Below are 56838 nucleotides of genomic sequence, written 5' to 3'. Positions count from 1 at the left end.
CGGGTGCTGCCGATGATCACCGCGACTCGCAGCGGACGGTTGTCCATGACCGACCTCCTCTCGCCTCACCCCTCAGGCGCGAGAAAGCCGCCGGGCGTTCGCTAGATCGGATCTAGCGAACGCCCGGCGGCTTCGGTCGGTGATCTCGCTACACGTCCAGCGCGATCGCGATCGCGCCCAGCAGGGACGCGTCCTGGTCGAACTTCGCCGACACCAGTTCCGGCGGGAACGGCACGGCCTGTGCCAGCCGCTCGCGGAGCGCGGGCAGCAGGACGTCGGCCGAACGCACCAGTCCCCCGCCGACGGCGATGCGCTGCGGGTCGAGCGCGATGGCGAGGTTCGCGACGTGCATCGAGAGTTCGTCGAGTGCCGCGGAGACCAGCTCCTTGGCTTGCGCGTTCTCCCTGGCGAGCGCGAACAGCTCGCCCGCGGTTACCGGGCGGCCGAGCAGCACACTCGCCCGGCCGCCCAGCCCACGCCCACCGACGGCTTCCTCCAGCGGCGCCGCTCCGCTGGCGAATCCGTCGGTGTCCTGCGGTGAGAGGAGGTTGTACCCGATCTCTCCCGCAGCGCCGTTGGCGCCGGCCAGCAGCCGGCCACCGACCAGGACCGCCGCGGCGATCCCGGTCCCCAGTGAGAGGAACACCGCCGGATCGGTGTCCGCGAGCGCTCCCCACCGCCATTCCGCGAGCGCCGCCGCCTTGGCGTCGGTGCCCACTTCGATTCCGACGCCGCCGAACTCGTCCGCGACGAGTTCGGCCAGCCGCAGTTCCTCCCAGCCCGGCACGTTGGGGGCCAGCAGGATGCGGTCCTCCAGCACGATGCCAGGGCTCACGACACCGATGGCGGCGAGACCGTCGGTGGCGCCTTCGTCGGCGAGCAGTTTCCGCGCGGCCGCGAGCGCGCGGCTGACCACCTGTTCGGCGCCCGCGTGCGCATCGGTGTCGAGCCGCCGGGTGGCCAGCAGGCTCCCGGTCCGGTCGGCCAGCCCGATCGCGACCTTCGTCCCGCCGAAGTCGATCCCCAGTATCAGGTCTTCCCCCGTCACTTCCCAGTCCCCTCTTCCACCCCTGCGAACGATTCCTGAATCCCCTTCGGCCCGAACGGCCACACACGTTCCGCTTTCGCGTAGACGAGGAACGCCGCGACGCCGAGCGCGATCCATCCCACCGAAAGCCCGATCGAAAGCCAGGTGGCGGAGAAGTAGATGTAGACCCAGCCGAGCAGCGCGATGATCGTGGGGATCGGGTAGAGCCACTGCCGGTACGGCCGGTCCAGCTCCGGCCGCCGCCGTCGCAGCACCACGATCGCCGCGACCTGCGCGAGCGACTGGACGATCACCAGCACCGTCACCGCCGCGTTGATCACCGCGGTCAGGGTGAGCAGCGACCCGATGGCGGTGATCAGGCCCATCGCCAGCACACCGGCGGTCGGCAGGTGCAGTTTCGGGTGCAGTCTGGCGAACACCGGCAGGAACACCTTGTCGCGCGCGGCCTCGAAGGGCACCCGAGATCCGCCGAGCAGGCCGGCGAACACCGAACCGATCGCGGCGATCACGATGAACACGGTGATCACCTTGGCCGTGCCCGCGCCCCACGCCTGTTCCAGCACCGCGGAGGCCACCGACGTGGCGTTCTTCAGCTCCTCCAAGGGGATCGAGCCGAGTACGCCGAGCTGCAGCAGGAAGTACAGGCTCATGATGCCGAGGATCGAGAAGACGATCGACCGCGGCAGCGTCCGGCCGGGGTCGCGGACCTCGCCGCCGAGGTAGGCGCTGGTGTTGTAGCCGAGATAGTCGTAGATGGCGATGATCAGGCCGGCGCCGAGCCCGGCCCAGAACGCGCCGCCGTCGAGCGAGAACGCGCCGGGCGTGAAGGCGAACGCTTGCGCGCCGTCGAAATGCGTGAACGCCGCGACGATCACCGACAGCGCGGCGAACAGCATGATCGCGAACAGGACGGTGGTCAGCTTCCCGATCTCGCCGATCTTGCGGAACAGCGCCAGCACGATCAGGGCGATGACGCCGAGACCGATGATCTTGCCGAGTCCGGTGGTCCCGCCCTCGTCCGCCACGCCCGGGATCAGGTACCCGAGGTACTGGACGAGGCCGATGATGCCGGTGGACATGATCAGCGGGATGAACAGCACCGCGCTCCAGGCGAACAGGAACGGCATGAGCCTGCCGGTCCGGAAGCCGAACGCCTCACGCAGGTAGACGTAGGTGCCGCCGGCGCCGGGGAGTGCGGCGCCGAGTTCGGCCCAGATCAGTCCGTCGGCCAGCGCGATGACCGCGCCGATGAGCCAGCCGAACATCGCCTGCGGACCGCCGAGGGTCGCCACCATCGCGGGGATGGTGACGAACGGGCCGATCCCGCACATCTGGGTCATGTTGATGGCGGTCGCCTGCAGCGGCCCGATCTTCCGCTCGAGCCCCGGCTGCGGGGATGAACTCAAAACGCGCCTCCCTATTAGTTAGTAAAGTTTCTTAACATAAATTCCGGCGTGTCGGAAGGCCAGGCGGCGAAGTTGTCGCGCACCGTCCGGTGCGGAACTGCCCGAAAGGGCGGAATCCGCGAAATACGCCCGAACGGACCAAGCCGGGACGTATCAGGGGGCCGTCATTCCGCGTCCTTATCCGAAAGGACGTCTTCCAAGGACGGTGAGGTCCATGAAATGGCTGCTCAGCACGGTGCTGGCGATCGCCGCACTCGGCTTCGCGGCGGGCTGCGACGGCACCTCCGCCCCACGGGACACCGCACCCGCCGATGTGACCGGCGGCGGCGTGACCACCGAGGTCGCACCAACGGCGTCGGCCGGATCGACGGCTTCGTCGGCGTCCTCCGGCGGAGGCGGCGGCCACACCGACGATCCGGGGCCGTCGGGGGTACCCGGCAGTCCGATCACCTACGACCACACCCGGATCGGCGCCGAACCGAAGATCGCCAAGTCGAGCATCGAAGACGACATCAGGAAGGTCTGCGGCCCGAGACTGTGCGGGGTGAAGGTGGTGATCGTGGGCAAGGGCGATTGCACCGCGAGCATCACCCACTCCCCGGTCAAACCCGGCGGCAAGGTCACGGTCACCGCGGCCTCGTGCAAAACCGAGGAGACCGAGGAGACCACGACCTCGGAAAGCCCGCCGTCCAGCAGTGAACAGTCCGGCAAGACCACCTCCGGATGACCACGCGGCGGGGCCTGCGCCGTCCGGAGCCGAAAGCCGAGGAACCCGGCTCCGGACCGCCGCAGGCGCTCAAGCTGGTCGGCGCGGTGCTGGCCAACACGACCCTGCTCACCGCACTGCTCTACTTCTTCGGGCTCGTCGAAACGCAGGTGCTCTTCGCGTACTTCCGCGTCCACTACACCCTTCTCGCCCAGACCCCGGACGAGATCTTCGCGCGCGGCGTGGACGGCCTGTACCTGCCGGTGGCCGGCGCGGCGGGGACGGTGCTCGGTTTCCTGATCGCCGTCCGGATCCTGCGGCTGCGTCTCACCGAGACCGCCTGGACCCGGCTGCTCCGGATCTGCACGCCGATCGCGGCCGTCCTCGGTGCCTCGCTGCTGGGCACCACCGTGTTCGTCGCGCTGAATCCGGCGCCGTTCCGCGACCGCCCCGGACTCCCCGGACTCGGCTTCGCCCTCGGCGTGCTGATGCTGCTGTTCGCCTGGCGCCGCTGGGCTCCGGCGTCGCGGTCGAGCCTGCTCGAACTCGTCCTGGCCTACGCGCTGGTCAGCATCGGGTTGTTCTGGGCCGTCAGCGACTACTCGGCCTCCGTCGGCATCCGGCGCGGTTTCGAGACTGCGGCGGGGCTCTCTTCGCGTCCCGCCGCGACGCTCTACAGCGCCGAAAGCCTCAACCTCACCGCGGGCGGTGTCCTCCAGGTGAAATGCGCTGCTCCCGACGCCGCCTACAAATACCGGTACACCGGGCTGAAACTGCTGTTGCAGTCCGGCGGCCAGTACGTGTTCGTGCCGTCGGACTGGCGGGCGGGCACCGGTGTCGCGTTCGTGGTCCCGAAGACCGAGAAGCTACGGCTGGAATTCGGCCCCGCCCGCTCGGTACCGCCCGCCACCTGCTGAGTCAGCCCAGCCGGGGCTTCAGCCATTCGGTGACCGCGTCGTCGACCACCTTCGCGATCGGCAGTTGCGGCGCGGGCTCGATCCCCGGCTCGTCGGCCAGCGGATGCGCGAATCCGGGCACCCGGTTCAGGTGGACGTCATCCGGACGGCTGTACTGCCCGCGCAGCGCGGCGACGAGGTCGTCGGCGTCGGTGCGCAGTGACGGGTAGTCGTCCTCGCCGCTGACGAGCAACAGCGGAACCTGCTTGTCCCGCGCCGATATTTCACCCGATCGTGCGACGAAGTCGAGCCGATCCGCTGCCTGATCCGCTTCGTCGTTCCACGAATAAGGCCGCTCCAGCATGCCTTCCACCTGTCCGACCACCGAACGCGCCCGGATCGCGGGGTTGACCAGTGCCGCCGCGCGGATCGGAATCTCCCGCGTGGCCAGGATCGTGAGCGCCACGGCACCACCCAGCGAACCGCCGACGACGGCCATCCGGGAGGTGTCGAAACCGAAGCGTTCGCGCAGCTGGGCCAGCGCGGCGGGAAACTCCAGGGCGGCCTGCGCGACGATCGGGTCGACGTAGGCGAGCATCGCGTCACGGCGGGCCCGCTCGACGACGGCGTCCATGGTGCCGTCGATCATTCTCGCGCCGCACAACGGCATTCCGAGATAGACGCGCCACGCCGGCACCCCCGCCAGCGGCAACGCGGCCGCGAACGCGGCGTCGGACCGGGGCGCGTCGATCATATGCCAGGCGACGACCACCGGCGCGGGGCCGCTGACCTCGGTCGATGGCGGCAAGGCGGTGAACGGGACCCCCGCGGCCGTGCCGGTAACCGGTTCTGCCACCGCTGTCCTTTCCCGTGCGCTGTCGATCTCCACGATATCCAGGACGCGGCGGAGGGGGACCTCGTTCCGCCACAAGCGAAACAGTATGCCCACGAGGTCACCCCGACGCGCCGCGGAGGTGGTTGCGGACGACCGGCGGCGGCCGAATAGTGTTGCGGCCCGGCCCTTTGGAGGTGAACCGCCCGTGCCCGATGTCGACTACTACGAGGTGCTCGGCGTGGGCAAGGCCGCCTCGGCCAACGAGATCAAGACCGCGTACCGCCGCCTCGCGAAGTCGCACCATCCGGACACCGGAGGTTCCGCGCTCACGTTCCAGCTGGTCCGCGAGGCCTACGACACGCTCAGCGATCCGATGCGGCGCGCGGGCTACGACGCGGGCGGACGCTCCGTACGCGCGCCGATCCGGCCCCGGCCGAGACGTCGCTTCGGCGACGAACCGGGCTACGAGCCCGAGCCGGTCGTGATCGATCCGGAAGACCTCGAATGGTGGGAATTCGCCGCGCAGGACGAACGCGTGCGTCACGGACGGCGGCGCGGCCCCGGGCATACGCCGGTCGTGGCGGCGGTCGGCGGGATGGTGCTGGTCCTGCTTCCGGTACTGACCGGTGTCGGGTTCTCGGCCCCCACCCTGATCGTCTGGCTGATCCTGACCGCCGGAACGGCCCTGCTGGTGCAACGGCTCGCACGCGGCTATCTCGCCGCTTCCCGCGCCAGGACCCGGTTCGCCGCCGAGTTCGGCGGGAAACGCGTGTTCGGCACCCCCGGCACCGAGGCCGACGAACTCGCCGAACGGCTCACCGCCGACCTGCTCGAACGCTATTTGACCCGGCTGCCGGGCGCGCGCATCTTCCACGGCCTCTCGTGGCCGGACTCGGTCTTCGCCGACATCGATCACGCGGTGTTGTGCGGCAAGCGGCTCGTGCTCATCGAATCGAAGCTGTGGCTGCCTGGGCACTACGAAACCGGCGACGACGACCGGCTGCTGCGCAACGGCCGCGCCTTCCGCGGCGGCGGCAGCAGGCTGACCGAGAGCGTCGCCGAATTCCGGCGGATCCTGCCGGGGGTCGCGTTACGCGGGGCGATGATCGTGTACCCGAGCCGGACCGGCGAGGTCACCACGGAGCACGATGACCGCTCCCCCGCGCCACCGATGACGCCGGAGCAGTTCCTGCACGAGATCGGCGGCTGGCTGGCGGCGGAGCCGTCCACTGTGGACTCGGCGACGATGCGGACCGTGCGGGACCGCGTCGTGGGCACCGTCTAGAGGTAGCCCGCGTGGGTCCGCCGGTCGGCTCCACCGCCAGAGCGGGACGCGGCGAACCTGTCGTGATGGACCCGGCGGGAGCGGCCTCACGCGAAGTGTCCTCACCCGGCTCTTGACTGTCCATAAGGGACACTTTACGAGACGAAGGTGCCCGGTTTGGGCGAGTGGCGCGGTTCGCGAGCGGGTCGTGAGTGTCAATGAGCGTTCTATTGAGGGTTGAGGCAGACATGGCGTGATCGGCTCGCTGCCCGGCGGCAGGCGAGGAGCTCCCCACTAAGGCGGGCGCGTCGCGCGACTGTCCACAAGGGACACCTTCCGAGGGATCGGTGTCCGATTGATGACGCTATGTACGGTTCCGCACGGGGGTCGTGAGTGGCGAATAGGGTTAGAACCCTCATTGCCACTCACGACCCCAGCGCGAAAGCACACAAACCACCCAAGTCGGACAATTTTCTTCAGAAGAGCGTCACTTGTGGACGCTGGGGGCGCGGCCCGGCTTCCGTCAGTCAGCCCAGTCCCGCGCCGGAACACGCCACGTTTGGCTTACCCCTCGATAACCCGAATCGCCCCCCCGCTGACGTCCACCAACAGGCCAGCCCACCTCGACTCTTCCGTTGATCAAGCTCCGCCACCGGCGCATGCGACTTTGCCGCGTGCCTGAAGCCAGAACTCGCGTGCTCAGAGCCGAAAACCCGAGTGCGGGATCCAAGCACGCGAGTTACGCCTTCGCCCCGCCCACCACCCGTAGCGCGTGAAGGCCCCCTTCCCTCGGCTGAGCCGAGGGAAGGGGGCCTTCACGCGCAAAGAAGAACTACCGGACCGAGCGCTCCTTGTTGGCGCGCGCGGAACGGGTGCAGACCTCACCGACGTCGACCGTCTGGCCGCGGTCGATGTAGACGTCCGCCAGCCCGACGAGCTTGCCCTTCGGCGACGTACAGGTCAGCTGGTACGCCTCCTTGGGGCCGTAGGTCGGCGGGATCGGCGACTGGAACGAGACTCCGCCGGTCCAGTCGTCCACAGTGGACGGGTTGGCCTGTGCGTAATTGACCATCACGGCCGTGTAGTCCCCGGCGGGCGGGTCGTACAGGATCGCGTGCTCTTCCGTGGTCGAACCGTTCGCCGACGACGAGACCATGTTGCCCGCCGCGTCGAAGACGTACAGGTCCCAGTCGGAGTCCTGGCTGGCCCACTTGACGTCGACACTGAACTTCCCGTTGTCCACCTTGGGGAGCCCGTCGACGTGGAACTTGAAGCTCTCCGACGTCGGGTCGGTGGGGTAGTTCGTGTTGACCGCCGGGACCCCGGCCGGGTTGACCACCTGGATCGCGGGCTGTGCCGGCCCCTGCGGCTCGCGGCCGTAGCGGCCCGCGACGTAGGGCCGGGTCGACGGGTTGACCGACCACGCGAACCGGCCACCGGTCGAGGCCAGCGACGAGTTCAGGTCGTCGGTCACGTAGATCGGCGGCTTCGTCGAGCCGTCCGGCTGCACCACCGGCGAGGTCGGCGTCTGGAAGGTCTTGTGCAGCTTCAGCTGGTAGCCCTTCGGCGCGGTACCGATCAGCGTCGAATGCGCCGCCGGGTCCGCGGTGTTGGCCAGCATGTCCACGAAGGCCTGCCGGTTGCCGCCCTTGCCCGCGCCCGCCGCGGGGGCGACACCGGTGTACTCGGCGACGACACCTTCGGAGAACGGCGGGTGGAACTCGTTGGGACCGACCTCGAAGGTGAAGCCCCAGCCACCGGTGGCCCAGTACGACCAGTCCTCGGTCGAACCGGTCGTGTCATAGAGCGCCCACGACGGCTGGCTGGTGTATCCGTTGCGCGAGGCCATCTTGTCACCGAGGGCCTTGTACGCCGGCTCGTCGAGCGGCGGACGGACGGCGGCGACACCCGGGACACGCAGCACCAGGTTGGAGTAGGTGTGCAGCGTGATCAGGTTGGTCACCTGGCGGTTGGACACGATCGAGCGGATGTTCTGCGTCTCGGGCTCGGAGAACGGGCCGGATCCGCGGAAGGTGTCGCTGCGCCACAGGGTGGAGGCGCCGGCGCCGCCCCAGAAGCCCGCGTAGTTGCGGTTCGGGTCGGTGCCGCGTTCACGGCCGCCGGGGTTGGCCTTGCAGACGCCGGTCGCGAACTCCTTCGGCGAGTCGTTGACGTTGCAGTTCTTGCGCTTCATCTCGTAGTCGAAGCGCGAGAAGTCGCCCTTGGGCTCGGCTTCACGGGAGATTTCGAAGCCGTCTGCGTTGACGATCGGCACGATGATGTTGCGGGTCCTGCCGACCAGGCCACGGATTTCGGCGTTGCCGCCGGTGTAGCCCTTGATCAGTTCGTGCGCCCACTCCATGGCGTGCTCACCGGCAGGCCACTCCCTGGCGTGGTGCACGCCCATGGTGAAGTTGACGGGCTTGCCGTCGGCGATGTTCTTGACGTCGGGCGCGATCTCGAGGCCGACGACGTCGCGGCCTTCCCAGGTCGGCTGCGGCAGGGTGAACGCCGTGACCAGCTTGGGGTTGTTGCGGGCCAGTTCCTTGACCTCGAACTGGTAGTCGTAGAGGTGCCGGTAGCTCGTACGCCCGGACGGCAGGGTCGATGCCTGCGTCTTCGCGTCGTACTCGCTGTCGGCCTTGGCGTTCCGGATCGACTTCGCCGAAAGATCGCCTTCGATCACCTTTGACTTGAAGCCGCTGTTCGCCAGCGTCTTGCGGTCGGTGTCGTTGGCGAGAACGACCTCGACACCGGTGGCGTCGGCCTTCTCGGTGACGTCCAGGCCGAGCCGGAGGAGCTTGTCCTTGTCCTGCTTGGCCGGGGTTTCGACCCGGACCAGTTCGGCGCGCTGCGGCGCGGACGCGGCACCGGTCGGGGTTCCCTGCGGCGTGAGCGCGAGGAAATCGACGCCCAGCAGCGCGTCGCGCGTCTGCCCGTCGTACCGGCAGGTCTGCACGACCAGCTTCTGGTCCTTCTTCACGAAGCCTTCGGCGAGCTCGTGACTGCGCAACGCGGCGGACGCCGCGACCACGGCACCGGTGGCCTTGTCGAAGACCGCGAGATCCCAGTCGCCCTCATCGCCGCCACGAGGCGCGATCCGCGCCTGCAGCAGACCGTCTACTGTGGACGTGAACTCCCGGCGATCGGTGCCGGACGTGCCCGGCTTCTGTAACGCGGCGAAACAGGAACGCGGTACGGCCCGGTCGGCGCGCACCACGTTGTCCGCGGCCCCCGCCGTCGTGGCCGACGGAAGTGCCACGAAAGCGCCGGCGAGCACCAGTGTCGCCGCCGTCCATCCCGCTCTTCGCCGGTTTGGTGAATACCCCACAGACTGACCTCCTTGGACAGTCCGGTGACCGGGTGAGGTCACCGGTAGCGAGACCCTAGACCCGAGACCCCACCCGGGGGACCCGCCACAAGTCGCCTACACCCCTTTCGGCCCAACGATCTCACCGACCGTGCCGGAACGATCACCACCGACCACGCGGTAAAAGGGGACTTTCCTGTCGATCCCGACAGGTTGGCCTAAGAAAACCCTCAGGTTCGGTGGTTACCTTTCAACCATGACGACGTCCCAGGTCACCGCCAGGTCCCCGCTGGCCCTGCTGGCCGCCGTGGTCTCGGTCGCCGGCGGAGCGCTGCTGATCCTGCTGCTGCAGGTACTGCCCGCCACCAGCGACATCAGCCCGGTCCGCCGCACCATCAGCGAATACGCGCTGAGTGAGCACAAGTGGATCTTCGACGTCGCCGTCCTGCTGGTCGCGTTCGGCTCGGCGATCGGCTTCGGCGCGCTGATCCACCGCAGGCACGTTCCCGCGCTCTCCGCGGCCTCGATCTTCTGCGCGCTCTGGACGGTGAGCCTGGTGGTGATCGTGGCGTTCCCCAAGAACAACTGGGCGATCGGGCCGAGCACCGGCGGGACGGTCCACCGCATCGCGAGCGTCGTCGCCTTCATCGCGCTGCCGCTGGCCGTGTGGTTCGCCGCGAAGGCCGTCTTCCCCACTTCTCCCGCGCGCCGGGCGGTGACGCGGGTGCTCGCGGTGGCCGCGCTGGCCTGGTTCGGGGTGATCCTCGGGGCGATCGTGGTCTCGATGAACGGCGGCAGGCCGTGGTGGCAGGCGATCCCGCTGGGCCTTGTCGAACGCGCGATGGCGCTGACCGGGCTGATCGCGCTGGCGTCGCTGCTCATCCCGGCACGGGTGGCCACGGCGCCGGTCACCGAGGAGACCGAAGCCTTGGAGACCGAAGCCTTGGAGACCGCGGCCTGACGGCGGCACTGGCGGACACCGAGGCGGCGAGCTGATCACCGAAGTGCTCGGCCGCCGGGCGGGCTGACCTCGCGGGAGCCCAACCGTCCATCGTGGACTTCGGCGATCCGGTCGACGGCGGTGAGATGCGTGGCGTCGTGGGTGACCAGGACGGTCGCGGTGGCGCGCTGGTAGGTGAGGCGGGCCAGCAGGGCGATCACCGCGGCGCCACGTTCGTGGTCGAGTGCGCTCGTCGGCTCGTCGACCAGGAGCACGGTGGGTTCGTTCATCAGCGCGCGGGCGATGTTCACCCGCTGCCGCTGGCCGCCGGAAAGCTGATGGGGACGGCGTCCCGCCTGGGGTGCGAGCCCCACGGCGTCGAGCAGGTCCATGGCCCGGCCCCGCGCCTTGGCGGGTGAACGGCCGTCGATCTGGGCCATGACCTGGAGCTGCTCAACGGCGGTGAGCGAGGGCAGCAGATTGGGCTGCTGGAAGACGATCCCGATCTTGCGGCGGCGGAGGTCGGTGAGCTCGCCGTGGCTCAGGCCGGTGGTCACGGTGCCGTCGACGGTGACGGTTCCGCTGTCGGGGGTGATGAGGGTGGCGGCGACGGCGAGCAGGCTGGACTTGCCGGAACCCGACGGGCCGGCGACCGCGGTCAGGCTGCCCCGGGGGACGTCCAGGGTGACGTCGTCGAGCGCGGTGAGGCGGGAGTCGCCGTCGGGATAGGTGAGGGTGATGCCGGTCAGGTGCAGGCTCATCGTGCGCTCCCCAAGGCGGTCAGCGGGTCGACGGAGGTGACGCGCCGGACGGACAGCCCGGCGCCGAGCGCGCCGAGCAGGATCGTCACGACGGCGGGGAAGAGAACGGTGCCGGGAGTCAGCACGAAGGGCACGGCCGAGCCGGTGAGGACGGCGCCGAGACCGGCGGCCAGCCCGGTGCCGAGGAGGGTGCCGCCGACGAGCAGGACGACGGCCTGGCCCAGCGCGTCCTTCAGCAGACCCGCCGTGGTGGCGCCCAGTGCCTTGAGGACGGCGATGTCACCGCTGCGCTGAATGGTCCAGACGGTGAAGAACGCGCCGATCACCAGGGCGGAGATGGCGAACAGGAAGCCGCGCATCAACTGCAGGGAGCCGTTTTCGGACGTGTAGGAGCCGATCGCGGACAATGACTCGTCCTTCGAGACCGTCGTGGTGGCCGAGGCCTGGTCGGTGGCCGCGATCGCGGCGTCGGCGGTGGTGGTCAGCGCGAGCACGGTCGCGATCGGCTCGCCGCCGGTGGGTGGCGCCGTCTTCGCCCAGACGGCGAGACTGGCCCAGATCACCGGGGTATGGCTGAACCAGGCGTCGCCCGACACCGAGGCCACGGTGAGCGGCCGCCCCGCCAGCGTGATGGTTCCTCCGGTTCCGACGCCCAGGTCGTCGGCGGCGGACGCCGAAAGCACCACCGAGTCTCCGACGATCGCGCCGCTGTCCGGGGCCAGCGGCGAGCCGGTCCGGACGCCGAAGACGGAAACCCCGCCGCCGCGGTCCCCGGCGGTGGCCTTGGTGGTGGCGATGCCCAGCGGTTCGACGCCGCTGACCCCGGGGGTTTCGGCCCACTGCCGTCGCTGCTTCTCGGTCACCACCGAGTTGGCATAGGAAAGACCTTGTCCGGCACCGGGAGCGGCGAAGACGATCTTGTCGGCGGGCAGGCCGGTGATGGCGGAAATGTTCTGCTGACCCAGCCCGGCGGTCAAACCGGACAACAGGCCGACCAGCAGGGTGATCAGCACGACGACCGTGCCCATCAGGGCGAACCGCCCTTTGGCGAATTTCAGGTCTCTCCAGGCGACGAACACGGCTCCGGGCTGTCCTTTCCGGCGGGTGGATCGGGTACGTCTCCACGATCGCCGCCGCCGGGCGGCGCGGCGTCTGGCCGGAGATGGCACTTCGCGCGCCGAAGGACGGCGCGCCGGTTCCACCTTTCGATAGAGGCGATTCCCGGCCCGTCTCCGTAGCCTGGACGCATCGTGAACACCGCCGCTCCCGCCCTGCCGCCGACCGGCCGGGTCCTGACCTGGTGCCTGCACCTGCTGGTCGTCGCCCTGCTGGCCCTCGCCGTGGGGCGCGCCCTCGCCGACGGCCTTCCCCGGACCGGCGCGATCGTGGCGGTGGCGGTGACGTGCGGGCTGGTGTACGCGGCCGGGCCTGTTCTGCCCCGGGTCCGCGTCTCCCGCGGGCTCGCCGCGGGATGGCTGGCCGTGTTGGGCGCGGTGTGGCTCGTTCTACTGGTGCTGACCGCCGACGGTGTCTGGGTCGCCTTCCCGCTGTACTTCCTGCAGCTGCATCTGCTTCCCCGCCGGGCGGGGCTGCTCGCGGTGATCGCGACCGCGATCACCGCCATCACCGCGTTCGCCGCCCACCAAGGGTTCTTCAGCCCGGCCGCCGCGATCGGCCCGGCACTCGGGGCCGCCGTCGCGGTCGCCGTCGTGTGGGGATACCAAGCCCTGTACCGCGAAAGCGAACGACGCCGTCGCCTGATCGAGGAACTCACCGCCACCCGCGCCGATCTGGCCGAGGCACAGCACGTCGCCGGGGTGATGGCCGAGCGGGAACGCCTGGCCCGCGAAATCCACGACACCCTCGCGCAAGGGCTGTCCAGCATCCAGCTCCTCCTGCGCGCGGCCGGACGGACCCTGCCCGAAACCGCCGGGAACGCCGGTCGTTACGTGGACCAGGCACGCCAGGCCGCGGCGGACAACCTCGCCGAGGCACGCCGGTTCGTCGCCGCCCTCGCCCCGCCCGCCCTCGACGACACCACTTTGGCCAGTGCGCTGGAACGGCTGTGCGCCACCACCAGCGCCCGCCACCGGATCACCGCGCGGTTCCACCTCACCGGTGATCCCGTGCCGCTGCCGACCGCGCACGAGGTCGCCTTGCTGCGGATCGGGCAAGCCGCGCTCGCGAACACCGTCCGCCACGCGAACGCCACCACCGCCGACGTCACCCTGAGCTTTCTGGGCGAGCACATCGCCCTCGACGTCGTCGACGACGGGATCGGCTTCGACGCCGATCGACCACCCTCCCCGGATCCCGAGAGCGGCGGCTTCGGACTGGCGGCGATGCGAAGCCGGGCCCAAGCGCTCGACGGCACACTCACCATCGAGTCCTCCCCCGGCCACGGCACCGCCCTCGCCGCCCGGTTGCCCATCGACGCCCAGCCCGAGGACCGCCCGTGACCGGCACCCCGATCCGTCTTCTCGTCGCCGACGACCACCCGGTGGTGCGGGCAGGGCTCCGCGCCGTGCTCGAAACCGAACCCGGTCTCCTCGTCGTCGCCGAGGCCGCGACCGCCGAGGCAGCGGTGGCCCGCGCCGCCGAAGGCGACATCGACGTCGTCCTGATGGACCTGCAGTTCGGCACCGGCATGAACGGGGCGGAGGCCACCGCCGCGATCACCGCACGGCCGGGAGCGCCCCGCGTCCTGATCGTCACCACCTTCGACACCGACGCCGACACGCTGCCCGCGATAGAAGCCGGTGCCACCGGTTACCTCCTCAAAGACGCCCCGCCCGAGGACCTGGCCGCCGCCGTGCGCACCGCGGCCACCGGACGCACCACCCTCGCCCCCACCGTCGCCGACCGCCTCATGAACCGCATGCGCATGCCCGGTATCGCCCTGACCCGGCGTGAGATCGAAGTCCTCACCCTGGTCGCCGACGGTCTGTCCAACCGCGCCATCGCCGAGCGGCTGCACCTCACCGAGGGAACCGTGAAATCCCACCTGGCCCGCAGCTACACCAAGCTCGGCGTCGACTCACGGACCTCGGCCGTCGCCACCGCGACCGGCCTCGGCCTCATCCGGCGCTGAGCGCCCGGCCCCGCGCACGCCTGGGCGCCATCAGCGGTCGTGGCACGCCGTCAGCCGCACAACGTCGCAGGGCTGAAGGGCGCTTTCCCCGCATCGCATGCAGGGAAAGCGCCCTTCGCCACATGAGATGAGGGGAAAGTCCCCTTCAGCCAGTCGAACGCGACCTTGATCGGCCCTGAACCGATAACCCCAGGTGACGTGATCCCAGTCACAGGAAAGGCCGTCCGGGGCAGTCAGCTCGGCGATCGCGATACGGACGCCGTCGCCGATGCGGGACACCTCCCCTGGTTTCCTTGGAAAGCAACCGCTTAGTACGGCAGACTCGGCGTCACTTCCACTCAACGACGAGGAGTCACCCGTGACCGAACACCCCTCCCGCGTAGCGATCGTCACCGGTGCCGGCCGTGGCATCGGCGCCGCCGTGGCCAAGCGGCTCGCCGCCGACGGATTCGCCGTCGGCCTGCTGGACCTCGACGAGGCGGGCGTCAAGCAGGGAGCCGAAGCCATCGTCGCCGAGGGCGGTAAGGCCGTCGGCGTCGCGCTGGACGTCAACGACGCCGCCCAGGTCGAGGCCGCGGTGACCCGGGTGGCCGAGGAACTCGGCGCGCCGACCGTGCTGATCAACAACGCCGGCATCACCCGCGACAACCTGCTGTTCAAGATGACCGAGCAGGACTGGGACTCGGTACTGGGCGTGCACCTGAAGGGTTCGTTCCTGATGACGCGCGAGGTGCAGAAGTACCAGACGCAGGAGAAGTGGGGCCGCATCGTCAACCTGTCCAGCACGTCGGCGCTGGGCAACCGCGGGCAGGTCAACTACTCCGCGGCCAAGGCGGGCATGCAGGGTTTCACCAAGACCCTCGCGATCGAACTGGGCAAGTTCAACGTCACGGCGAACGCCATCGCCCCCGGCTTCATCGCCACCGACATGACCGCGGCGACCGCCGAACGGATCGGCATGTCGTTCGAGGACTTCAAGGCCGCGGCCGCGTCGCAGATCCCGGTCCAGCGCGTCGGCACTCCCGAAGACATCGCCAACCTCGCGTCGTTCCTGGTGAGCGACGGTGCCGGGTTCATCTCCGGCCAGGTCATCTACGTCGCCGGCGGACCGAAGGACTGAGCCATGCGCGAATTCGCCTCCCTGCAGGACTTCGAGAACGCCGTCGGCGAGCACTTCGGGTACAGCGAATGGATGACGCTCACCCAGGAGCGGGTCAATCTGTTCGCCGACGCCACCGACGACCACCAGTGGATCCACGTCGACGTCGAGAAGGCCGCCGAAGGCCCGTTCGGGGCGCCGATCGCCCACGGTTTCCTGACGCTGTCGCTCATTTCGGGCTTCGTCGGGAAGATCTACCGGGTCAACGGGCTCAAGATGGGCATCAACTACGGCCTCAACAAGGTCCGCTTCCCCCAGCCGGTCAAGGTGGGCTCGAAGATCCGCGCGGGCGCCGAACTGGTCGAGGTCACCGACGTCCCCGGTGGCAAACAGGCCGTGGTCCGGTGGACGATCGAGATCGACGGCGAGGCCAAACCGGCCTGCGTCGCCGAAATGGTCGCCCGGCTCATCGCCTGACCGGGTGACCTCCGGCACCTCGCCGGGCCACCACTACCCGACATACCGACTGGTCGGTACTGTAACCGGAAAGCGAGACGCTGGAGGCGCGATGAACCAGACCGACCTGCCGGGCCTCGACCTGGCCAGGCTCAAGGCCCACCTGGACGAGCACCGGCCGGGCCTCGTCCAGGGCGACCTGAGCGGCCAGGTCGTGGAAGGGGGCCGGTCCAACCTCACCTACATCGTGGGCGACGGCCGGTCCCGCTGGGTGGTCCGCCGTCCGCCGCTCGGCCACGTCCTGCCGACGGCACACGACATGGGCCGCGAGTTCCGGGTGATCTCCGGACTGCGCGACACGGCCGTCCCGGTACCCGCGACCGTGCTGCTGTGCGAGGACACCGAGGTCATCGGCTCGCGGTTCTACGTGATGGAGTTCGTCGAAGGCACTCCCTTCCGCACGGACACCGAACTGGCCGCGCTGGGCCCCGCCAGGACGAGGGCTATCGCGGACGAGCTGGTCGACACGCTGGTCGAGCTGCACGCGGTCGATCCGGAATCGGTCGGACTGGGTGATTTCGGCCGCCCGGAGGGCTTCCTCGAGCGCCAGTTGCGGCGCTGGAAGAAGCAGCTCGACGGCAACCGCAGCCGCGATCTCCCCGGCGTCGACGAGCTCCACGAGCGCCTCGCCTCATCGGTCCCCGAATCGGGGCGGCCGTCGATCGTCCACGGCGACTACCGGCTGGACAATGTGCTGGTGAACGCCGACGACCGGATCACCGCGGTGCTGGACTGGGAGATGTCCACGCTCGGCGACCCGCTGACCGACCTCGCGCTGCTGGTGGCCTACGCCGAACGCGACAAGGTGTCGCTGCAGTTCGTGTCCAACGCCAGTTCCGCGCCCGGCTATCCGAGCAACGACGAGGTCGTCGCGCGGTACGCCGAGCGTTCGGGCCGGGACGTCTCGCGGCTCAACTGGTACGTGGGCTTCGCGTTCTTCAAACTCGCGGTGATCTTGGAGGGCATCCACCTTCGCTACAGCAAGGGCCAGACGGTCGGCGCCGGATTCGACGGCATCGGCGCGGGCGTCGTCCCGTTGATCGCGCACGGCAATGAGACTCTCAAGGACGAATGACGGGACATGCGATGACTTCCTGTCGCAGACGAGAGAAGCCCTTGGATGCCGTGGCGTACCGGCGACCGGTCCCGTCGGTGGACGGCGTCTCCACACACCCCCTTCGCCCGGCGCCACGTTTGCCTTACCCCTCAATAGCCCCACTCACCACTCACGACCAGCCGCACCACCCTCACCAGGCCGAACTCGCACGGAAGAGGAAAAATGGACTTCGCCTTCGACGCGAAAACCGAGGAACTGCGAGGAAAACTCCTCGAGTTCATGGATTCGCACATCTATCCGGCCGAGGCCGTCTTCGAGCGGCAGCTGGCCGAGCGCGACAGCGAGTGGAGCCAGCCGCCGATCGTCGAAGAACTGAAGGCCGAGGCCCGCAAACGCGGACTGTGGAACTTCTTCCTCCCCGGTGACCACGGCGCGGGTCTCACGAACCTGCAGTACGCGCCGCTGGCGGAGATCACCGGCCGCAGCCTTCGGCTCGCCCCGACCGCGCTCAACTGTGCCGCCCCGGACACCGGCAACATGGAAGTCCTCACCATGTTCGGCTCCGAGCAGCAGCAGAAGCAGTGGCTGCGGCCCTTGCTGGACGGCGAGATCCGGTCCGCGTTCGCGATGACCGAGCCCGACGTCGCCTCTTCCGACGCGCGCAACATCGCCACCAGCATCCGCCGTGACGGCGACGAATACGTCATCAACGGCCGCAAGTGGTACATCTCCGGCGCGATGAACCCGAACTGCAAGATCTTCATCGTGATGGGCAAGACCGATCCGGACGCGCCCGCGCACAAGCAGCAGAGCATGATCCTGGTCCCCCGCGACACTCCCGGCATGACCGTGAAACGCGGCATGCACGTGTTCGGCTACACCGACGGCGACCACGGCGGGCACGCCGAGGTGATCTTCGAGGACGTCCGTGTGCCCGCGGAAAACCTCATCGCCGGTGAAGGCGACGGGTTCGCCATCGCGCAGGCCCGCCTCGGCCCCGGCCGCATCCACCATTGCATGCGTGCCATCGGGATGGCCGAACGCGCGCTGGAACTGATGTGCCGCCGGGCGCTTTCGCGCGAGACTTTCGGCAAGCCGATCGCCGAACAGGGCGTGGTGCAGGACTGGATCGCCGAGGCGCGGGTCAAGATCGAGCAGCAACGGCTGCTGGTGCTCAAGACCGCGTGGCTGATGGACACCGTCGGGAACCAGGGCGCGCACACCGAGATCCAGTCGATCAAGATCTCCACGCCGATCACCGTCGAGTGGATCCTCGACAAGGCCGTGCAGGTGCACGGCGCGGGCGGGGTCAGCCAGGACTTTCCGGTCGCCGAGATGTGGGCGCAGGTGCGGACGCTCCGCCTGGCCGACGGCCCGGACGAGGTGCACAAGCGTTCGCTCGCGCACCGTGAACTGAAAAAGTACCGCGGGGAGGCCTCGAAGTGACCACCGTAGAGGAACTCAAGCGGCGCGTGGCCGATCTACTGGCCGCGTATCCGCCGGAAAGCACGCCACGCCAGGACTTCCTCGACGCCCGGTTCGACGCCGGGCTCGCCTGGATCCACTTCCCCGAAGGACTCGGCGGGCTCGGCGCGCCGCGTTCCCTTCAGTCCGTTGTGGACAAAGAACTCGCCGCGGCGGGCGCGCCGGACAACGACAAACGGCGGATCGGCATCGGCCTCGGCATGGCCGCGCCGACCATTCTCGCCTTCGGTACGCCGGAGCAGCATCAGCGCTTCCTTCGTCCACTGTGGACCGAGCGGGAGGTGTGGTGCCAGCTGTTCAGTGAGCCCGGCGCCGGATCCGATCTCGCCGCGCTGGGCACCCGCGCGGTGCGCGACGGCGACGACTGGGTGGTCACCGGGCAGAAGGTCTGGACGTCGGGCGCGCACAAGTCGCAGTGGGCCATCCTGGTCACCCGCACCGATCCCGATGTGCCGAAGCACCGGGGCATGACGTACTTCCTGTGCGACATGACCGCCCCGGGGGTCGAGGTCCGGCCGCTGCGCCAGATCACCGGTGAGGCCGAGTTCAACGAGGTCTTCCTCAGCGAGGTCCGCATCCCCGACGCGCACCGGCTCGGCGCGGTCGGCGAGGGCTGGAAGGTCGCGCAGACCACACTGATGAACGAACGCGTCGCCATCGGCGGGACCGAGTTCCCGCGCGACGGCGGCATGGTCGGCGTCGTCACGGAAACCTGGCGCGAGCGCCCGGAACTGCGGACCTCGGAACTGCACGATCGGCTGCTGAAACTGTGGGTGGAAGGCGAAAGCCTGCGCCTGGTGAGTTCGCGGCTGCGCCAGCAACTGGCCGCCGGTGCGCCGGGACCGGAGGGTTCGGCGGTCAAGGTCGCGTTCTCCGAGCTGAACCAGGCCGCTTCCGGGCTGGAGATCGAACTGCTCGGCGAGGAAGGCCTGCGCTACGACGACTGGACGATGCGGCGGCCCGACGGCGTGAACTTCCTCGGCCGCGAAGCCGGCTACCGCTATCTGCGCGCGAAGGGGAACTCCATCGAGGGCGGCACCTCGGAGGTCCTGCGCAACATCATCGCCGAACGCGTGCTGGGACTGCCGTCCGAGCCGCGGATCGACAAGGACGTCGCCTGGAAGGACCTGCCCCGATGAGCGACCTGCTGTACTCCGAGGTCGAAGAGGACCTTCGCGCGAGCGTCCGCGACCTGCTCAAGGACCGCGCGGAACCGGCGTCGCTGATCGCCAGGACCGAGACGGCCGAACCGTACGACCTCAAGCTGTGGCGGACCCTCGCCGCCGATCTCGGCGCGGCGGGCCTCGCCGTCCCCGAGGCGCTGGGCGGGCACGGCGCTTCGGCGCGTGAGGTCGCCGTCGTGATGGAGGAACTCGGGCGCAGCGTCGCCCCCGTCCCCTATCTCGGCAGTGCCGTGCTGGCGACGTCGGCCTTGCTGGCGACCGACACGGCGCAGGCGGAAGTGGCCGAACCGCTGGGGAAACTGGCCGGGGGCACGCTTATCGGCGCGCTGGCCGTCCCGCTGTCGACCGCACCCGGCGCCGAGTTCCCCTCGACGGTCACCGCGGCCGCGGACGGCACGCTCAGCGGCCGGGTCCGCAGTGTCGCCGACGCCTCGGTGGCCGAACTGCTCGTCGTCCCGGCGGTGGGCCCCGACGGTCCAGGGCTCTACACGGTCGAAGCCGCTTCGCCGGGGGTGACGGTCGCCGAGGCGATCTCGCTGGACCTGACCCGGCGCATCGCCGACGTCACCCTGGAGAACGTGGTCGCGAAGCGGGTCGCCGATTCCGCCACCGCACCGTCCGCTTTGGACACCGCGCTCGTGACCGCGGCGGGACTGCTCGCTTCGGAACAGCTCGGGATCGCCGAATGGGCGCTGACCGAAACGGTGCGCTATCTCAAGGAGCGCTACCAGTTCGGCCGTCAGGTCGGCTCGTTCCAGTCGCTGAAGCACCGGCTGGCGAACCTGTACACGGATCTGGTCAACGCCAGGGCGACAGCCCGCTACGCCGCCGATTGCCTGGCTTCCGGCGACGACATCGCGATCGCCGTCGCGGTGGCGCAGGCCCGCAACTCCCCCATCGCCGTCCACGCCACCGAAGAAGCGATCCAGCTGCACGGCGGGATCGGGATGACCTGGGAGCACCCCGCGCACCTGTACCTCAAGCGCGCGAAGAGCGATGAGATCGCCTTGGGCACTCCTGGGCGGCATCGCGCGGCCCTCGCACCACTGATCGACCTGCCCGCCTGATCCTCCCGGCGGGGTCCGCCCCGGAAAGTGTCGGACCCCGCCGGTAAAACCTGTTCGAACATCAGAGCGAACAGGGAGTCATCATGAAACTGCTCGTGGCCACCTCGAAGACCCAGGGTGCGCGGGAGAACGACTTCAACGACTGCGTCGAAGGCGAACTGATCTGGATCGCCCCGTGCTGCGACGAAGGCGACACCTCGCCGGATTCCGCCTGCGGCTGCGGCCGGTCGTTCTGCGGACTGAACTCGCACGAAGGGACGACGACGGCGCTCGTCGCCGAACTGCCCGGCTTCACCTATTCCGACTATTCCGAAGCGATGCGGTCGAGTCTGGCCGCACAGGGCTGGCCACCGGAAGCCGCCGACGAAGTGGCGAGAGGCCTGGTGGCCTTCACCTCCGGATGGGAGGTGGGAACGGTGCTCGAACGCCGCTGCGACTGGTTCGCCGAACGTCTCGTACCCGCGCCACCAGGCTGAGCACCCGGCGACCCGGCGTGTCCGTCGGGATCGCCGCTATTCGGGTCGCAGCGCCGCCAGCAGCAGATCCGCGTAGTGGTCACCGATCTGGCGGGCCGAGAGCGCGCCACCGCGCCGGTACCAGGAGCCGAGATGGTGCACTGACCCGAAGAAGAAGTCGACGATCACGTCGGCCGGTTTGTCGGCGCGGAACTCGCCGGACTCCTGGCCTTCCTCGATCAGCGTGCGGAACCGCTCGTGGTACTTGCGGCGTTCCGCGCGGACGGCCTTCTGCTTCTCCACGCTGAGCTGGTGCATGGACTGCATGAAGATCGTGTTGTCGTCGAGGTTGTCGATCGTGCTGACGACGACGTCGGAGGCGGCCGAGCGCAGCCGCTCCCGCAGTGGCGCCTCGCTCGAGGCCACCTTTTCCAGTTGCTCGGTCTGCGCGCGCAGCACCCGGGCGTAGATCTCGTAAAGGAGGTCGTCCTTGGAGCCGAAGTAGTGGTACATCGCGCCCTTGGTGACCCCGGCCGCCTCGACGATCTCCTGCACGGAGGTGCGGTCGAAACCCTTCTTGGCGAAGAGCTTCGTGGCGTGCGACAGCAGCCGTCGCGGTACGGCGGCCTGGTCGTCGCCGCTCGCCTCGGCCGTCCCCGCCTTGCGGGTGGTCGCTCGTGTCATGGCCGGCTCCTTTTCGTGCGGACGCTCAGCATACCGGCCGGTTTGTCGAGGTCCGGGGAACGGGATCCCTACGCGCCGGTGCGCTCGAAGAACCGGCGGGGGTTGTCGACCAGCATCGTCGTTATGTCGGTTTCGGAGACGCCACGCTCGCGCAAGGCGGGCAGGACGTCCTGAGTGATATGGAGGAAATGCCAGTTGGGTGCCACGGCGGCCATCCGGTCGCGGTCGAACCAGTCGATGAAACAGGAGGCGTCATGGGATAGCACCATGCTTTCCGCGTAGCCGCGCTCGCACATCGCCGCGACCGTGCCGACGCGTTCTTCGAACGACAGCAACGGGTCCAGTCCGAACCGGTCCATCCCGAGCAGCGAGCCCTTGTCGGCGATTTCGGTCAGGTAGGCCAGGTCGGTGCTGTCCCCGCTGTGCCCGATGAGCACGCGGCTCAGGTCGACGCCTTCGGCCTCGAAGATCGCTTGCTGTTCGAGTCCGCGCCGGGTCGGCGCGTGCGTATGGGTCATGATCGGCGTACCGGTCTCCCGGTGCGTCCTCGCGACCGCGCGCAGCACCCGTTCGACGCCCGGGGTGACCCCCGGTTCGTCGGTCGCGCATTTCAGCAGGGCCGCCTTCACCCCCGTGTCGGCGATCCCGTCGATGATGTCGCCGGTGAACAGGCCGACCAGCGGGTCTTCGCCGTCGTCGAAGATGAGGCCGGGCCCGCGATGGTGCAGGTAGTGCGGAACGTCGTTGTAGGTGTACAGGCCGGTCGCGACGATGATCCGGAGTTCGGTTTCGGCCGCGACCCGCTGCACGCGCGGAAGGTAGCGGCCGAGCCCGATCACGGTCGGGTCGACGATCGTGTCGATCCCGGCGGCCTTCAGCTCGTTCAGCCGCCGGATCGCGTCGGCGACGTGTTCGTCTTCGCGGAAGCCGTCGTGTTCGGGATGGTTCGCCATGAACTCCGGGCTGAGGACGAACAGGTGCTCGTGCATGAGGACGCGGCCCAGTTCGGCGGTGTCGGCGGGGCCGTGGACGGTCTCGACCAGGCTCATCGGCTCAGCCCTTGGCCCGCAGCTCGCGGCGGAGGATCTTGCCGCTCACCGTCTTCGGCAGTTCGTCCAGCACCTCGACCACCCTCGGGTACTTGTACGCGGCGAGACGTTCCTTGCAGTACGCGACGAGGTCCTGCGGATCGGGCGTGCTGCCCGGTGCCGGGCTGATGTAGGCCTTCACGGTCTCGCCGCGATAGTCGTCCGGGACACCGACGACGGCCGCTTCGCGCACCGCCGGATGCGTGTACAGGACGTCCTCGACCTCGCGAGGCCACACCTTGAAGCCGGAGGCGTTGATCATGTCCTTCTTGCGGTCGACGACGTAGACCCAGCCACGCGGGTCCATGAAGCCGATGTCGCCGGTCAGGAGCCTTCCGCCGGGAAGGGCGGCTTCGGTCGCCTCGGGCCGGTTCCAATAGCCGGGGACCACCATCGGTCCTTCGACGGCGATCTCGCCCGCCTTCCCCAGCGGCAGTTCTTCGCCGTCCTCACCGAGGATGCGCACGACGGTGCCGGGTACGGGCAGGCCGATCGAGATCGTCCCCGACTCCTCGTCGATGGGCGCCTCCAGGCTGCCCGGCACGACGATGCAGCCCGCGGAGGTCTCGGTGAGGCCGTAACCGTTGTGGATGTAGTGCCCGAACCGCTCGCGGAACACGTCGACGACGGCGGGCGGCAACGCGGCTCCGCCGGAGTACAGCAACTGGAACGACGCGAAATGCTCGCGCCCGACGTCGGGCTGCGCCATCAGCGCCATGTACGCCGTCGACGGGCCGACCGTGTACACGGGTTCGTGCTCCAGGAAGGCGTCGAGCACGACACCGGGTTCGAACCGGTACGCGAGCGCGAGCGTGCCGCCGATGTCGATGGCGGAGGCGATTTCGCAGACCATGCCGGTGATGTGGAAGAGCGGCGCCAGTCCGAACAGGGTGGCACCCTCGCCGAGACCACTGAAGGTGCTGAGGACGGTCGCGTTCGCACCGAGGTTGCCGTGGGTGTTCATCGCGCCCTTCGGCGTCCCGCTGGTGCCCGAGGTGTAGCTGATCAGCGCGACGTCGTCCTGCCCGAGGGCGAGATCCGGCGGCGGATCCCCCGCGGCGGCCCGCGCCACCTTCAGCAGATCCGCGGCGCCGGGAGTCGGCTCCCGCACGATCCCGCCGAACACGCGCGCGTCGTCGCGGGTCTGCAGATCGAGTTCACTGGTGGTCAGCGCGATCTTCACGCCGCTGGCGGGCACGAGCGGGGCGATCCGGCGGTTCCACCCGCTCTGCGAGCACACGACCGCGCGCACCCCGGCGTCGTCGAAGACATGCTGGAGTTCCCGCTCGCGGTACATCGGGTTCACCGGGACGACGATCCCGCCCGCTTTCCAAGCACCGAGCAAAGCCAGCACGAACTGGGGAATGTTCTGCAGGATCAGGGCGAGCCGGTCACCGGGGGCGAATCCGGAAGCGATCAAATGCCGCGCGATACCGTCGGAAAGCTCGTCGACCTCGCGATAGCTCATCCTGCCGTCGAAGTAGGCGATCGCGGTGGCGTGCGGCGAACGCTGGACCGCGCGCCGGAAGGACGCCGGCACGGTGGTCGCCTCCGGTGCCGCCGCGGCCTTCATCCGGTCGTCGTAAGCGGCCAGCCACGGCTTCGCATCATAGGGGCTCATGCAGGCGTCCTCCTTGACAATCCCCACACCGACCAGTCGGTACGACCGACCGTAAGAGCGGACCCCGCACGCGTCAAGGCCTCGACGAAGACCTAAGCATCCGCTTAGTATGACTACGAGACAAGGAGGCCGACGTGACTCAGTCCAATTTGGACACTGTCCGGTTCGCCGTCGACGGCGCCGTCGCCACGATCACCTTCGACAAACCCGAACGCGGCAACGCGATGGATCAGCGTATGCAGATCCGCTACGGGGAACTGCTGGGCGAGGCGTCGGCCGACCCCCAGGTACGCGCCGTCGTCGTCACCGGCAGCGGGCGTTCGTTCTGCCCCGGCGCGGATCTGGGACTGCTGGCCGACATCTCGGCCAGCACCGCGGCCCCACCGGAGCACGACGGCTTCCGGAACGTCCTGGCCGCCGCCTATGCCGACGTACCCGTGGTCGCGGCGATCAACGGCGGCTGCGCCGGACTCGGCTTCGTGATCGCCTGCGCCGCCGACGTCCGGTTCGCCGCCGCGGGCGCGAAGTTCACCACCGCGTTCGCACGACGCGGCCTCATCGCCGAGTACGGCGTCGCGAAACTCCTGCCGGAACTCGTCGGCCGGGGCCGGGCACTCGACCTGCTGCTGTCCGGCCGGACCTTCACCGCCGAACAAGCGCACGAGTACGGCCTGGTACAGGAAGTGGTGCCGCCGGAAGAACTCTCGTCACGCGCGCACGCGTACGCCGCGGAACTGGCCACCTACAGCGCGCCTCGCTCGATGGCGCTGATCAAACGCCAGGTCACGCGAGAAGCCGGGCTTTCCCTGGAAGAATCCGCGCGCGAAGCCACCGCCTTGATGCACGCTTCCTTCACCTTCCCCGAACTACCCGAGGGCCTGGCGAGCTGGAACGAACGCCGCCCGCCGAATTTCCCGCCCTATCAAGGGGATTAGGCCGCCCCGGACGACACATCCGGGGCGTTCCCTCCAGATCAGACGATTTCGCGCGTGGTCGCCGACGCCTTCTCGGCGGCCAGCGTGGTGCAGGTGCGCACCCACAGCTCCCAGCCCGCCAGCGCCTGGTTGCAGTTCCAGCCTGTCCAGCGCCTCGCCTGCGCACCCTCGTTGCCCGCGCGGTTGCAGGCGGTTTTGCTGCTCCAGCCCTCACTCTGCTTGCGATACGGCGTGCAGGAGGCCGCGGCGACGTCACCCGGCGCCCCGGCCACGCACGGCTCCGCGGTACTCGCCATCGCCGACCCCGCGGTGAGCACCGATCCCGCGACGGTCGCGGCGAGAACGGCCCCACGGAACACGAAGCGTTTGCTCATTGAGTTTTCCTTACCGCGAGCAAGACCCCGCCTCATACAGTGGCCCATCTCCCGGCGAAGATCAACCTTGTGCGCCGTCGCACCCCTTGACAAGCTGTGGCCATGGCCGGAATCGCAGTACTGTCCGACATCCACGGTGTGCTGCCCGCGCTCGACGCCGTGCTGGCGGAACCCGAGGTCGCCGGAGCCGATCGCCTCGTGCTCACCGGTGACATCGCCGCGGGTCCACAACCGGGGCAGGTCCTCGACCGGCTGACCGCACTGGGTGACCGCGTCGTCTGGGTGCGCGGCAACGCGGACCGCGAGCTCGTCTCCCTCGCCCGCGGCGACGAGGGGAAGATCCCGGATCCCATCGCGCCGTGGGCGGCTTCGCGGCTTCGGCCGGACCAGGTGGAGCTGCTGGCCGCGCTCCCCTATCCGGTGACACTTCCGGTGGAGGGTTTCGGGAACGTCGTGTTCTGCCACGGCACTCCCCGCGACGACGACGAGGTCGTCCTCGTCGACACCGCGATGGACCGCTGGGCGGACGTGCTCGCCGACCTTCCGGCCGACGTGACAACCGTCGTGTGCGGGCATACGCATATGCCTTTCACCCGGCTGGCGCACGGGCGGCTCGTGGTGAACCCCGGCAGTGTCGGGATGCCTTACGGTCGCCCCGGCGCGCATTGGGCGTTGCTCGCCGACGGCGCGGTGACCTTGCGCCGCACGGATTTCGACATCGAACGCGCGCGGGCCGCGATCCGGGAGACTTCGTCGTACCCGGACGTGGACGAATGGACCGACTACTTCCTCAACGCGCGGGCGACCGACGCGGAGGCACTGGCGACGTTCGGTCCGAGGGACGGCCGCCTTCGGTGAAGGCGGCCGTGGCCCCGAAAATCACTCGCCGAAAGCCTGCTCCACTTTGCGCTGCAGTTTGTTCATCCCGCCGAGCCAGCGGTCGGTCTGCGTGGCCCGCGCGGCGTAGTAGTCCGCGACCTCGGGATGCGGCAGCACCAGGAAGCGCTTTTCGGCGATGGCCTCGAACAACGCGTCGGCGACCTGCTCCGGCTGGATCGCCGCCGCGCCCATGAGCAGTTCACCCGCGGGTCCGCTGTTCTCCAGCATCGCCGTCCGCACGCCCTGCGGGCAGATCGCCTGCACGGTGAGCCCGCGGTGCCGGTAGGTCGCCGAAAGCCATTCGGCGAAGGCGAGCGCGCCGTGTTTCGTCACCGAGTACGACGCCGAACCGAGGCTGGTCAGCAAACCCGCCGCCGACACCGTCGAGATGAAGTGCCCGCGGCCGCGCTCGAGCCACGGCGGCAGCAACAGCCGCGCCGCGCGGACGTGCGCCATCACGTTCACGTCCCAGATCCGCGCCCAGTCCTCCTCGGGCGCGTCCACGCCGCCCATCGGCGCGATACCGGCGTTGGCACAGAAGATGTCGATCTCGCCGAGGGTTTCGCGCGCTGTCTCGATCAGCGACGCGACGCCCGCCTCGCTCGCCGCGTCACCGGCGACGGCGGTTCCGCCGATCTCCTTGGCGACCTCGGCCGCGGCGTCCCCGTTCAGGTCGCCGACGACGACCCGGGCGCCTTCGGCGGCGAACCGGCGGGCGAGGACGGCACCGATGCCGCCGCCTCCGCCGGTGACCACGACACCGGATCCGCTGACCGACGCGGTCACAGGCCACCCGCCAGCGTCACGCCGCCGTCGAGGACGACGGTCTGCCCGGTGATCCAGCCGGCCTCTTCCGACAGCAGGAACGAGACCGCACCGGCGATGTCGGCCGGGACGCCGAGGCGCTTCATCGGGTACGCCGCCGAGACCTCTTCCTCGCGGCCTTCGTAGAGGGCGGTCGCGAACTTGGTCTTCACCACGGCCGGCGCGACGGCGTTCACGCGGATCTTCGGGCCCAGTTCGAAGCCGAGTTCCTTCGTGAGCCGGATCAGGGCCGCTTTGCTGACGCCGTACATGCCGATCCCGGGCGACGCGCCGAGCCCGGCGACGGAGGCGACGTTCACCACCGCACCGCCGTGCTCCCCCATCCACGCGTCCCGCGCCCGGCGGGTCCACGAAAGCGGCGCCAGCACGTTGACGGCGAAGATCTTGGCGGCGGCTTCGGGGTCGATGTCGAGTGTGGGCCCGTACACCGGGTTGATGCCGGTGTTGTTGACCAGCATGTCCAGCCGCCCGAAGGCTTCGATGGTCTTGGCGACCGCCTCGTCCTGGTGCGCGGTGTCATCGGCCTTGCCGGGGACTGCGATGGCCACACCCGGGCCGCCCAGTTCGTTGACCGCTTCGGCCAGCGGTTCCGGTTTACGCGCGGTGATGCACACCTTCGCACCGCGCTCGACCAGGTCCTTGGCGATCCCGAGACCGATACCCCGGCTCGCGCCGGTGACGATCGCGACGCGGTCCTTGAACGAGTTCACTCTTCGATCTCCTCTGTGTTCACTGGCGAGCGCAATCACTAAGCGAGCGCTCACTTACAATGGAAACGTCCGGCGCCGGTGTCAAGCCCACCATCCGGTGCGAGCCTCTGAGAGGATCTGCGGATGACCATGTCGCTGTCGGCCGAACTGTGGCCCGACGTCCAGCCGGAGACGGCACGACGGCTGATGCTGGCCGGGGTCGAATCCTTCGCGCGGCGCGGCTATCACGCGACCACCACCCGCGACATCGCCTCGGCGGCGGGCATGAGCCCCGCGGCGCTGTACGTGCACTTCCCGTCCAAGGCCGCGCTGCTGTTCGCGATCTCCAAATACGGCCACGAGCAGACGCTCTCCTTGGTCGAGAGCGTCGTGGCGCGCGAGACCGACCCGGTCGAACGGATCCGGCTGCTGGTCGAGGACTTCGTGGCCTGGCACGCCCGGCGGCACACCGTAGCGCGCGTCGTGCAGTACGAACTCCAGGCGCTTCCGGACGAGGAGTTCGAGGTCGTCGCGAAACTGCGGCGCCGCATCGAGCAGGTCGTGCGCGAGGTCATCACCGAAGGCACGGACGCCGGAGTGTTCACCGTCGGCGATCCGCACACCGCCGCGCGGGCCGTGCTCTCGCTCGGCGTGGACGTCGCCCGCTGGTACACCGAGCGCGCCCGCCAGACGCCGAAGCAGCTGGGCCAGGAGTACAGCGAGCTGGTGCTTCGCATGCTCGGCACGAAACTCTCCTGACCGGTACTGATCGACCTCCGTCGGCGATACCGCCACCAGAGTGACATACCAACCGGTCGGTATCGAGAATTACCCGATGAGACGTTGACCACATACTAAGCGGTTGTTAACTTGCCCGGACCTGCATCGCCGCAGCAGCGCCGAGGGAAGGGCATCCAGATGGCCGACAGCGCACAGCACGCCCCTGATACCGCCCCCGAACCGACGATCACCGTGTCCCAGCGGAGGCGGGCCGCCACCGCGGCGGCACTCGCCTCCTCCGTCGAGTGGTACGACTACTTCGTCTTCGGGATCGCGGCCGCGTTGGTGTTCGGGAAGACCTTCTTCCCCACCACCAACCCCGCGGCCGGCGTCCTCGCCTCGTTCGCCACCTTCGCGGTCGGCTTCCTCGCCCGGCCGCTCGGCGGGATCATCGCGGGCAGCCTCGGCGACAAACGCGGCCGGAAACCCGTACTGGTCATGGCCATCGCGCTGATGGGGGCGGCGACCACACTGATCGGCCTGCTCCCGACCTACGACACGATCGGCATCGCCGCGCCGATCATCCTGGTGCTGCTGCGGCTCGTGCAGGGTGTCGCCGTCGGCGCCCAGTGGGGTGGCGCGATGCTGCTCGCCACCGAGTACGCGCCGCCGGGGAAACGCGGTCTCTACGGGAGCCTCGTCCAGCTCGGCGTCCCGATCGGCGTGGTGCTGGCGAACACGGTGTTCCTGATCGCCGCCCAGGTCGCGCCGCCTTCGGACTTCCTCACCTGGGCATGGCGGATCCCGTTCCTGGTCGGCATCCTCGTGCTCGCGCTGGCCTGGTACATGCACGTCAAGATCGACGAGACCCCGGAATACCGCCGCGCCGAAGCGAAACTCGCGGCCGAAGAACGGGGCCGCGGGAAGTCCCCGTTGCGCGAGGTGCTGCGCCATCACAAGGGCACCGTGCTGCTGGCGGGCGGCTCGTTCATGGTCAACACCGCCACGTTCTACATCCTGCTCAACGGCGTCCTCGACTACGCCACCCGGCATCTGGGGATGTCGCGCACCACCGTGCTCGTCGCGACCCTGCTGATCAGCACCTTGCAGCTGGCGATCATCCCGCTCTCGGCGAAACTGTCCGACCGCATCGGCAGGCTCAAGATCTACACCTTCGGCGCGGCGGGGGTCGCGCTCTGGGCGATCCCGATGTTCCTGCTGATCGACACGGCTTCACTGCCGTTGTTCGTGGTCGCCTCGTTCGTCGGCTCGCTGTTCCTCGGCATCATGTACGGCCCGCAGGCGGCGCTGTTCGCCGAACTGTTCACCGCCGAGATGCGCTACACCGGCGCCTCACTCGGCTACCAGATCAGCGCGGTCGTCGGCGGCGGGCTCGCGCCGTTCATCATGGTGCTGCTGCTGGAATCCACCGGGACGTCGATGTCGGTTTCGCTCTACATCATCGTGCTGGCCCTGATCTCGCTCGGCTCCATCGGCCTGCTGGCCAAACGGGCCAAGCGAGCAGCACAGTCCACTTCGGACTCAGACGACCGCGCGCGCGAAGCGGTCGGCGACCAGCTTTAGCCGCTCCTTGACCTCGTCCGGCGCCTCCTCCACGACGAAGTCGACGTCCCAATGGGCGAGGTAGTAAGGCATCACGGAAAGGTCGTTGGATCCGACCCTGACCCGGCAGGTGTGCTCGTCGATGGCCTCGATCGTCCCCACGGTCGGTGCCACGTATTCGGCGAGCGCGTCCGCCGAGGCGCTCACCCGCAGCACCATCTGGTGCGGATACGGCGCCGACGTGATCCCACGGGAGACATACGCCGCGAGGTCCTCGGCCGGTGGTTCCCTTGGCGTGAAACGGAAACTGGTGTCCGGGACGCCGTCGATGCGGTCGACGCGGAAGGTACGCCAGTCGTCGCGGTCGAGGTCGAACGCGACCAGGTACCACCGGCGCCCGGTGTGCACCAGGCGCAGCGGCTCGATGGAGCGCTCGGTGACGTCGCCGTTGTGGCTGCGGTACCCGAACCGGAGGCGCTGATGGTCGCGGCACGCGGACGCGATGACCGTGAGCGCCTCCGCGTCGATGACCGGGACGACGCCGCCGAGCGGGATCATCGCGGTGTTCAGCGCGGTCACCCGGTGCCGCAGCCGGGCGGGCAGCACCTGCTCCAGCTTCGCGAGGGCGCGTACCGAGGTCTCCTCGATCCCCGACACCGTCCCGTTCGCGGCCGTCCGGAGCCCGACTGCGACCGCGACGGCCTCGTCGTCGTCCAGCAGCAGCGGCGGTAACGCGGCCCCCGCGCCGAGCCGGTAGCCACCCGCGACGCCGGGGGTGGCGTGCACCGGGTAGCCCAGTTCCCGCAGCCGCTCGACGTCGCGCCGGACCGTGCGGACGTCCACCCGCAGCCGGTCCGCCAGGTCGGCGCCCGGCCAGTCGCGCCGTGCCTGCAACAGGGAGAGCAGCCTCAGCAGCCGTGCCGACGTGCCCGTGGTCATCGGTTCGCTCGCTTCATGAGGAGGAGTTTGCCAGGTATCGCGGACAGGTCCGGTCCGCGATCACCACGTGAGTGGTGATAACGGCTCTGGCCAAGGGTGTTTGAGGTACCTACGGCGGTCGCGGACGACCATCACGCCTCAGCAGCACCACCAGTCACAACAGCTGCGCGTGAAGGACCCCTTCCCTCGGCTCAGCCGAGGAAACTCGACCTTCACACCTTCCCCAGTACATGATGGCCCCCTTCCTTGCGCCTACAGCAAGGAAAGGGGCCATCATGCACCTCACGCCAGCAAGTCCGCAGGACACGGGTAGGTACCTAAGAGAGGGTTCGGTCTAACCGTCATCACCACTCACGAGCCCGTAAGGTGGCCGGGTGATCGATCCCGCGCGTCTGCTGTCCATCGCCCGCGAAGAGGCCGAACTCGGCAAGGCCGAGGGTGGAGTCCCGATCGGTGCCGCCTTGTTCGACACCGACGGCGTCCTGCTCGGCCGCGGGCACAACCGCCGGGTCCAGGACGGCGATCCGTCGATGCACGCGGAGACCTCCGCGTTCCGGAACGCGGGCAGGCGGCCGCACTACCGGGACACGATCATGGTCACCACGCTGTCCCCCTGCTGGTATTGCAGCGGGCTGGTACGCCAGTTCGGCATCGGCCGGGTGATCATCGGCGAGGCGGCCACGTTCGAGGGCGGGCATGGCTGGCTCGAGGAGAACGGCGTCGAGATCACCCTCCTCGACGACCCCGCGTGCACCGCGCTGATGACCGAATTCATCCGGGACCATCCGGAGCTGTGGTTCGAGGACATCGGGGTCCCGACAGAGCGCTAGAGCGATTCCTCGGTCTCGAAGACGACGGTCCGGTTGCGGCCTGCCGCCTTCGCCGCGCGCAATGCCTGATCCGCCGCGCCGACGAGCCGGGCGAGCGTTTCGCCGTCGGCGGGATGCGACGAGACGCCGATCGAAACGGTCACCCCGGCGAACAGCGGGTCACCCGGCAACGTCCCACCCAATGAGACGGACGTCGACGCGATCCGCAGCCGGATGCGTTCGGCGATGGCGTGCGCGTCGAACCGGCTGGTGCCGGGCAGCAGGACGACGAACTCTTCGCCGCCGAACCTGCCGACCAGGTCGGCGGCGCGGACCTCCGCGCGCAACGAGTCCGCGACAGCGCGCAGCACGTCGTCGCCGACTTCCCTGCCGTGCTCGTCGTTGAGCCGCGCGAACCGGTCCAGATCGAGCATGAGCAGCGAAAGATCGCTGCCGCGGGCGCGAAGCAGTTCGAACTGGGTGCGGGCACCGTCCAACCAGGACGACGCGGTGAGCAGGCCGGTGCCGGAATCCGTACCCGCGTGGCCGCGCAGGGCGCGCATCGTCCCGGCCCGGTGCAGCACCACGAGCGCTCCGGCGAGTACCACGGTGACGAACGGCCAGTCCACCGCGGACCACGCGAGCAGCAACCCGAACGCGACCATCGCCGCGTCGAAGGCGAATCCCGAGGGTTCCGCCCCGAATTCGGCCGCCGGGGCGGCAAGGGCGGCATCGACGGACAGGAACACCAGACCGGTGGCGAAAGCCAGTGCGAAGCCCTGGAAATCCCTTACCGCGTCGGCGAAGGGCGTCGCGCCGACGAGGATGGGCACGAGCGAAGCCGCGATCGCGGACAACATGGTGGCGGCGACCGCGAAGATCTGGCGATGCGGAATCCCGCGCCGGATCCGGAACCAGCGGTACCCCGCCGAGACGACGACGAGCACGGCGGCCAGCGCGGGCGGCAGCAGCAGCGCGCCGGCGAAGATCCAGGCGGCGTCCAGCCCGGCGCCGAGGCGGGTGTCGGCGCGGGACCGCTCGACGGGACGCGCGAACTCCGAACTGAGGATCATTCCCGCCAGCAGGGCGGAAAACGGGAGCAGCGACGACGCCGTGGGCGGCCGCAGCACGAAGAGGTAGGTGGTGGCGGCCAAGGCGGCCGCGTCGACGAGGAGCAGGTACCCGATCAGGCCCCGCCTGGGTAGTTCCCACAGGCTCCAGGACCCCAGAAGACGGCACGGCGCGGCGAGCCGGTCTCTTCGGCCGCGGCTTCCGGTCGCCATCAGGGAGTCCCCCACCATTTCGGCAAACTAGCCGGTTATCGCGGTGCTGTCGATCCGCTTTCCGGGTCAAGACCCCCTACGAAGGTCGGTCATTTCCGCCGCGGAACCCGGTGAATTCTTGACAGTCCTCAATGGTCTAGTCCACCGTGAGTGAGCACACAGTGACCTCCCGGTTGATACGCCGCGTCAAGACGGAGCTGCTCCACACCTGCGCGCCTCGTCGCGCGCGTACCAGTTGGAGGACCTATGAAATCCCTACGACGCTGGGCAACACTGGCCACCACCGTCGGCGCCGCTCTCGCCACGGCCGTCGGCCTCGCCCCCGTCGCCTCGGCGGCCCCGGACGCGGTGCTGGCCTCGCCCTATCTGTACCAGTGGTCGGGACAGACGGACCCGATCGCCGCGATGAACGCCACCGGGGTCAAGGCCTTCACCCTCGCGTTCGTCCTTTCCGACGGCGGCTGCAACCCGAAGTGGGACGGCAGCCGTTCGCTCACCGGCTCCGACGCCACGATGATCAACAACATCCGGGCCAAGGGCGGCGACGTCATCCCGTCGTTCGGCGGCTGGTCCGGCACGAAGCTCGGCCCGAAGTGCGGCACACCCGCGGCACTCGCCGGCGCGTACCAAAAGGTCATCGACGCCTACCGGCTCAAAGCGATCGACCTCGACATCGAGAACACCGACGAGTTCGAGAATTACACCGTCCAGGACCGGATCCTGAACGCCGTCAAGATCACGAAGCAGAAGAACCCCGGCCTGCGCGTGGTCATCACCATCCCGACCGAGGTCGGCGGCCCCAACACACACGGGAAGCGGCTGATCAGCCAGTCGAAGGCACTGGGCGCGGGCGTCGACGCGTGGTCGGTCATGCCGTTCGACTTCTCCAGCGGCGGTGACATGGCGGGCAAGACCCGCAGTGCCGTGGACGGGCTGAAGAACGTCGTGAAGTCCACCTTCGGCCTGAGCGACGACGCCGCCTACCGGCGCAGCGGGCTCTCGTCGATGAACGGGAAGACCGACGTGGCGGGCGAGACCGTCAGCGTCGCCGACTTCCGCGCGATCCGCGACTACGCGGCGAGCAAACATCTCGCCCGGCTGTCGTTCTGGGCGGTGAACCGGGACTGCAACAACTGCGCGGGAATCGCACAGGGCAAATACGACTACACCAAGATCGTGGCGGGTTACACCGGCTGACTTCCGTTCCCCACCGGTGGTCAGTGAAGGGCCGTCCAGGACTCGCTTCCTGGACGGCCCTTCGGTCCACCGAGGACTGACACCTGCTCGAACGTCCATAAGGGACATATTTCGGGGATCGTGGCGCCCGCTTTTGGTAATTGCGCGGTTTCGCGAGGGGGTGGGTGGGTCCGTAGCGGCCAGGCCGTGAAGGACTCTTTGAGGGACTCGCCTTTGCTTACCTACTGGGGTGGGGCTTGTGCGGGTTGCCGGGGCGGTCCGGGTGGGGAAGATTCCGGCCGTTGAGCGTCCGGAATCTTCCCCGCTCGGTCTCCGGTCCACCGGTCGTGATCGGGCACGAGCTTGATCAACGGAAGACCATCGCGAGCCTCAGCAGCAGCACCAGTCACAACGACTGCGCGTGAAGGCCCCCTTCCCTCGGCTGAGCCGAGGGAAGGGGGCCTTCACGCGCTTCCCCCACGAGCCGAGCACGGTCTTTCATCGAGCACGGTCTTTCATCGGGCACAGTCCGGCGCGGTGTTCAGCGGACGCCCCCGCGACCACACGAGGTCGACCGGATGCACCGAACCGTCCGGGGCGATGGACAGGATCGGCAACGCCTTGTCGAGCTGGTTCCCCGTCGTCTGGTCGAAGGCGACGAACCCGGTGGCACCGGGCACCGGGGAGTTGCAGTCGATGCTGCGCAGCACGTCCGGCACCGAAACCGGATCCGCCGACACGTTCTGCACCGCCGCCTCGACCGCCGCGGCGACCGCGTCGTGTTCGATCATCGCGGCGCCGTCCCACAGTTCCGCCTTGGGAAAGCCGTGGGTGCCGGTGAATTCGGCGATGAAGTTGTCGTAGTTCTTCTTGTACGTCGGATAGGCCGGATCGGCGGTGAACATGTCCCACTGGTCGGGATAGGCCAGCGCCGTGTAGCGGAGCCGGACGCCGATGTCCTTGTCCAGCGGCAAGGGATTCCCGGCGAGTGTGCTGGCGTCGTCCCCGGTCATCACGGTCACCGAGTCGAGTCCTTCGCAGGCGCCGTCCCCGGCGAGCGCGGCCACGAGGGCGCCGAGATCGAGTCCGCGCCCGGCGAAGTAGATCAGATCGGGTTTGGCGCCGCAGATGTCGTTGTGCCATCTGCTGAACAGCCCCCGCAGGTAGGCCTCCCGCGACTTGTCGGTCAGCGGTTTGACGTCGTAGGTCTTCGTGAAGACGACCGGAACCTTCGACGTGTTCTTGAAGGCCTCGGCGAGCGTGGTCGCGTAGGTGTCCTCTTTGCTGACTCCCTGGATCAACATCACGCGGCGGAATCCGTGCGCCGCGATGTACCCGGCGGCGGCGCGCGCCTCGTCGGTGTTGGTCGGGCCCACGCGGAAGAAGTTGTCGATCCGCGCGCCTTTCGGGTCGGTGTTCATGTTGTCCGCGGTGACCGTGGCGCCGATGGAGGCGATGCCGTGCTGGGACAACTCGGCGACCAGGGCCCGGCTGTTCTCCGAACTGGTGCCGATGTCGGTGACCGCCACGATCCGCTGGGCGGCGGCCGCGGCGATGATCTCGTCGGCGACGACGCGCCAGTGGTCGGCGTTGCTCCCGTAGTTGGCCAGCAGGAGCTTGATCCCCGGCGGCCCGTTCTTCGGCCAGGCGGCGGTGATCGCGCCCAGGATCTCGCGCCGGACGAACGGGAACGGCTGGCTGTCGACGTTCGGGTCCGGGGCGAGGTTCTCCAGCACCACGATGGTCTTGAAGTTCTCGCCCGCCGCGTCGTTGCGGGCCTTGATGAGTTTCTCCAGCGGGTCGAGCGGATCGTCCTCCCGGACCGGACCGGAATCGAGGTTCAGCCCGACGCAGACATACGACGAGCCGACCGACTCCTCGTCCGCGTCCACCGCGCTCAGCCCGGCGCCACAGGACTCCCACGGTTTGAGTCCCACCAGTACGGCGCCCACCAGCACGACCACGACCGCGATCAGCAGCGCGCGATGACGGTGTGCCCAGCCGCGGGGCCGCACCGGCGGGCCTGTCGCCGCGTGTTCACGGGCACGGGACATACGGGTTCTCAACGCGTCGAGCCAGGACATGGCGAGGTTCCGTTCGGGTTCAGGGGAATTCGCCGCGACGGGCGAGGTCTTTGGCCGACACGAGCGCGCCGACGTCGGGGCGATGCGAAGTGGTGGCCAGCGCGGCGAAGGCGTTCGCGATCACCTGGTGCTGGTCCTGCCCGCGGACCGCGAACGGGTTGGCGGTCAGCCTGCCCGCCGCGATGAGCCGGGCGACGTTGTTGCGGATCTCGGACCGATCGGTGGGATGACACTCGGCGTCGAGGTTGACCAGTTCGTCGTACAGCTCCGCGTGCGGCCGTTCGGGCGGCAGGTCGTCCGGCGCGTTCAGAACCAGTTCGAGTTTCGCGACCCACTCCGCGTGCGGGATCCGGTTGAACTCGCGCTCGAAGAAGGTGACCACCTCGCTGATGTCGCCCAGCGCGAGGTTGCAGTAGGCGAGGCGCACCGGATCCTGCGCGGTGTCCGGGTCGTCGCGCAGTGCCTTGAACTGGCCGGTGTAGGTCGGTCCGTCCCCGTCGCCTCGCCTGGCCAGCGCGGACACCAGGTTCGCGGCGATCCACGGATGCAGGGCCGCCTGGTCGTCGGTCGTTCCGGCCGAGTTCTTCGCCGTCACCCACAGCGCGGTACGCAGTTCGGTCAGGATCCGCCCGACGTGCGGCTGGTCGATCCGGCTCTGCGCGGCGTCGGGGATCAGCCAGGGCGCGGTCGCGAAGGGGGCGGCGGTCACGAAGTCGTCGATGTGGACGTCGTCGAGATGTTCGGTCAATCCCAGCTCGGTGAGCCTGCGGTAGCACGGATCCTGCTCACCGCGCGGGTCGGTGGTGAGCACGTCACGGTCGCCTTCCCGCACGTCGCTCGCCCGCAACTGTCCGGCGAGCTGCTCGATCGCCGAGGGCAGTCCACCGGTCGCCCGGTGCGCGAGCCCGACCTTCGGGGTTCCCACACCGGAATCGAGGACACGTGCGATCAGTCCGATCGGCTGAGGCGCGAGCCGGACCGGGTAGTAGGGCGATTCGAGCACACCAGGGCCCGGGTTCGCCCAGTCGTCGTACGAGGCTTCCTCGCAGTCCGCCACCGGCCGGACGGTGCGCGGCGCGCCGGACGCGGGTTTCCACGGCGCCAGCCAGGCGGTGCCCCAGTCGTCGTGCCATCGCCCGCTGGTGGCGATGACCAGCAGCGCGTCGTGGGCCTCGCGGTCGTTCGGATGCTGGACGGCGAAGCGTTCCCGAGCGGCGATCAGGTCGGCGAGGAATTCGGTCCCGCCGGCGTGGTCGACGTCGTCGAGCGCCACCACCCAGTTGTGCCAGTGCCTGCGCCGCGGCGAGATGTCGCAGGCACAGGGGCTCTTTTCCTCCGGCTTGGCCAGCCGCGGATGGTTCTCCCGGACGTCGCCGAGGAAGGCCGCCATCAGCCACTCGGTGACCGCCTTCGCGTCACGGGCGCTGCCGTGCGCGAGCCGGTTGAGTTCGAGCAGCGCGTCGAACGGTGTCCTGCCCTCGGCGTTCGGGAAATCGGCCAGTGACCGCAGCGCCTTGCCGAGCCTCGGCCGGATGTTCCGGACCAGATGCGGGAACGTCTGGCGGAACACCGCCGCGTACGACGGCTCGACGAGACCGGTGGCCTTCGCCGTCTCGGTCAGCGTGTCGAGCAGCGTGTCCATCGACGGCGTCCAGCGGATCCCGTGGAAACTGTTGATCAACGCCTTCAGCTGACTCAGATCTTCGTCACGATTCCGGCCGGAAAGCTCTGCCTGGACTGCGATCAACGCAATGGTGAAACGAACGAACTGCGGTTTCGGTCGATTCCGCCATTTACTCGACAACGAATAGGCCAGTTTCGTGAGCACGTCGATGGTGCTCGCCCGGCCGCCGTGCCCGAAATCGAATCCGGCGTGCACGACACCCCAGCCCAGGTCGCGACGGATCGCCTCCAGCGCCGTGGTCTTCCCCGAACCGACCGGCCCGAGCAGCAGCGTCACCGGCTGTGGGCGGGACGGGTTCCCCGTCTCGCGGTTGATCAGCATTCTCCGGGCGAGCTGCACCGCGGGAGAATGTCGGCCCACACTCATTTTTCCTGTTCAGCCCCTAGCAGTGATCCGGAAGGGAGAGAGAGTGCGGACCATCGTAGGTACTTGATCGGGGCCGGAACACCGGAAAAGCTCAGAGCAGACACGAAAGGACGAAATCAGGCGTGAATCGTAATTCTTGATCGACGGTCAGCGATAACGCCGATCACCCGAATGGCGCTACCCGCCCCATTGCGGCTGACGACCGCCGGGATATCCACCCCGATAGCCGCCGCCGTAGTACCAGTCGTAGTAGTCCCAATACTGCTCGCGCTGATCGGCGCGGGGATCCCGCGGTTGCTCGGGAGGCGCGACGGGCGTCGGTGTGGGAGACGGTGTCTCCGAACCGTTCATCGACGCCGTCAGCGGCGGCGGAGGGGCGACGCTGCCGCCCGGCGGCCCTGACGGGACAGGCGAAGGCACCGCGTCGTCCGGGACCTCGACCGCCTGTGGGGCGATGGTCAGCAACGGCGGTGGGATCGGCGTCCCCGGGATGACCTCGGCCGAGTCGGCCGGAACGAGCAGCACGGCCAGTAAGCCGCCGATGAAGAGACCGCCGGCGGAGAGCGCGGAGATCCGCCGGAGCTTCCCGCTGCCCGCGACTTCCGGGGCCCGGTGCTTCGGCCCGCGTGGCCCCCGGCGACGGGGTGCCGCACCGGCTTCCCGCATCAACTCGCTCAGGGTATCCCCACCGTCTTCGCGGCGAGCCGTGCGTGCCATCGGCATCTCCAAACCCCGGTCCGTCGCGTAGCGCGACGGCCTCATCCCGGGGTGGATCCTAGGAACACGGCAGCCGGTTGTAAACGGTGTCGTCCATAGCGGACAGACGATCCGGCCGGAGGTCAGGCGGCGGCCGTGACGGCCAGCGCCGCCTCGCCGGCCTCGGTCAGCTCGGCGGGGACCCGTCCGGTGACGGCGGAGAGACCGGTGGACTCGGCGGGACGGATGTAGCCACCGTGCGCGAGGGCGTGCGCGGTCATCTGGTCACAACAGGCGAACCCGTCGATGAAGAGATCCGGCTCGCAGCTGCACGACATCTGCGCGCGGCGGGCCGCGACCGCTCGCAGCATCGCCATGGCTCGATGGGACAGTTCGACCTCTGAACCGGACACCGGTCTGGACCTCTCTCGATCAGCCACCTGAATCAGCAGCACTTACACCGTGTTATCGGTCGCTGCTCCATCAGTGTTAACAAGATCTCAGACGTTGTCGGTGACTTCTTGGTTCCGTGAGATTTTCGTGGCCTTCGCGGGAGCCAGGGTCGGTTCCAGTACCCGCGCCCACTGGGCGACGATCTGCTTGCGGCGCTTCGTGTCGTCGGTCAGCAGATTCGCCAGCCCCAGGCCCCGGGCGAGATCGAGAGTGGCCTGGACCAGCTCACGAACACCCTGGTGGGACTCGTCGACACCGAGGAGCTCGACGGTCACCCGGTGCGCCTCTCGGCCGACGCGCGCCTCCAGCGGCACCAGGGTCGCGCGCAACGCCTCGTCGGTCGACGCCGCGACCCAGAGGTGGAGCGCGGCACGGAACATCGGCCCGCTGTACAGATTGAGCACCATGTCGACGGCCCGTTCGATCCGCGACCGTCCGGACGGCAGTTCGGCCGCCCGGGAGCGCAGCTCCACGATCTGGATCTCGCCGACGTGCTCGACCGCCGCCGCGACCAGGTCCTCCCTCGTCGGGAAGTGGTGCTGCGCGGCACCGCGCGAGACCCCGGCGCGTTCGGCGATCAGCGCGACGGTGGTCCCGTTCCAGCCCAGCTCGCCGATGATCTCGACGGCGGCCTCGACGAGCCGCCGCCGCGTGGTGCGGCTGCGCTCCTGCTGTGGTTCGCGGATCATGGCCCTGATTCCGGGGTACGGCCATCCACCCAGAAATCGAGCTGCAGGTCTTCCTCCCGCTCGCCGATGCGGTACTTCGAGAAGTCCGTGACCCCTTCGGCGGCGAGGACATCGTCGTCGAGGTAGAAGTTCCCCGACGCCTCGCGGCTCGGTTTGGTGAGGATCGCGTGCGCCGCGTCCGCCATGATCTCCGGCGTCCGCGACTTCGCCGCCAGTTCGGCGCCGACGACGTTGCGGATGGCCGCGGTGTCGATCGTGGTCCGCGGCCACAGCGAGTTCGCCGCGATCCCGTACGGCCGCAGTTCCGCGGCGAGCCCGATGGTCACCAGGCTCATCGAGTACTTCGCGATGCTGTACGCGAGATGCCCGGCCTGGAACCACTTCTCGTCGAGGCTGATCGGCGGCGACAGGGTCAGGATGTGGGCGTTCTCCGACAGTTTCAGGTACGGGATGGCGAGTTTCGACAGCAGGAACGAGCCGCGCGCGTTGATGTCCTGCATCAGGTCGTAGCGTTTCATGCTGACCGATTCGGTCGGCGTCAGGTCGATCGCGCTGGCGTTGTTGAGCACGATGTCGATGCCGCCGAACTGCTCCGCGGTCCGGGCGACCGCCGCCTCGACCGAGGTGTCGTCGCGGACGTCGCCGACGATCGGCAGCGCCTGGCCGCCGGCGTCCTCGATCGCCTTGGCCGCGGTGTAGACCGTGCCCGGCAGTTTCGGATGCGGCTCGGCGGTCTTGGCCAGCAGGGCGATGTTCGCGCCGTCGCGGGCGGCGCGGACCGCGATGGCCTCGCCGATCCCGCGGCTGCCACCGGAGATGATGATCGTCTTGCCGTGGAGCGTGCTCATCGTCTCCGCCTCCTCTCAGTGTTCGTTGGTGAACCCGCGACCGCGATCGCGTCGCCGGAGCGCAGCTTCGAAGGTCACCAACGTCGGATACCGCGGAGCGCCCCGCCGCCGCGATAGCGGGGGTTCACGTCGTGGTCGGTCAGCTCCGTGGTTCGCATCGTCTCCGCCTCCTCTCAGTAAGACCGCGGCAGGCCGAGGCTGTGCTGGCCGACGAAGTTGAGCACCATCTCGCGGCTCACCGGCGCGATCCGGCCGAGGCGGACGGCCGTGACCAGCGTGCCCAGCCCGTATTCGCTGGCGAGGCCGTTGCCGCCGTGGGTCTGCACGGCCTGGTCGACCGCGCGGATGGCGACCTCGGCCGCGGCGTACTTCGCCATGTTCGCCGACTCGCCCGCGCCGAAATCGTCACCGGAGTCGTAGAGCGACGCCGCCTTCTGCGTCATCAGCTTGGCCAATTCCAGCTCGATCTTGATCTCGGCCAGCGGATGCGCGAGGCCCTGGTGGGTGCCGATCGGCGCGCCCCACACCTTGCGCTCGTTGGCGTAGGAGACGGCCTTGCCCAGCGCGTAGCGGGCGATGCCGAGCGAGAACGACGCGCCCATGATGCGTTCCGGGTTGAGCCCGGCGAACAGCTGCGCGATCGCCGCGTCCTCCTCACCGACCAGCGCGTCGGCGGGCAGGTGGACGTCGTCGAGGAACAGGCCGAACTGCTTCTCCGGCGAGATGATGTCCATCTCGATCTGCTTGTACTCGAAACCGGGCGCGTCGGTCGGGACGGTGAACAAGGCGGGCTTGAGCTTGCCGGTTTTCGCGTCCTCGGTGCGGCCCACGACCAGGACGGCGTCCGCCTCGTCGACGCCGGAGATGTAGACCTTCCGTCCACTGAGGACCCAGCCGTCGGCGTCACGTTTCGCGGTGGTGGTGATCTTGTGCGAGTTCGACCCGGCGTCGGGTTCGGTGATCGCGAAGACCATCCGCCGGGTGCCGTCCGCGATCCCGGGCAGCCAGCGCTTCTTCTGCTCGTCGGTACCGAAGCGGGAGATGACCGTGCCGCAGATCGCCGGTGAGACGACCATGAGCAGCAGCGGGCAGCCCGCCGCGGCCAGTTCTTCGAGCACCGCGGCGAGATCCGCGATCCCCGCTCCCCCGCCGCCGTACTCCTCCGGCAGGTTGACGCCGAGGTAGCCCAGCCGCCCGGCCTCCGCCCAGAGTTCTTCGGTCTTGAGCCCGGCGCGGGCTTGTTTGGCGTAGTACTCGTGCCCGTACTTCTTGCCGAGTTCGGCGACCGCCGCCCGCAGCGCGACGCGCTCCTCGGGTTCGGTGAAGTTCATCGCGTTCATTCGTTCTCTCCTACCACCGCGAGGATCGTGCCCACTTCGACCTGTTGTCCGACGACCACCGGGAGTTCCGTCACGACGCCGTCGGCGGGCGCCGCGATCCGGTGTTCCATCTTCATCGCTTCCAGCCACAGCAACGGATCACCGGTCTTGACGGTGTCACCGGCCTCGACCGCGAGCCGGACGACCGTTCCCGGCATCGGCGCCACGAGCGAACCGGCGGCGAGTGCCGCGTCCGGGTCGGTGTACCTCGGCACCACGCCCAGTTCGACGGTGCCTTCCGGCGAATCGACGTACACGGTGTCGCCGTACCGGGCGACGGCGAACTTCCGCCGCACCCCGGAGACCTCCAGGACCACGCCGTCGTTTCCGGCCGAAACCAGCTCCACGCCTTCGAAACCCTCGGCGCGCAGACCGTCACGGCCGAGGGTGTAGCCGATCTCGATCTCGTCGTCGCCTTGACGGAAACGTTTGCGCTGCCCCTGGGAGTGGACGTTGCGCCAGCCGCTCGGCAACCGTCGCTGCACCCGGGCGGCCGAGCGGTTCGCGGCCGCCCCCGCCAGAGCGGCGGCGAGCGCGGAAATCCGTACGGTGTCCACAGTGGCCAATGGGCGGGCGAGCGTTTCCAGGCCGTGCCGGTCGAAGAACGCCGTGTCGGTCTCGCCCGCCAGGAAGGCCTCATGGCGCAGGACGTTCACCAGCAGGTCGCGGTTGGTCACCACACCGTGGATCTCGGCACCGGCCAAGGCCCCGGCGAGGGCGCGAGCCGCGCTCCGGCGATCCGGGGCGTAGGCGATCACCTTGGCGAGCATCGGGTCGTAGTGCACGCCGACGGTCTGGCCGCTGACGAACCCGGAGTCAAGCCGGACGCCCGGGCCGACTTCGAATTCCCGCTGTGCCGCGGGAACCTCGAACCGGTGCAGGGTGCCGCTATGCGGCTGCCAGCCCGCCGACGGGTCCTCGGCGTAGAGCCGGACCTCGATCGCGTGCCCCCGTGTCTCCGGCTCCTCGATCGGCAGATGCTCGCCCTCGGCGATCCGCAGCTGCAAGGAGACGAGGTCGAGTCCGGTCGTGGCCTCGGTGACCGGGTGCTCCACCTGGAGCCGGGTGTTCATCTCCAGGAAGTAGAACCGCCCGTCCGGACCGGCGAGGAACTCGACCGTGCCCGCGCCGACGTAGTCGATCGCCTGCGCGGCCTTGCGCGCGGCATCGAACAGCGCCTCCCGCATGGGTTCGTCGACGAACGGGGACGGCGCCTCTTCGACCACCTTCTGGTGGCGGCGCTGGATCGAGCACTCCCGCTCCCCGACCGCCCACACCGTGCCGTGGGTGTCGGCGAGCACCTGGACCTCGATATGCCGCCCGGTCTCCAGGTACCGCTCGCAAAACACGGTCGGGTCACCGAAGGCCGACGCGGCCTCCGCGCTCGCGCCTTCGACGGCCTCGGCGAGTTCGCCGAGCGAGCGCACGACACGCATCCCGCGGCCGCCACCCCCGGCGGAGGCCTTGACCAGCAAGGGAAGGTCGGCTTCGGTGACCTCGGCCGGGTCCAATTCGGACAGGACCGGGACACCGGCTTCGGCCATCATCCGCTTGGACTCGACCTTGGAGCCCATACTCTCGATGGCCTCCGGCGGCGGCCCGATCCAGGTGAGTCCGGCGTCGAGGACGGCGCGGGCGAACGCGGCGTTCTCCGAAAGGAAACCGTAGCCGGGGTGGATCGCGTCGGCGCCGGTCTCGACGGCCGCCTTGATCAGCAGTTCGGCGCGGAGATAGGTGTCGGACGGCGCGTTCCCCGGCAGCCGGACGGCGACGTCCGCCTCGGCGGTGTGCGGGGCGTCGGCGTCCGCGTCGGAGAACACCGCGACCGTGCCGATCCCGGCGTCACGGCAGGTGCGGAACACGCGGCGGGCGATCTCACCACGGTTGGCGACCAAGAGTTTCTGGATCACTTTCGGCCCCTACATCCTGAAGACGCCGAAGCCTTCGGCGCCCTTCACTGGTCCATTGTGGATCACGGACAGGCTGAGCCCGAGCACCGTGCGGGTGTCGCGGGGATCGATGATCCCGTCGTCGTAGAGCATCCCGGAGAGGAACATCGGCATCGACTCCGCCTCGATCTGGCCCTCCACCATGGCGCGCATGGCGGCGTCGTGCTCCTCGTTGTAGTCCTGCCCGCGCGACGCCGCAGCAGCACGGGCCACAATGGACAGCACGCCCGCCAGCTGTTGCGGCCCCATGACCGCGGATTTCGCGCTGGGCCAGGCGAAGAGGAAGCGGGGATCGTAGGCACGGCCGCACATGCCGTAATGCCCGGCACCATACGAAGCGCCCATGAGGACCGACAGATGCGGGACCTTCGAATTCGACACGGCGTTGATCATCATCGCGCCGTGTTTGATGATGCCGCTCTGCTCGTACTCCTTGCCGACCATGTAGCCGGTGGTGTTGTGCAGGAAGACCAGCGGCGTGTCGATCTGGTTGGCCAGCTGGATGAACTGCGCCGCCTTCTGTGACTCCTCGCCGAAGAGCACGCCCTGTGCGTTGGCGAGGATGCCGACCGGGTAACCGTGGATACTCGCCCAGCCGGTCGCGAGACTGCTGCCGTACAAGGGTTTGAACTCGTCGAAGTCGGAACCGTCGGCGACCCTGGCGATCACCTCGCGCGGGTCGAAGGGCACCTTGAGGTCGGCGGGCACGATGCCGAGCAGGTCCTCGGCGGAGTACAGCGGCTCGGCGTAGTCCGGCTTCGGCGTTGGGCCCTGCTTGGTCCAGTTGAGCCGTTTGACGATACTGCGGCCGAGCCGGATGGCGTCTTCTTCGTCCGCCGCGAGATAGTCGGCGAGACCGGAGGTGCGGGCGTGCATCTCGGCGCCGCCGAGTGATTCGTCGTCGGACTCCTCACCAGTCGCCATCTTGACCAGCGGCGGGCCGCCGAGGAACACCTTCGCGCGTTCCTTGACCATCACGACGTAGTCCGACATGCCGGGCAGGTACGCGCCGCCCGCGGTGGAGTTGCCGAACACCAGCGCGATCGTGGGCACCTTCGCCGCCGACGAGCGCGTGAGGTCGCGGAAGATCCGGCCGCCCGGGATGAAGATCTCCTTCTGCGTCGGCAGATCCGCGCCGCCGGACTCGACGAGGTTGATCACCGGCAGGCGGTTCTGCGCGGCGATGTCCGCGGCGCGGTAGCTCTTCTTGGCCGTCCACGGGTTGCTCGCCCCGCCTTTGACCGTGGGGTCGCTCGCCGAGATCATGCATTCCACACCTTCGACGACGCCGATCCCGGTGATCACGCTGGCGCCGACCTGGTAATCCGAACCCCAGGCGGCCAGCGGCGAGAGTTCCAGGAACGGCGAGTCCTCGTCGAGGAGGAGTTCGATCCGCTCGCGGGCGAGCAGCTTGCCGCGTTTGCGGTGCCGGGCGACGTACTTCTCGCCGCCGCCCGCGATGGCCTTGGCGTGCTCGGTGTCGATCTCGGCGAGTTTGCCGAGCATGGACTCGCGGTTGGCGGCGAATTCCTCGCTCCGCGTGTCCACAGTGGACCTCAGGGTGCTCATGCGGTGTATCCCAATCGCTTCGCGGCCAAGCCGGTGAGGATCTCGTTGGTGCCGCCGCCGATGCCGAGGATGCGCACGTCACGGTAGTGACGCTCCACTTCGGCCTCACGCATGTAGCCGAGTCCGCCGTGCAGCTGCACGGCCTCGTTGACCACCCATTCGGCGGTCTCGACGGCGGTGTTCTTCGCGAAACAGGCTTCGGCGATGACCTCTTCGCCCGCGACGTGACGCTGGGCGACCTGGCGGGTATAGGTCCGGGCGACGTCGATCTTGCGCGCCATCTCGGTGAGCTTGTGCTGCACCAGCTGACGCGAGATCAGCGGACGGCCGAACGTCTCCCGCAGACGGCACCAGTCCAGCGTCAGATCGAGTGCCCGCTGTGCGTGCGCGTATCCCTGCACGGCGAGCGAAACCCGCTCGGTGACGAACTGCGTCGCCACCTGGGCGAAACCGCTGTTCTCGGCGCCGATCAGGTTTTCGGCGGGCACACGGACGTCCACATAGGACAATTCGGCGGTGTCCGAGCAGAGCCAGCCCATCTTCTCCAGCTTGCGGGACACGGTGAACCCGGGTGTCCCGCGTTCGACGACGATGAGCGAGATCCCGTGCGCGCCGGGCTCGCCGGTGCGGACCACGGTGGTCACGAAATCCGCGCGGCAGCCGGAGGTGATGAAGGTCTTGGCGCCGTTGATGACGTACTCGTCGCCTTCGCGTACCGCGGTGGTGCGGATCCCGGCGACGTCGGAGCCGCCGTCGGGTTCGGTGACCGCGAGCGAGCCGATCTTGTGGCCTTCCAGCGTCGGCCGGACCCAGCGTTCGATCTGCACCGGATCCCCGGCGGCCGCGATATGCGGGACGGCGATGCCGCAGGTGAACAGCGAGGCGAACAAGCCGCCGGAGCCACCCGCGTAGTGCAGTTCCTCGGCGATGACGACGGCGTCGAGGTAGTCGCCACCCCCGCCGCCGACCTCCTCGGGGAAGCCGACACCGAGCAATCCGAGTTCCCCGGCCTTGCGGTGCAGTTCGCGCGGCAGCTCGCCCGCGCGCTCCCAGTCCTCGAGGTGCGGCAGGATCTCGGTTTCGGTGAAGCGCCGGACGGTCTTGCGCAGCTCGACGCGTTCCGGCGTGGTGAAGAGGTCGGTCACAGCAGGGCCTCCGGGATGTCGATCTCGCGCGAGCGCAGCCATTCCCCGAGCGCCTTCGCCTGCGGGTCGAACCGCGCCTGCGACGCGACGCCCTCGCCGAGGATGCCTTCGACGACGAAGTTGAGCGCCCGCAGGTTCGGCAGGAGATGACGCCGGACCTCCAGCTCCGCGGTCTCCGGGAGCAGCAACTTGAACTCGGTGACGGTGAGCCGGTGCGCGAGCCAGCGCCACGCCTCGTCGGACCGCGCCCAGACACCGACGTTCGCGCTGCCGCCCTTGTCCCCGCTGCGGGCGCCGATCACCCTGCCGAGCGGTGCCCGGCGGACCTGCGCCTGGGTATAGGGAGCGGGCAGGCCGTATTCATCCACATCGGACAGAGCCAGCGTGTCGGTGGCTTGCGCGATGTCGCGGCGCGAACCGTCCGGCAGGACGGCGACGTGCGGAACCGCTCGCGCGTCGACGAAAGCGGCTCGGTAGACGCCGTAGGGCGAGGCGGCCGCGGGTGGCGCGGTGACGTGGAAGCCGGGGTAGCTGGCCAGCGCGAGTTCGATCGCCGCGCCGCTGAAGGCCCGTCCGGCGACCTCCGGGTCCGCGTCCTTCACCGCGACGTGCAGGAGAGCGCTCGCCCGCTGTTCGGTTTCGGCGTCCGCGTGGTCGGTACGGGCCAGCGTCCAGCGGATCTCCGACGGCGGGCGCGCCTTGAGCGCGCCTTCGAGTTGCTCCTTGACCAGAGCGGCTTTCGCTTCGATGTCCAGTCCGGTGAGGACGAACGTCGTCTCGTTGCGGAAGCCGCCGAGGCCGTTCAGGCAGACCTTGAGTGTCGGTGGCGGTGGTTCGCCGGTGACGCCGGTGATCCGGACGCGATCCGGGCCGTCCTCGGTCAGGGTCAGCGTGTCGAACCGCGCCGTGACGTCGGGGCCCGCGTAACGGGCTCCGGTGATTTCGTAGAGCAGTTGCGCGGTAACGGTTCCGGTGTTCACCACGCCGCCGGTGCCGGGGTGTTTGGTGATCACGCTGGAACCGTCGGCGGAGATCTCGGCGATGGGAAATCCCGGGACACCGATCTCGTGTTCGGTGAAGAACGCGTAGTTGCCGCCGGTGGCCTGCGCGCCGCATTCGATCACGTGCCCGGCCACCACCGCGCCGGCGAGCGCGTCGTAGTCGTCGCGTGCCCAGCCGAAGTGCGCGGCGGCCGGACCGACGATCACCGAAGCGTCGGTGACGCGGCCGGTCACCACGATGTCGGCGCCCGCGTTCAGGCATTCCGCGATCCCCCACGCGCCGAGATAGGCGTTGGCGGTCAACATCTTGCCGAAACCGAGTTCCTCCGCGCGCTGGATCAGATCGTCACCCTCGACGTGCGCGACGGCGACATCGATACCGAGTTTCGCGGCCAGTTCGCGCAGCGCGTCCGCGAGCCCGGCGGGGTTGAGCCCGCCGGCGTTCGCGACGATCTTCACACCCTTTTCCTTGGCCAGCGCGAGATTCTCCTCCATCTGGCGGAGAAACGTCTTGGCGTAGCCGCGGTTCGGGTCCTTCATCCGGTCGCGGCCGAGGATGAGCATGGTCAGTTCGGCCAGGTAGTCGCCGGTCAGCACGTCGAGCGGACCACCGGTGAGCATCTCGCGGACGGCGGAGAAGCGGTCGCCGTAGAACCCGGACGCATTGCCGATCCTGATCGGGGCCGCCGTCATGCGAACTGCCCCGGCCGCCGTCCCGCACCGGGAGGACCGGCGAAGGCCTGCGCGATCCCGAGCCATTCCTCGACGTCCTCGCCGGTGGCGACCAGGTCGGTGTCGTCGGGATGACGGCGCTGGGTGACGACGAGACAGAAGTCGACCGCGCTCCCGGTGAGGCGCTGCCCGGCGTCCTCGGGCCCGAACGCCCAGGTGGTGCCGTCGGGCGCGGCCAGCTCGACGCGGAACTCCTCGGCGGGCGGGGCGAGCGAGTTGAGTTTGTAGGCGAAATCGCGGGTACGCGTTCCGAAGCGGGCGATATGCCAGATCCTGGCCGTGTTCTCGTGCGGGAGACCGAGCGCGTCGAAGATGTCCTGGCCGTGGGCCCAGACCTCCATGAGCCGCGCCGTCACCATGGATGCCGCGCTCATCGGAGGGCCGTACCAAGGGATTTTCTGCCCGTCGGGCACCGCGGCGAGCGCGTCGGCGAGTTCCGCGCGACCCGCACGCCATGCGGCCAGCAGGTCGCGGGGCGGTTTCCTTGCCCCCTCTTCGGCGCCCTTGTCGACGTAGGTCTCCCCCGTCGCGAGCAGCCCTTCGATCTCGGCCTGCCAGTCGGCTTCGGAGCCGCGCGCCGCGATCAGCGCCTTCCTGTCCGTCCAGGCCAGATGGGCTATCTGATGGGCGATCGTCCAGCCTTCGGCCGGGGTCTGCCGCGCCCAGTCCGACGCGGGCAGTTCCGCCACCACGTCGTCGATGGCCTGCGATTCCGCCGCGAGATCCCCAAGGATCACGCCAAGGTCAGCCATGCCCGCCTCCTCGCGTCCAGCCAAGGCTCGCACCACTCGACGGAAAAATCAAGCACGCCTGATTGTTTTACCCGCCGGACTGAAGGGCGCTTTCCCCGCATGCGATGCGGGGAAAGCGCCCTTCACCGCGTAAGACCCCTACCTCACTGGCCCGGGCGGCTGAACTCTTCGATCAGGACGGGGTACTGCTCCCCGCCGTGCCCGGCGGCGATCGCGCGGTCGGCCATCGCCTTGAGCAGCTTCGGCAGTTCAGCGTTGACCCCGAGCGCCTCGCTCTCCTCGACCAGATGCGCCATCGCCCGCACATCGGTCTCCAAGGCCGACACCTCCGCGGGGAACGCGCCCGCGTCGATCTGCTCGGCGTACCCGGGCAGCCAGCCGGCGACGCCGACGGCGATCTGTTGCGCGAACGGCGCGTAGGTCGCGGCATCGACACCGGCGGTCCGGAGCATCGCGGTGCCCTGCAGCCACGCGTTCAGGACGCTCCACATCATGACCAGGCCGGCGACGTCGTACAGGGCCGCCAGCCCGTGATCCTCGCCGAGGTGGGAGATCGTGCCGAGCGCGCCGAGGTCGACGTCCGGCTCCGGCCCGCTGAGCAGGATCACCGCCTCCTCTGTCCCGATCGACGACGGGATCGCCATGATCGCGCCGTCCAGGTATCGCGCACCCCGCTTTTCGGCCCAGGCGGCGGTTTCCCGCGCTTGAGCGGAGTCGCCCGAGGTCAGGTTGACCAGGGTCGTGCCGTCCAGTCCAGCATCGCCGAGGAGGTCACGCACGGCCGAGTAGTCGGTGAGGCACAGGATCGTCACCCCACCCGAACCGAGCGCGTCGCCGATCGTGGGCGCGAGCCGGGCGCCGTCGGCCAAGAGCGCGTCCGCCTTGGCCGCGGTCCGGTTCCACACGGTCGTGGGATGCCCTGCCGTCAGGAACGCGCGGGCGAGCGCGGTGCCCATGAGGCCGAGGCCGATGATCGATACCGGGGTATTCGCGTTGTCAGTCATGGCAGCATCGTCGACGTTGATACCGGTATGAAGGTCAAGGGGATTTCGGTGCGAATCGGGGAATTGAGCAGGCGGACGGGCGTCAACACCCATCAGCTGCGTTACTACGAGGCCCAAGGTCTCCTGGAGGCGGACCGCGCCACGAACGGCTACCGCGAGTACGACGAGACGGCCTTGCTGCGGGTCAAGCAGATCCGCCACCTGCTCGCCGCCGGCCTGTCGTCCGAGGACATCGCGTACCTGCTGCCCTGCGCGATCGGCGAAGAGCCGGAGCTGATCGGCTGCCCCGAGTTGCTGGCCGCGATGCGGGAACGACTCGGACGGCTGGACGAGCAGCTGGCCAAGATCGCGCGGTCCCGCGACGCGCTGGCCGGGTACATCGACGCGGCGGAGCGGACAGGCGCGAAGACCTACCCCCCGCTCGAAGGTGCCGCGTGAGCGAGGAAGCCATCCAGCTCAGGGAGCAAGGCACCGACGAGGCCCGCCTGCGGCTGATCGAACTGACGGAACAGCACCCGCGGGACGCCGTGATCGCCTACCAGACGGCGTGGGCACACGACTCCGCCGGCCTGGAGGCCGAAGCCGCCCCCTTCTACGAAAGGGCGCTGGCGGGCGAAGGGTTGTCCACAGAGGACAGACATGGCGTGTTCCTCGGACTCGGCAGCACGTATCGCGTACTCGGCCGCTACGGCGAAGCGCTCAAAACCCTGCGCCGCGGCCTGGACGAGTTCCCGGACGACGCGGCGCTGAGGACGTTCCTCGCGATGGCGCTCTACAACGTCGGCGAAGCGCGCGAGGCCGCGGGAACGCTGCTGAAGGTGCTCGCCGCGACCAGCGCCGACGCCGGGGTCCAGCGGTACCGGCGGGCGGTCGAGTACTACGCGGACCACCTGGACGACGTCGAATAGAGCCTTATTGACATCTTGTCAACACTGCCGGGTTGCCTTACCTTCACGTCATGAGCGCGTACGCCGAAATCACCTACGAGGTCGCCGATCGCGTCGCGACGGTCACGCTCGACCGGCCGGAGGCCCGCAACGGGTACACCATCCGCATGGCCGACGAACTCGGCGACGCGATGGACCGCGCCGACCGCGACGAGGACGTCCGGGCGGTGATCCTCACCGGCAACGGCAAGGACTTCTCGGTGGGCGCCGACCTCTCGCAGGGCGGTTTCGACTTCGACCCGGAGACCGGCCCGGACGCGGCTTGGCAGGAACCGGCCGGGCGCTGCTCGAAGCGGATCTTCACGATGAACAAACCGGTCATCGCGGCCTTGCGGGGCGCCAGTGTCGGCGGCGGCCTCACGATCACGCTGTCCTGCGATTACCGGCTGGCGTCCACCGATTCCCGCTTCGGCTTCGTGTTCGTCCGCCGCGGCATCTACCCCGAAGGCGCGTCCGCGTGGTTCCTCCCCCGGCTGGTCGGGATGGGCACGGCACTCGACTGGATGATCAGCGGCCGCGTCTTCGGCGTCGAGGAGGCGAAGACCGCCGGGCTGGTACACAGTGTTCACGAGCCCGGCGAAGTGCTCGGCAAGGCCCGCGAGCTGGCCAGGGAGATCGCCGCGACGACGGCGCCGGTCTCCGTCGCGGTGACCCGCCAGCTGCTGTACCGGATGGCGAGCGCCGCGTCGCCGTTCCCCGTGCACGAACTGGACTCCCGGCTGATCGGCGGTCTGGGCGCCAACCCGGACGCCGTCGAGGGGGTCATGTCCTTCCTGCAGAAACGACCACCGGAGTTCTCCATGCGCGTCGACACCGACCTGCCCGACTACCTGCCGTGGCGGAACGCATGACCGCCTATCCCCCGGAACCGTGGAACCTGGCCGGCCAGGCGTACCTGTCGGTCTTTCGTGTGCCGGTGAGCGAACTTCCCGAGCTCCCCGAAGGCGCCGAGCCCGTCGTGATCGGCGGCCGCGCCCAGGTCTTCGCCGCCTGGATCGACTACCAGGAGCCCGGTCAGCTCCAGTACCACGAACTGCTGGCGACGGTGGCCGTCCGCGGCGAACGTCTCTCCAGTTCCATCACCGACATCTGGGTCGACAGCGAGGTCTCGCTCGCCGGCGGGCGGGCGCTGTGGGGCATCCCGAAGGATCTCGCCGCGCTCGACTTCACCCATGGGCGGACCTTCACCGCCTCGGCGGCCACTCACGAGGACTGGATCGCGACAGCCGCTTTCACCGCCCGCCCGAGCCTCCCGGTGAAGCTGCCCGCCGCCTTCGACGTCGTCCAGATGCTGGACGGCCGTCTCAAACGGAGCCCCGTCCGTGCGACGGCGCGGCCGCGCCCCGCGGCCGCCGACTGGAAGATCAACGAGGCCGGGCCACTCGGCTTCCTCGCCGGTCAGCGGCCCGTCCTGAGCGCTCACCTGCGTGATTTCACGATCGTTTTCGGCGGCTGACCAGCCGCTGAGCGTGATCGTCTAACCCGGCAGGGTGAGCCAGCGACACGCCACCCATTGGGGCACGTGCAGCCTCCGACCCCTACATGTAGTCTCTGGGAACCGACATCGCCCAGCGACGGGGAGACCGCTCGGGAGCGGTTGTCGGACAGCTTGATGAACCCGCAGCGCACGGCCTTGTGAGGCCTTGTGGTGCTTCAACGCGCCCTTTTGTAGAGACCCAGTGGAGTGACGCATGTCAGTGGAAACCGGTCAGCGGCCGCCCTCGTCTTCGGACACGACGCCCGCGACCGTGCGAGTCATCCGGCGGGACGGCAGCGTGTCCCCTTTCGACGCGAACAAGATCTCGGTCGCCGTGACCAAGGCCTTCCTCGCCGTCGAGGGCGGTGACGCGGCCGCCTCGTCGCGGATCCACCACCTGGTCAAGGAACTGACCGAGCAGATCGAGACCACCCTGCTCCGCCACGCCGGTCCCGAGACCGCGCTGCACATCGAGCAGATCCAGGACATCGTCGAGCTGGCGCTGATGCGCGGCGAGCACCACAAGGTCGCCCGCGCCTACGTCCTGTACCGCGATGAGCGCGCGAAGGCCCGTGAGGCCGAGAAGCCCGCCTCCTCCGACGTCGCCATCAGTGTCAAGGCGGCCGACGGCACGCTCCGCCCGCTCGACTGGGCCCGCGTCTCGCACGTGGTCGGCGAGGCCGTCGCCGGACTCGAGGACGTCTCGGCCGAGCCGGTGCTGGCCGAGGCCAAGCGCAACCTCTACGACGGCATCAGCGCCGACGAACTCGCCCTCGCCCAGATCATGGCCGCGCGCGTGCTCGTCGAGCAGGAGCCGAACTACTCCTACGTCAGCGCCCGGCTGCTGGCGGACAAGCTCCGCGGCGAGGCGCTCAGCTACCTCGCGGGCGTTCCGCAGCAGGCCAGCCAGGACGAGATGACCGCGCGGTACCCGCAGTACTTCCGGGACTACCTCAAGCGCGCCATCGAACTGGAGCTGGTCAACCCCGAGCTGCAGACCTTCGACCTGGACAAGATCACCTCGGCCATCCGCGCCGAACGTGACCTCGACTTCGGCTTCCTCGGCCTGCAGACGCTGTACGACCGGTACTTCCAGCACCACAACGGCGTCCGTTTCGAGCTGCCGCAGGCGTTCTTCATGCGCGTCGCGATGGGGCTGTCGATCCGCGAGGACAACCGCGAAGACCGCGCCATCGAGTTCTACGAGCTGCTGTCGTCGTTCCACTTCATGGCGTCCACCCCGACGCTGTTCAACTCGGGCACCACCCGCCCGCAGCTGTCGTCCTGCTTCCTGACCACGGTGGACGACGACCTGGACTCGATCTTCCAGGCGTACAAGAACAACGCGCTGCTGGCGAAGTACTCGGGCGGTCTCGGCAACGACTGGACCCCGGTCCGCGGCCTCGGCGCGCACATCAAGGGCACCAACGGCCAGTCGCAGGGTGTCGTGCCGTTCCTCAAGATCGCGAACGACACCGCGGTCGCGGTGAACCAGGGCGGCAAGCGCAAGGGCGCGGCCTGCGCGTACCTCGAGACCTGGCACGTGGACATCGAGGAATTCCTCGACCTGCGCAAGAACACCGGTGACGACCGTCGTCGTACGCACGACATGAACACCGCGAACTGGGTGCCGGACGAGTTCCTCCGCCGCGTCGAGGCCGACGCGCAGTGGACCCTGTTCTCGCCGAACGAGACCCCGGATCTGCACGACCTCTACGGCACCGCGTTCGCCGAGCGCTACCGCGAGTACGAGGCCGCCGCCGAGCGTGGCGAGATGAAGGTGTTCCGCAAGGTCCGTGCGGTCGACCTGTGGCGCCGCATGCTGACCATGCTGTTCGAGACCGGCCACCCGTGGATCACCTTCAAGGACCCGTGCAACCTGCGCTCGCCGCAGCAGCACGTGGGTGTCGTGCACTCGTCCAACCTGTGCACCGAGATCACCCTGAACACCACCACCGACGAGGTCGCGGTCTGCAACCTCGGTTCGGTGAACCTGCTCAAGCACGTCACGCCCGAGGGCCTCGACACGAAGCGCCTCGAGAAGACCGTGCGCACCGCGGTCCGCATGCTCGACAACGTGATCGACATCAACTTCTACACGATCCCGGAGGCGCGCCGCTCCAACCTGCGCCACCGCCCGATCGGGCTGGGCCTGATGGGCTTCCAGGACGCGCTGTTCGAGATCGGCGTGCCGCTGTCCTCGGACGAGGCCGTGCAGTTCGCGGACACCAGCATGGAGCACATCAGCTACTACGCGATCTCGGCTTCGACCGACCTCGCCGAGGAGCGCGGCCAGTACCAGACGTTCGAGGGTTCCTTGTGGAGCAAGGGAATCCTGCCGATCGACTCGCTGCAGCTGTTGATCGATGCCCGGCAGGGCGACGCGCTCGACGTCGACACCTCGTCCACTTTGGACTGGGCGCCGCTGCGTGAGCGGGTCAAGACCGTCGGCATGCGCAACTCCAACGTGATGGCGATCGCGCCGACCGCGACGATCTCCAACATCTGCGGGGTCGGGCAGTCGATCGAGCCGCTGTTCCAGAACCTGTTCGTCAAGTCGAACATGTCCGGTGACTTCACCGTGGTGAACCCGCACCTGGTCCGCTCGCTCAAGGAGCGCGGGCTGTGGGACGAGGTCATGGTGTCGGACCTGAAGTACTTCGACGGCAGCCTCGGCCAGATCGACCGCGTGCCCGACGACCTGAAGGCGCTGTACGCCACCGCTTTCGAGATCGAGTCGAAGTGGCTGGTCGACGCCGGTTCGCGGCGCCAGAAGTGGATCGACCAGGCGCAGTCGCTGAACCTGTACATCGCGGCGCCCAGCGGCCGCAAGCTCGACGAGCTGTACCGCTACGCCTGGCACAAGGGCCTCAAGACCACGTACTACCTGCGGGCGCGGTCCGCGACGCACGTGGAGAAGAGCACCCTGCGCGGCACCGACGGCAAGCTGAACGCGGTCTCGGCCACCCCGGCCCCGGCCACACCTTCGGCACCCAAGCCCGCCGCCGCCGCTCCGTCGCCCGCCGCTCCGTCGGCTTCCGCCGCGGTCTCGCCGTCGCCCGCCGCTCCGTCGGCTTCCGCCGCGGTCTCGCCGTCGCCCGCCGCCGCGGTCCCGGCCGTCCCGGTGACCGCCCCGGCACCGGCCGCCAAGCCGGAGCCGAAGGAGATGCCGAAGGTCTCGGACGTCGACTTCGTCGCCACCGACGGCGCCGCCTGCCGCATCGACGACCCCGACTGCGAAGCCTGCCAGTGACCGCCCGGTCGTGGGTGGGGTAAAGTGTTATAAACCCAAAAGACACAAACGACAACCAGTAAAAACACGAGTACTTAAGCAAAAATACCAACAAAATAAACTCAG

General features: G+C 68.9%; 52 protein-coding genes (1 of these 52 running past the window's edge). 24 read left to right on the top strand and 28 right to left on the bottom strand.

Translation table 11 applies throughout. The features are described from left to right. The 3 genes from ACZ5ZX_RS28375 to ACZ5ZX_RS28365 form a co-directional block, all read right to left on the bottom strand. Positions 1-47 carry the 5' portion of an NADPH-dependent FMN reductase gene (locus tag ACZ5ZX_RS28375; RefSeq protein ID WP_465505021.1) on the bottom strand. The gene continues 526 nt to the left of window position 1, outside the view, so the window shows 47 of its 573 coding nt (coding positions 1-47); it begins with the start codon at positions 45-47; its stop codon lies beyond the left edge, outside the window. A gap of 101 nt (positions 48-148) precedes the next feature. Then, positions 149-1048, bottom strand: a complete 900-nt coding sequence (locus ACZ5ZX_RS28370) for an ROK family protein (RefSeq protein WP_465505020.1) — start codon at positions 1046-1048, stop codon at positions 149-151. Then, a complete protein-coding gene (locus tag ACZ5ZX_RS28365) occupies positions 1045-2454 on the bottom strand; it encodes an APC family permease (protein WP_465505019.1) in 1410 nt (469 codons plus the stop codon). Before ACZ5ZX_RS28365 ends, ACZ5ZX_RS28370 begins: the two co-directional genes overlap by 4 nt. A gap of 214 nt (positions 2455-2668) precedes the next feature. Here ACZ5ZX_RS28365 and ACZ5ZX_RS28360 point away from each other — a divergent pair, with 214 nt between their 5' ends. Then, positions 2669-3181, top strand: a complete 513-nt coding sequence (locus ACZ5ZX_RS28360; protein WP_465505018.1) for a hypothetical protein — start codon at positions 2669-2671, stop codon at positions 3179-3181. Further along, entirely contained in the window at positions 3178-4077 is a 900-nt protein-coding gene (locus tag ACZ5ZX_RS28355; RefSeq protein WP_465505017.1) for a hypothetical protein, read from the top strand. Before ACZ5ZX_RS28360 ends, ACZ5ZX_RS28355 begins: the two co-directional genes overlap by 4 nt. A gap of 1 nt (position 4078) precedes the next feature. On the opposite strand, the gene ACZ5ZX_RS28350 is transcribed toward ACZ5ZX_RS28355, so the two are convergent. Then, positions 4079-4912: an alpha/beta hydrolase family protein gene (locus tag ACZ5ZX_RS28350; RefSeq protein WP_465505016.1), complete on the bottom strand. Its 834-nt coding sequence runs from the start codon at positions 4910-4912 to the stop codon at positions 4079-4081. A 184-nt stretch (positions 4913-5096) separates the two neighbouring features. On the opposite strand from ACZ5ZX_RS28350, the gene ACZ5ZX_RS28345 reads away from it, so the two are divergent. Then, positions 5097-6176 carry a J domain-containing protein gene (locus ACZ5ZX_RS28345; protein ID WP_465505015.1) on the top strand — a complete coding sequence of 360 codons (1080 nt, stop codon included), beginning with the start codon at positions 5097-5099 and terminating at the stop codon, positions 6174-6176. Positions 6177-6987: 811 nt separating this feature from the next. On the opposite strand, the gene ACZ5ZX_RS28340 is transcribed toward ACZ5ZX_RS28345, so the two are convergent. Then, positions 6988-9486 carry a M14 family zinc carboxypeptidase gene (locus tag ACZ5ZX_RS28340; RefSeq protein WP_465505014.1) on the bottom strand — a complete coding sequence of 833 codons (2499 nt, stop codon included), beginning with the start codon at positions 9484-9486 and terminating at the stop codon, positions 6988-6990. A gap of 235 nt (positions 9487-9721) precedes the next feature. Between ACZ5ZX_RS28340 and ACZ5ZX_RS28335 the strand changes: the two genes are divergently transcribed. After that, the gene (locus ACZ5ZX_RS28335) at positions 9722-10426 is read left to right on the top strand and encodes a DUF998 domain-containing protein (RefSeq protein WP_465505013.1); all 705 of its coding nucleotides are present in this window, start codon (positions 9722-9724) and stop codon (positions 10424-10426) included. 35 nt (positions 10427-10461) lie between these two features. Here the strand turns inward: ACZ5ZX_RS28335 and ACZ5ZX_RS28330 are convergent, their stop codons facing one another. Both ACZ5ZX_RS28330 and ACZ5ZX_RS28325 read right to left on the bottom strand, forming a co-directional pair. Next, positions 10462-11166 (bottom strand): ABC transporter ATP-binding protein, encoded by a 705-nt coding sequence (locus ACZ5ZX_RS28330; protein WP_465505012.1) that lies wholly within the window; start codon positions 11164-11166, stop codon positions 10462-10464. Beyond that, entirely contained in the window at positions 11163-12245 is a 1083-nt protein-coding gene (locus ACZ5ZX_RS28325; RefSeq protein ID WP_465505011.1) for an ABC transporter permease, read from the bottom strand. The genes ACZ5ZX_RS28330 and ACZ5ZX_RS28325 overlap by 4 nt, the downstream gene beginning before the upstream one ends. 171 nt (positions 12246-12416) lie before the next feature. Here ACZ5ZX_RS28325 and ACZ5ZX_RS28320 point away from each other — a divergent pair, with 171 nt between their 5' ends. From ACZ5ZX_RS28320 to ACZ5ZX_RS28280, 9 genes are all read left to right on the top strand, one after another. Then, positions 12417-13625 (top strand): sensor histidine kinase, encoded by a 1209-nt coding sequence (locus tag ACZ5ZX_RS28320; protein WP_465505010.1) that lies wholly within the window; start codon positions 12417-12419, stop codon positions 13623-13625. Then, the gene (locus ACZ5ZX_RS28315; protein WP_465505009.1) at positions 13622-14257 is read left to right on the top strand and encodes a response regulator; all 636 of its coding nucleotides are present in this window, start codon (positions 13622-13624) and stop codon (positions 14255-14257) included. The genes ACZ5ZX_RS28320 and ACZ5ZX_RS28315 overlap by 4 nt, the downstream gene beginning before the upstream one ends. Before the next feature lie 358 nt (positions 14258-14615). Next, positions 14616-15377: a 3-oxoacyl-ACP reductase FabG gene (gene fabG, locus ACZ5ZX_RS28310; protein WP_465505008.1), complete on the top strand. Its 762-nt coding sequence runs from the start codon at positions 14616-14618 to the stop codon at positions 15375-15377. Positions 15378-15380: 3 nt separating this feature from the next. Then, complete coding sequence (locus tag ACZ5ZX_RS28305; protein WP_465505007.1) at positions 15381-15833, top strand: MaoC family dehydratase; 453 nt, start codon at positions 15381-15383, stop codon at positions 15831-15833. A 91-nt stretch (positions 15834-15924) separates the two neighbouring features. Beyond that, the gene (locus ACZ5ZX_RS28300) at positions 15925-16947 is read left to right on the top strand and encodes a phosphotransferase family protein (protein WP_465505006.1); all 1023 of its coding nucleotides are present in this window, start codon (positions 15925-15927) and stop codon (positions 16945-16947) included. A gap of 204 nt (positions 16948-17151) precedes the next feature. Next, positions 17152-18375, top strand: coding sequence for an acyl-CoA dehydrogenase family protein (locus tag ACZ5ZX_RS28295; RefSeq protein WP_465505005.1), 1224 nt, complete (start codon positions 17152-17154; stop codon positions 18373-18375). Beyond that, positions 18372-19553, top strand: a complete 1182-nt coding sequence (locus ACZ5ZX_RS28290; RefSeq protein WP_465505004.1) for an acyl-CoA dehydrogenase family protein — start codon at positions 18372-18374, stop codon at positions 19551-19553. The genes ACZ5ZX_RS28295 and ACZ5ZX_RS28290 overlap by 4 nt, the downstream gene beginning before the upstream one ends. Then, entirely contained in the window at positions 19550-20665 is a 1116-nt protein-coding gene (locus ACZ5ZX_RS28285; protein WP_465505003.1) for an acyl-CoA dehydrogenase family protein, read from the top strand. The genes ACZ5ZX_RS28290 and ACZ5ZX_RS28285 overlap by 4 nt, the downstream gene beginning before the upstream one ends. 83 nt (positions 20666-20748) lie before the next feature. Then, positions 20749-21141, top strand: coding sequence for a DUF7715 family protein (locus tag ACZ5ZX_RS28280; protein WP_465505002.1), 393 nt, complete (start codon positions 20749-20751; stop codon positions 21139-21141). Positions 21142-21177: 36 nt separating this feature from the next. Here ACZ5ZX_RS28280 and ACZ5ZX_RS28275 read toward each other — a convergent pair whose 3' ends face one another. From ACZ5ZX_RS28275 to ACZ5ZX_RS28265, 3 genes are all read right to left on the bottom strand, one after another. Then, a complete protein-coding gene (locus ACZ5ZX_RS28275) occupies positions 21178-21804 on the bottom strand; it encodes a TetR/AcrR family transcriptional regulator (RefSeq protein ID WP_181775251.1) in 627 nt (208 codons plus the stop codon). 68 nt (positions 21805-21872) lie between these two features. Beyond that, complete coding sequence (locus tag ACZ5ZX_RS28270; RefSeq protein ID WP_465505001.1) at positions 21873-22853, bottom strand: phosphotriesterase family protein; 981 nt, start codon at positions 22851-22853, stop codon at positions 21873-21875. A gap of 4 nt (positions 22854-22857) precedes the next feature. Further along, entirely contained in the window at positions 22858-24513 is a 1656-nt protein-coding gene (locus ACZ5ZX_RS28265) for an AMP-binding protein (protein ID WP_465505000.1), read from the bottom strand. Between the two features lie 134 nt (positions 24514-24647). On the opposite strand from ACZ5ZX_RS28265, the gene ACZ5ZX_RS28260 reads away from it, so the two are divergent. After that, positions 24648-25448 (top strand): enoyl-CoA hydratase-related protein, encoded by an 801-nt coding sequence (locus tag ACZ5ZX_RS28260; RefSeq protein WP_465504999.1) that lies wholly within the window; start codon positions 24648-24650, stop codon positions 25446-25448. Positions 25449-25486: 38 nt separating this feature from the next. Here the strand turns inward: ACZ5ZX_RS28260 and ACZ5ZX_RS28255 are convergent, their stop codons facing one another. Further along, entirely contained in the window at positions 25487-25822 is a 336-nt protein-coding gene (locus tag ACZ5ZX_RS28255) for a hypothetical protein (RefSeq protein WP_465504998.1), read from the bottom strand. A gap of 102 nt (positions 25823-25924) precedes the next feature. Here ACZ5ZX_RS28255 and ACZ5ZX_RS28250 point away from each other — a divergent pair, with 102 nt between their 5' ends. Then, positions 25925-26680, top strand: a complete 756-nt coding sequence (locus tag ACZ5ZX_RS28250) for a metallophosphoesterase family protein (RefSeq protein WP_465504997.1) — start codon at positions 25925-25927, stop codon at positions 26678-26680. A gap of 21 nt (positions 26681-26701) precedes the next feature. Here ACZ5ZX_RS28250 and ACZ5ZX_RS28245 read toward each other — a convergent pair whose 3' ends face one another. Next, positions 26702-27487 carry an SDR family oxidoreductase gene (locus ACZ5ZX_RS28245; protein ID WP_465504996.1) on the bottom strand — a complete coding sequence of 262 codons (786 nt, stop codon included), beginning with the start codon at positions 27485-27487 and terminating at the stop codon, positions 26702-26704. Next, the gene (locus tag ACZ5ZX_RS28240) at positions 27484-28236 is read right to left on the bottom strand and encodes an SDR family oxidoreductase (protein WP_465504995.1); all 753 of its coding nucleotides are present in this window, start codon (positions 28234-28236) and stop codon (positions 27484-27486) included. The genes ACZ5ZX_RS28245 and ACZ5ZX_RS28240 overlap by 4 nt, the downstream gene beginning before the upstream one ends. 123 nt (positions 28237-28359) lie before the next feature. On the opposite strand from ACZ5ZX_RS28240, the gene ACZ5ZX_RS28235 reads away from it, so the two are divergent. Then, complete coding sequence (locus tag ACZ5ZX_RS28235; RefSeq protein WP_465504994.1) at positions 28360-28974, top strand: TetR/AcrR family transcriptional regulator; 615 nt, start codon at positions 28360-28362, stop codon at positions 28972-28974. A gap of 159 nt (positions 28975-29133) precedes the next feature. After that, on the top strand, positions 29134-30519 hold the full coding sequence (locus ACZ5ZX_RS28230; RefSeq protein ID WP_465504993.1) for an MFS transporter: 1386 nt from the start codon (positions 29134-29136) through the stop codon (positions 30517-30519). Here the strand turns inward: ACZ5ZX_RS28230 and ACZ5ZX_RS28225 are convergent. Next, the gene (locus ACZ5ZX_RS28225) at positions 30478-31437 is read right to left on the bottom strand and encodes a helix-turn-helix transcriptional regulator (RefSeq protein WP_465504992.1); all 960 of its coding nucleotides are present in this window, start codon (positions 31435-31437) and stop codon (positions 30478-30480) included. The two genes, ACZ5ZX_RS28230 and ACZ5ZX_RS28225, sit on opposite strands and share 42 nt — an antisense overlap. Before the next feature lie 374 nt (positions 31438-31811). On the opposite strand from ACZ5ZX_RS28225, the gene ACZ5ZX_RS28220 reads away from it, so the two are divergent. After that, positions 31812-32267, top strand: coding sequence for a nucleoside deaminase (locus ACZ5ZX_RS28220; protein WP_465504991.1), 456 nt, complete (start codon positions 31812-31814; stop codon positions 32265-32267). Here the strand turns inward: ACZ5ZX_RS28220 and ACZ5ZX_RS28215 are convergent. Continuing rightward, positions 32264-33547 (bottom strand): GGDEF domain-containing protein, encoded by a 1284-nt coding sequence (locus ACZ5ZX_RS28215; RefSeq protein WP_465504990.1) that lies wholly within the window; start codon positions 33545-33547, stop codon positions 32264-32266. The two genes, ACZ5ZX_RS28220 and ACZ5ZX_RS28215, sit on opposite strands and share 4 nt — an antisense overlap. Positions 33548-33775: 228 nt before the next feature. Between ACZ5ZX_RS28215 and ACZ5ZX_RS28210 the strand changes: the two genes are divergently transcribed. Continuing rightward, complete coding sequence (locus ACZ5ZX_RS28210; protein WP_465504989.1) at positions 33776-34726, top strand: chitinase; 951 nt, start codon at positions 33776-33778, stop codon at positions 34724-34726. Positions 34727-35220: 494 nt separating this feature from the next. Here the strand turns inward: ACZ5ZX_RS28210 and ACZ5ZX_RS28205 are convergent, their stop codons facing one another. The 13 genes from ACZ5ZX_RS28205 to ACZ5ZX_RS28145 form a co-directional block, all read right to left on the bottom strand. Next, a complete protein-coding gene (locus ACZ5ZX_RS28205; protein WP_465504988.1) occupies positions 35221-36789 on the bottom strand; it encodes a type 1 periplasmic-binding domain-containing protein in 1569 nt (522 codons plus the stop codon). Positions 36790-36808: 19 nt separating this feature from the next. After that, a complete protein-coding gene (locus ACZ5ZX_RS28200) occupies positions 36809-38812 on the bottom strand; it encodes a hypothetical protein (RefSeq protein ID WP_465504987.1) in 2004 nt (667 codons plus the stop codon). A gap of 204 nt (positions 38813-39016) precedes the next feature. Further along, positions 39017-39556: a hypothetical protein gene (locus tag ACZ5ZX_RS28195; protein WP_465504986.1), complete on the bottom strand. Its 540-nt coding sequence runs from the start codon at positions 39554-39556 to the stop codon at positions 39017-39019. A gap of 122 nt (positions 39557-39678) precedes the next feature. Then, positions 39679-39948, bottom strand: coding sequence for a hypothetical protein (locus ACZ5ZX_RS28190; protein WP_037321108.1), 270 nt, complete (start codon positions 39946-39948; stop codon positions 39679-39681). Between the two features lie 87 nt (positions 39949-40035). Next, complete coding sequence (locus ACZ5ZX_RS28185) at positions 40036-40677, bottom strand: TetR/AcrR family transcriptional regulator (protein WP_465504985.1); 642 nt, start codon at positions 40675-40677, stop codon at positions 40036-40038. Continuing rightward, the gene (locus ACZ5ZX_RS28180; RefSeq protein WP_465504984.1) at positions 40674-41525 is read right to left on the bottom strand and encodes an SDR family oxidoreductase; all 852 of its coding nucleotides are present in this window, start codon (positions 41523-41525) and stop codon (positions 40674-40676) included. The genes ACZ5ZX_RS28185 and ACZ5ZX_RS28180 overlap by 4 nt, the downstream gene beginning before the upstream one ends. 173 nt (positions 41526-41698) lie before the next feature. After that, complete coding sequence (locus ACZ5ZX_RS28175; protein WP_083254969.1) at positions 41699-42865, bottom strand: acyl-CoA dehydrogenase family protein; 1167 nt, start codon at positions 42863-42865, stop codon at positions 41699-41701. Beyond that, positions 42862-44814 carry an acetyl/propionyl/methylcrotonyl-CoA carboxylase subunit alpha gene (locus ACZ5ZX_RS28170; RefSeq protein WP_465504983.1) on the bottom strand — a complete coding sequence of 651 codons (1953 nt, stop codon included), beginning with the start codon at positions 44812-44814 and terminating at the stop codon, positions 42862-42864. The genes ACZ5ZX_RS28175 and ACZ5ZX_RS28170 overlap by 4 nt, the downstream gene beginning before the upstream one ends. Positions 44815-44823: 9 nt before the next feature. Continuing rightward, positions 44824-46422: an acyl-CoA carboxylase subunit beta gene (locus tag ACZ5ZX_RS28165; RefSeq protein ID WP_465504982.1), complete on the bottom strand. Its 1599-nt coding sequence runs from the start codon at positions 46420-46422 to the stop codon at positions 44824-44826. Then, positions 46419-47567, bottom strand: coding sequence for an acyl-CoA dehydrogenase family protein (locus tag ACZ5ZX_RS28160; RefSeq protein ID WP_465504981.1), 1149 nt, complete (start codon positions 47565-47567; stop codon positions 46419-46421). Before ACZ5ZX_RS28160 ends, ACZ5ZX_RS28165 begins: the two co-directional genes overlap by 4 nt. Continuing rightward, the gene (locus ACZ5ZX_RS28155; protein WP_465504980.1) at positions 47564-49261 is read right to left on the bottom strand and encodes an acyclic terpene utilization AtuA family protein; all 1698 of its coding nucleotides are present in this window, start codon (positions 49259-49261) and stop codon (positions 47564-47566) included. The genes ACZ5ZX_RS28160 and ACZ5ZX_RS28155 overlap by 4 nt, the downstream gene beginning before the upstream one ends. Further along, positions 49258-50052, bottom strand: a complete 795-nt coding sequence (locus ACZ5ZX_RS28150; protein ID WP_465504979.1) for a TIGR03084 family metal-binding protein — start codon at positions 50050-50052, stop codon at positions 49258-49260. Before ACZ5ZX_RS28150 ends, ACZ5ZX_RS28155 begins: the two co-directional genes overlap by 4 nt. 143 nt (positions 50053-50195) lie before the next feature. Then, positions 50196-51056, bottom strand: a complete 861-nt coding sequence (locus ACZ5ZX_RS28145) for an NAD(P)-dependent oxidoreductase (protein ID WP_465504978.1) — start codon at positions 51054-51056, stop codon at positions 50196-50198. Between the two features lie 48 nt (positions 51057-51104). Here ACZ5ZX_RS28145 and ACZ5ZX_RS28140 point away from each other — a divergent pair, with 48 nt between their 5' ends. The 5 genes from ACZ5ZX_RS28140 (at position 51105) to ACZ5ZX_RS28120 (ending at position 56733) form a co-directional block, all read left to right on the top strand. Then, the gene (locus ACZ5ZX_RS28140) at positions 51105-51494 is read left to right on the top strand and encodes a MerR family transcriptional regulator (protein ID WP_465504977.1); all 390 of its coding nucleotides are present in this window, start codon (positions 51105-51107) and stop codon (positions 51492-51494) included. Further along, on the top strand, positions 51491-51964 hold the full coding sequence (locus tag ACZ5ZX_RS28135; RefSeq protein ID WP_465504976.1) for a tetratricopeptide repeat protein: 474 nt from the start codon (positions 51491-51493) through the stop codon (positions 51962-51964). Before ACZ5ZX_RS28140 ends, ACZ5ZX_RS28135 begins: the two co-directional genes overlap by 4 nt. A 50-nt stretch (positions 51965-52014) precedes the next feature. Further along, positions 52015-52854, top strand: a complete 840-nt coding sequence (locus ACZ5ZX_RS28130; RefSeq protein ID WP_465504975.1) for an enoyl-CoA hydratase-related protein — start codon at positions 52015-52017, stop codon at positions 52852-52854. Next, on the top strand, positions 52851-53459 hold the full coding sequence (locus ACZ5ZX_RS28125; protein ID WP_465504974.1) for an acetoacetate decarboxylase family protein: 609 nt from the start codon (positions 52851-52853) through the stop codon (positions 53457-53459). Before ACZ5ZX_RS28130 ends, ACZ5ZX_RS28125 begins: the two co-directional genes overlap by 4 nt. Before the next feature lie 235 nt (positions 53460-53694). After that, positions 53695-56733, top strand: coding sequence for a ribonucleoside-diphosphate reductase subunit alpha (locus tag ACZ5ZX_RS28120; RefSeq protein ID WP_465504973.1), 3039 nt, complete (start codon positions 53695-53697; stop codon positions 56731-56733). Positions 56734-56838: the final 105 nt, after the last annotated feature.

This window comes from Amycolatopsis sp. NPDC033938, from assembly GCF_055575975.1.
Note: the sequence above shows the minus strand (reverse complement) of the source record. Positions and strands in the feature narration are given on the sequence as shown.

Coding starts and splice junctions, on each gene's coding strand:
- ACZ5ZX_RS28205 (WP_465504988.1), bottom strand. CDS start 36,789: ATGTCCTGGCTCGACGCGTTGAGAACCCGTATGTCCCGTGCCCGTGAA.
- ACZ5ZX_RS28210 (WP_465504989.1), top strand. CDS start 33,776: ATGAAATCCCTACGACGCTGGGCAACACTGGCCACCACCGTCGGCGCC.
- ACZ5ZX_RS28175 (WP_083254969.1), bottom strand. CDS start 42,865: ATGAACGCGATGAACTTCACCGAACCCGAGGAGCGCGTCGCGCTGCGG.
- ACZ5ZX_RS28330 (WP_465505012.1), bottom strand. CDS start 11,166: ATGAGCCTGCACCTGACCGGCATCACCCTCACCTATCCCGACGGCGAC.
- ACZ5ZX_RS28305 (WP_465505007.1), top strand. CDS start 15,381: ATGCGCGAATTCGCCTCCCTGCAGGACTTCGAGAACGCCGTCGGCGAG.
- ACZ5ZX_RS28150 (WP_465504979.1), bottom strand. CDS start 50,052: ATGGCTGACCTTGGCGTGATCCTTGGGGATCTCGCGGCGGAATCGCAG.
- ACZ5ZX_RS28165 (WP_465504982.1), bottom strand. CDS start 46,422: ATGAGCACCCTGAGGTCCACTGTGGACACGCGGAGCGAGGAATTCGCC.
- ACZ5ZX_RS28270 (WP_465505001.1), bottom strand. CDS start 22,853: ATGAGCCTGGTCGAGACCGTCCACGGCCCCGCCGACACCGCCGAACTG.
- ACZ5ZX_RS28300 (WP_465505006.1), top strand. CDS start 15,925: ATGAACCAGACCGACCTGCCGGGCCTCGACCTGGCCAGGCTCAAGGCC.
- ACZ5ZX_RS28120 (WP_465504973.1), top strand. CDS start 53,695: ATGTCAGTGGAAACCGGTCAGCGGCCGCCCTCGTCTTCGGACACGACG.
- ACZ5ZX_RS28280 (WP_465505002.1), top strand. CDS start 20,749: ATGAAACTGCTCGTGGCCACCTCGAAGACCCAGGGTGCGCGGGAGAAC.
- ACZ5ZX_RS28250 (WP_465504997.1), top strand. CDS start 25,925: ATGGCCGGAATCGCAGTACTGTCCGACATCCACGGTGTGCTGCCCGCG.
- ACZ5ZX_RS28225 (WP_465504992.1), bottom strand. CDS start 31,437: ATGACCACGGGCACGTCGGCACGGCTGCTGAGGCTGCTCTCCCTGTTG.
- ACZ5ZX_RS28360 (WP_465505018.1), top strand. CDS start 2,669: ATGAAATGGCTGCTCAGCACGGTGCTGGCGATCGCCGCACTCGGCTTC.
- ACZ5ZX_RS28295 (WP_465505005.1), top strand. CDS start 17,152: ATGGACTTCGCCTTCGACGCGAAAACCGAGGAACTGCGAGGAAAACTC.
- ACZ5ZX_RS28155 (WP_465504980.1), bottom strand. CDS start 49,261: ATGACGGCGGCCCCGATCAGGATCGGCAATGCGTCCGGGTTCTACGGC.
- ACZ5ZX_RS28255 (WP_465504998.1), bottom strand. CDS start 25,822: ATGAGCAAACGCTTCGTGTTCCGTGGGGCCGTTCTCGCCGCGACCGTC.
- ACZ5ZX_RS28195 (WP_465504986.1), bottom strand. CDS start 39,556: ATGGCACGCACGGCTCGCCGCGAAGACGGTGGGGATACCCTGAGCGAG.
- ACZ5ZX_RS28145 (WP_465504978.1), bottom strand. CDS start 51,056: ATGACTGACAACGCGAATACCCCGGTATCGATCATCGGCCTCGGCCTC.
- ACZ5ZX_RS28235 (WP_465504994.1), top strand. CDS start 28,360: ATGACCATGTCGCTGTCGGCCGAACTGTGGCCCGACGTCCAGCCGGAG.
- ACZ5ZX_RS28285 (WP_465505003.1), top strand. CDS start 19,550: ATGAGCGACCTGCTGTACTCCGAGGTCGAAGAGGACCTTCGCGCGAGC.
- ACZ5ZX_RS28125 (WP_465504974.1), top strand. CDS start 52,851: ATGACCGCCTATCCCCCGGAACCGTGGAACCTGGCCGGCCAGGCGTAC.
- ACZ5ZX_RS28355 (WP_465505017.1), top strand. CDS start 3,178: ATGACCACGCGGCGGGGCCTGCGCCGTCCGGAGCCGAAAGCCGAGGAA.
- ACZ5ZX_RS28185 (WP_465504985.1), bottom strand. CDS start 40,677: ATGATCCGCGAACCACAGCAGGAGCGCAGCCGCACCACGCGGCGGCGG.
- ACZ5ZX_RS28230 (WP_465504993.1), top strand. CDS start 29,134: ATGGCCGACAGCGCACAGCACGCCCCTGATACCGCCCCCGAACCGACG.
- ACZ5ZX_RS28180 (WP_465504984.1), bottom strand. CDS start 41,525: ATGAGCACGCTCCACGGCAAGACGATCATCATCTCCGGTGGCAGCCGC.
- ACZ5ZX_RS28215 (WP_465504990.1), bottom strand. CDS start 33,547: ATGGTGGGGGACTCCCTGATGGCGACCGGAAGCCGCGGCCGAAGAGAC.
- ACZ5ZX_RS28265 (WP_465505000.1), bottom strand. CDS start 24,513: ATGAGCCCCTATGATGCGAAGCCGTGGCTGGCCGCTTACGACGACCGG.
- ACZ5ZX_RS28130 (WP_465504975.1), top strand. CDS start 52,015: ATGAGCGCGTACGCCGAAATCACCTACGAGGTCGCCGATCGCGTCGCG.
- ACZ5ZX_RS28275 (WP_181775251.1), bottom strand. CDS start 21,804: ATGACACGAGCGACCACCCGCAAGGCGGGGACGGCCGAGGCGAGCGGC.
- ACZ5ZX_RS28335 (WP_465505013.1), top strand. CDS start 9,722: ATGACGACGTCCCAGGTCACCGCCAGGTCCCCGCTGGCCCTGCTGGCC.